Origin of the sequence: uncultured Tateyamaria sp., from assembly GCF_947503385.1 — a bacterium.
In the GTDB taxonomy this organism is placed as follows: Bacteria; Pseudomonadota; Alphaproteobacteria; order Rhodobacterales; family Rhodobacteraceae; genus Tateyamaria.
The window spans coordinates 902,040-956,756 of sequence record NZ_CANNDO010000001.1; the positions used below are offsets into that span (position 1 = coordinate 902,040).

Here is a 54,717-nt window from a genome sequence, read left to right on the forward strand (position 1 = left end):
CAGAGCGGCCCACCCTGGCAAGAGGGGGACCCCCGTGTCCGAACTTCTCATAAAAGATATTTCGATGCGCTTTGACCTGCCCAATGGCGGTCACGTTCAGGCGCTGAAAAACGTGACGCTGGACATCAAGTCCGGCGAATTGATGAGTGTGCTTGGCCCCTCGGGCTGTGGCAAGACCACGCTTTTGAATATCGTTGCGGGCTTTTTGGCCCCGACCGAAGGCCAGATAATGCTGGAAGACGAAGTGGTCCATGGCCCCGGCCCCGAGCGTGGGATGGTGTTTCAGCAAGGCGCGCTGTTCGAATGGATGAGCGTGCGGGACAATGTGAGTTTTGGCCCTGATATGAAGGGCATGAGCCGCGCTGAGAGCAAGGAAAACGTGGAACACCTGCTCGACGTCGTCGGTCTTCAGGATTTCAAGGAAAAGGCGGTATACGAACTCTCTGGAGGGATGCAGCAGCGTGTGGCTTTGGCCCGCTGTCTGGCCAATGACCCGGACGTGATCCTGATGGACGAACCGCTGGGCGCGCTGGATGCACTGACCCGTGAAAAAATGCAGAGCCTCGTGCTCGACCTGTGGAAAGACACGGGCAAGACGATCATCCTGATCACCCACTCTGTCGAAGAGGCACTGCTGCTGGGGGAACGTCTGTTGGTCATGGCTCCACGGCCCGGTCGGGTGCACAAGGAATACCGCTTGCCCTTTGCGGACATGGGCGTGGGCAATGATCTGCGCGAGGTTAAAAAGGATCCCGAATACGCGCCGACACGCGAGGAAATCCTCGAGATGATCTGGAACATGGAAGAAGAGATTATGGGCCGCACGGAGGAAAGCGCATGACCGGTTTACTTGTCCTTGCGCTCTATGTGGGCGCGTTTTTTGGGTCGTTCTATCTGGCACGCATTGTGTTCAAAAGTGCGTTCGAGAAGAAGGGTTTCAACAAGCTCAAGACCGTCACCTTTGGCGACGAAAGTGCGATTACGGCCAACCGGGTCGCGTCGGTTGTGTCGGTCATCACCGTGTTCTGGCTGTGGGTGGCCTTTACCAATTCGGCGATTCCACTGCCAAAATTTCCGGGCCCGTTTTCGGGTGACATGAGCTTTACCTACACCGCGCAACTGGAGGACGGTACAAGCGACGATGCGACCGTAACCATGCGCGTCTACCGCGAGGATATCCAGCAAACGCTGGATGCGGAGGGCAATCCGGGCCGCGAACCCGACGCACCAGAGGTGGAACCCGGCGAAGGGTTTGCCAAGAATGACGGGCTCACGGTGGCCCGCTATTCGTTCAAGGTCATCAATGTCTGGTCCAACGACGAAGTGTCCAAGCGCGATGGCTCAACCGTCGTGGCCATCAACGGGCAGCCCGTTGCGCCCGGCGACAAGATCAAGGTGCCCGAAGGCACGATTGGTCTGACGGACAAAGGCACGCCGACCTTTGAGCCTGCGGTGGGACTGCGCATGGCGCGGCTGTACCTGCCCGCGCCCGAAGTGGTGTTCCAGCGCTTTATCTGGCTGAACCAAGAGGGGTATCAGGGCTATACCCTGCTTGAACACACTTGGTATTCGCTGAAACGCGTTGTGCTGGGTTTTCTGATCGGGGCCGTCGTTGGTGTACCGATTGGTTATGCAATGGGCCTTACGGGCTGGGCGCGCGGGTGGTTTGACCCGATCGTGGAATTCATGCGGCCCATTCCGCCGCTTGCCCTTATCCCGCTGATCATCATCTGGTTTGGGATTGGTGAGGTCGGCAAGGTGGTTCTGCTGTTCCTTGCGGCTTTGTGGATCATGATCATTGCGGCGCGATCCGGTGTGTCAGGCGTCGCCATTTCCAAGGTCCACGCAGCCTATTCGCTGGGCGCGTCCAAGTGGCAGATTCTGTCCAAGGTGATCGTGCCAAACTCTTTGCCGGACATCTTTACCGGCGCGCGGGTGGCGATGGGGGTCTGTTGGGGCACGGTTGTCGCGGCAGAGCTGGTCGCGGCGAATGTGGGTCTCGGCAAGATGATCGTGACGGCGTCCAAGTTCCAGCTGACCGATATCATCATCGTCGGCATCATCATCATCGGTATCATTGGTTTTGCCATCGAAGTCGGGATGCGGGCGCTGGAAAACTGGCTGATCCCGTGGAAAGGCAAAGTCTGACCGGGGCAACGCCCGTATGCATGAAGGAGGCGGGGCCGGACAGGCCCCGCCTTTTTCATATCAGGCCGTTGCCATGGGTGCGGACGGCTTCATAAAGCATTTGATCAGCCCGACGAGCGCGCGCACGGTGAACCAAAGCTGCGTTGCGATGGCGACCAGCAGGCCAATGGCAAAGAACGTAGGGATACCGCTTTCGGTGGCGACACCGGCGGCGTCGTACTGAAGCTCTATGGTCAGCGATACGGCCATCAAAACAAAGGCCGCCAGCCAGCCCATGCCGCAGCGCCAGAAGACCCGGATTTGTGTTTCATATTCGGCGCGGGCGTCAGCGCCGGCCGTCCCTTTCCACATATAGGCAAAGACGATTGCGATGAACGGCGTGAGCACGGCCGCGATCCCGGCGAGGTAGAGTGCCCAGATGAGGGTTGGTTTGCTGTCAGTCATGGTCTGTCCCGTTTTTCGTTTCTGCGGTCAGAGTGCTGTGCCATTGGGGCGGGAATTTGGCAGATTGTGGGGCATTTGGTGCGGTTCCGCGTCAGTCAACGACAGGCGCCGTCCCGATGCGATGACCGTTATCCGGAGTGTCGGGATGGTGGAGCATAGGAGGCCTGACCGCCGTCTCAGGGTGCCTGCGATGCAGGTGCCCGTCAGTCGGCGCCTGACGCCGAAGCAGAGCGTGAACGGCAATCAACAGTGTGGGGATGGTGGAGCATAGCGGGATCGAACCGCTGACCTCCTGCATGCCATGCAGGCGCTCTCCCAGCTGAGCTAATGCCCCATCCTTGGTGGCCGTTGCCGACCGTGCGCGGTGATTAGGCGCTTTGCCCAGCGGGATCAAGCGAAAACCGACCCCGCCGCGGCATGTTCAAAAGCCGAATTCAGGAGTCGTCATCATCGGCTGCGACGTCGGCCAATTCCTCGAGGGGAACTGTGTCCTCTTCTTCGTCGTCATCCAGCAGATCGTCGTCCAGTTCGACCTCGACGTCATCATCATCGTCGATCACCTGATCTTCGCCTTCGGCGGCGGTTGCCACCTTGGCTTTGGTGGTGGCGGCATCTGCGGCGTCGGCGGCAATCATGCGGGTCTTGGAGCTGTCCAGCTCGACGACATCACCCGTGTAGGGGCTCACGATGGGCGAGCGGTTCATGTCGTAAAAGCGCTTGCCGGTGGTGGGGCAGCGGCGTTTTGTTCCCCATTCTTCCTTGGGCATGGATCATCCTTTTGCGTCGGGTGGCGGGGCGAAACCGCCCCGTTTGGTCGCGGTGATATTGCGACGATTCTGGGCAAGTGCCATAAGCGAAAGGTGGAGTCAAAGGCTTAGGCAGCTGTTGGGAGATGGGATGAGCAGCCACGTTCTTCAAGGCGATCCCGATATCCCCCTGATCCTGCGGCCATCAGCGCGCGCGCGGCGCATCACGTTGCGCGTCAGTCAGGTGGATGGGCGGGTCACGGTGACGCTGCCGCGCCACGTGGCAGAGGCCGAAGCGCTGGCCTTTGCTGCGCAGAAAGAGCCTTGGATTCGCAAACATCTGGACGGGCGCGCGGCCACGGTCGCCATGGCACCGGGCGCGGTGCTGCCCGTTGCCGGGCAGACCGTGACGCTGGCGCCCGGCAAGGGACGGTCGGTGCGACTGGACGGCGATGTGCTCATGGTGCCGGGTGCGCCAGAGGCCATGGGACCGCGGGTGGCGGGCTACCTCAAGGCGCGGGCGCGGGACACGTTGGCAGCCGCCTCGGACCATTATGCCGCACGGGCGGGTCGCAGCTATTCCGGCTTGTCCTTGCGCGATACACGGTCCCGTTGGGGGTCGTGTTCGTCATCGGGGCGGCTGATGTATTCATGGCGGTTGATCCTCGCGCCGCCGCGCGTGCTGGACTATGTGGCGGCCCATGAGGTCGCGCATCTGGCGCAGATGAACCACAGTCCCCGGTTTTGGGCCGAGGTGGAGCGCATTCACGGCCCCTATGCCGAACCACGTCAATGGTTGCGGGCCAATGGCGCGCAATTGCACCGCTACAGCTTTGGTGATTGACGGCGTATCGGCGTTGTGATCACAAATTGGCATGAGCACAGCCACACCCGCACGCGACACCGCCTCTGCCGCCCATGACCGCGTCTATCGCCGTTTGCGCACGCGGATCATGCACGGCGACATCGCACCGGGTCAGGCGTTGACCCTGCGTGGCATCGGCAAGCAGTATGACGTGTCGATGACCCCCGCGCGTGAAGCGGTGCGCCGGTTGGTAGCCGAAGGAGCGCTGACCCTGTCGCAGTCGGGCCGTGTGTCCACCCCCGAGCTGAGCAATGAGCGGATCGAGGAACTGGCCGCCCTGCGCGCGCTGATCGAGGTCGAACTGGCGACACGCGCCCTGCCACGCGCGCATCTGGCCCTGATCGAGCGGTTGCAGACCATCAACACCGCCGTGGCCGAGGCGGTCGCCCACCGCGATGCCGTCAGCTACATCCGCACGAACCTCGAATTTCACCGCACGCTGTATCTGCGCGCGCAGGCCCCTGCGATGCTGGCCATGACTGAAACGGTGTGGTTGCAGATGGGGCCGACAATGCGCGCGCTTTACGGACGGTTGCGGCGGACTGAACCGCCGCAATACCACCGCTTGATCATTGCCGCGCTGCGGGCAGGGGACGAGCCCGGGTTGCGCATCGCGGTGCGGTCGGATGTCACTCAAGGGCTGCGGATGCTGGCGAGCTGACTTCAACGATTTGCTAAGGTCCTTCGCGCTATGGTCGCAACGCGCCACTGGGGTTCCTCGCAATGCTGCCGGACTTTTCGATCTACAACGCGATTGCATCGCCTGTCTTTGTCCTGACCGAGGATGAAAATGGCGACGTGGTGTACGTGTTTATGAACGCAGCCGGGTGCCGGCGGCGACTGTGTGCGCCCAGCGATGTCATTGGGAAAAAGGCGACTGATCTGTTTCCTGGCCGCGCGGCGCTTACCGCTTATGAGCGCCAATGCGCAGCTTGGCGGGCCGAAATCGAGATGTCTTATGAAATCCCCTATGCGGTTGGCGATGAGGATATCTGGTTCCTGACCCGGCTTGTCCCGCAGCGCGATGTGAATGGCACAGTGACCCACATGGTTGGTCTGACGCAGGACATCACCATGGAAAAACGTCTCGAACAGGCGCACGCGATGACAAGTGCGCTGGTGGACGAGATGGAGGATTTTGTCCGCTTCGCAGCCCATGACCTGCGCAGCCCCATCGCCAATGTCAAAATGTTGACCGACATGTTGCGCGACGGTTTTGTTGATATGGGCGACGGCAAATACGAACTGATTCAGATGATTGAGGATATCGCCGAAGGTGCGCTGGACCTGATCACTGATGTGCTGACACAATCAGCGGCGGTGCGCGCCGACACCAAGGTCACGCAATTCACGTTCCGCAATATGTGTGAAAACATCCTCGCCACACTGGACCCGGCGCGTCAGCATCGGGTGACACTTCCCGATGTAACGGTTGAGGGGGATTATACTGCGATACAGATCATTGTGCGGAATCTGGTGGACAACGCGCTGAAACATGCGGGCCTGGACGAGATTTCGCTGCAAATCGATGTTTCAGATCAGGGCGACGGACAGATTGCGATATCGGTCTTGGACAATGGCAAAGGGTTCGATGACCCGTCGCTCGCCTTTCTACAGGATGAAGACTCTTCGGCACAAAGCGGGTTCGGCCTCTTGGGCCTCCGGCGGCTGGTTCGCGCCCGCGGCGGTCAGATCAGCGTCGAACATGGGGTTAACGGCACGGGCGCGCGGGTTAACGTGGAAATGCCCGGCCAACTTGTGCAAATGGCTGTCGAAGAAACGGCGACGTTGGCGCTTGGCCAGCGCTACGTCTAGCGGCGCGCGTCAGGCGGCGAGGCCAGTCTGACCCAACGACAGGAACTTTTTCCGCCGGTCCGCGACAAGCGCTGCGCCGGATTGGCCCGACAATTCGTCCAGCATCGCGCCGATTGCGTTGCCGACCGATGCCAGCGTGGCCGCGCGGTGCCGGTGAGCGCCGCCCATGCCTTCGGTGATGATCCGGTCGATTACCCCCAACTGCTTGAGGTCCTGCGCGGTCAGGCGCAGCGCTTCGGCGGCTTCGCGCATCTTTTCGGCGTCTTTCCACAGGATTGAGGCGCAGCCCTCGGGGCTGATGACCGAATAGACAGAATGCTCCAGCATCGCGACGCGATTGGCCGTTGCAAAGGCGACGGCGCCACCTGACCCACCCTCACCAATCACGACGGAGATCAACGGCACACCGATTTGCAGGCACTTTTCGGTGGAGCGCGCGATGGCCTCGGACTGGCCGCGTTCTTCGGCACCTTTGCCGGGATATGCACCGGGCGTGTCCACGAGGGTGATGACGGGCAAGCCAAACCGGTCCGCCATATCCATCAGACGGATCGCCTTGCGGTACCCCTCGGGGCGGGCCATGCCAAAATTCCGTTCGATCCGCGATTTGGTGTCGTTGCCCTTTTCGTGGCCCAGCACCATGACCGGCTGATCGTTAAACCGCGCAAGTCCACCCATGACCGCGTGGTCGTCGGCAAAGTTCCGATCTCCCGCCAGCGGGGTGTAGTCCGTGAACAATTCGTTGATGTAGTCCACGCAATGTGGCCGGTCGGGATGGCGGGCCACTTGGCATTTCCGCCACGGTGTGAGATCGGCGTAGAGTTCTTCCAGCAAGGTTGCCGCCTTGGCGTCCAGCCCGGCGGCCTCGTCCGAAACATCCATGTCCTCGTTCTGGCGCGCAAGTGCCCGCAGTTCTTCGGCCTTGCCTTCGATTTCCGCCAGCGGTTTTTCAAACTCGAGATATTGCGTCACGCCTGCGCCCCGTCTTTGGTTTCATGCTATATGGCCGGGGCGGGCTTCAGATGCAACTCAGCAAGATTTGTCGCGCGGGCGTATGGCATGGATCGTGCAGGCAATCGGACGGAGCAATGACGGCACGATACGAAGACAGAATACGCCGGGTGTTGCGGTATATTCACGACAACCCGGCGGGGGATCTTTCGCTGGACACCCTTTCGGATGTCGCCGCCCTGTCGCGGTTCCACTGGCATCGCATCTTTCACGCCATGACGGGTGAAACCTGCGCCGACGCGGTTCGCCGTGTGCGCGCGCATCGTGCGTCGTTCTGGCTGGCACAAACGGATGCGTCACTGGACCGGATCGCGCGACAGGTCGGCTATAGCAACACGCAAAGTTTTGAACGGGTGTTCCGGGACGTGTTTGGCATGACCCCGGTGTCGTTTCGCAATCACGGCGTTCCGAACCGTGCGCCTCTTATTCTCAGAACAGGAGACGACGAGATGTATGATGTAAAGGTGATGGATGCGCCCGCGCGCCGTTTGGCAGGGCTGGAACATATCGGCCCCTACGAAGAGGTCGGGCGCGCGTTCGAGCAGGTGACGGCGGTTTTTGCGACGCACAACCTCTGGCCGCAGGCGCGCGGCATGGTGGCAGTTGGGTATGACGATCCAAACAGTGTTGAGCCGGAGGCGTTGCGCAGCTTTGCGGGCATTGAGGTGGGCGCAGAATTTGTGATGCGCTCTGATCTGGGCGAGGCCCGCGTCCCGGCCGGGCCACATGCTGTGCTGCGGGTGACAGGTCCTTATGCACAGCTGAGCGCCGCTTACGACCACCTCTTTGGCCAGTGGTTGCCACGATCTGCCCGCGAGCCGGCGGATGCGCCAGCATACGAGGTGTACATCAACTCACCGCAGGATACTGCGCCAGCGGATTTGATCACCGATATCCACGTGCCGCTGAAGGGTTTGGCTCAGAGCACGGGATAAAGTGACGCGACCAGCAGGGCTGCCATGGTCCAGTTGAACGCGCGCAAGCGGGCGCGGCTGGTCAGCAGTCGCGCCATGCCTTGCCCCAGCAAGGTCCAAGAAGACACGGATGGCAGGTTGATCGCGCCAAAGATCAGTGCAACCAGCGCAATGGCCCATAGCCCGGTGCCGGGGCTGTAGACTGTGACGGCGGTCAGCGCCATGGTCCACGCCTTTGGGTTGACCCATTGAAAGGCCGCTGCTTGGAGGAATGTCATGGGACGACCCGTGGCCGCCTGTGCAGTGGCGGGGGCGGCTGTCGCAATTTTCCACGCAAGATAGAGGAGGTACGCCACGGACGCGGTTTTCAGCAGTGTGTGGCTGGCTGGATACGCGACAAAAATCTGCGCCAGACCGGCACCGACAAGCATCACCATGAGGACAAAGCCGCATCCGATGCCCAGCATGTGTGGAATTGAGCGGCGAAAGCCGAAATTTGCGCCCGATGCCATAAGCATCAGGTTGTTCGGTCCCGGAGTGATGGAGCTGACAAAGGCGAAGGTGGCCAGCGCGGCGAGGATGTCCGTGTTCATTGCGCCAATATGTGCGCGAAACGGGTGGGGATGATTGCAAAATGGTGCGCTATCACAGTATTTTTGCAACAGATGGCGAAGTTGGACCAGATAAACGAGCGGATATTGCAAGAATTGTCGCGCGACGCGCGGCTGAGCAATACAGCGCTGGCGGAACGGGTGGGGTTGTCGCCCTCGGCCTGTTTACGTCGGGTGCAAGACCTTGAACGATCCGGCGTCATCGTTGGATATCGTGCAGTGCTGGACCGGACAAAACTGGGCACCGGCTTTGTTGCTTACATCGGCGTTGGACTGAACGATCATTCCAAGTCGAGCCAAGAGGCGTTCGAGCGCGCGATGTTGCGTGCCGCGGAGGTCCGCGAATGTCACAACATCACGGGCCCGATTGAATATCTCTTGCGTGTCGAATGCGCCGATCTGCCCAGCTACAAACGATTTCATACCGATCTGCTGGGTGCGTTGCCGCAGGTGAATGCGATCACCACCTATGTGGTGATCGGTGCGCCAAAGGACGAACGCGCCTAGGCCGACCGGCGCAGGCCAGCATCAGCCAGATCAAACAGTCGCCCCATCGTCGCCCGCGACAGGCCCGCAGGCAGTGGCGGTTCGTTATTGGGCGTATGGGTCCAATTGCCGGCGCTTTGGTCCCGGCGCGCCACGCGCCGTTTCGACGCAGAACGCTCCACGTCCTCAGCTGTGGTTGCAGGTTGCCCCGGTTGCCGCAAACGGAAGTTTTCGACAAGAACGGACAGCGGGACTTCGACGTTGCCGTCCAGCAAGAACGGCGTATCCGCGACGAGGCGGCGCAACGTGCTGCGCATGGGGCGCAAATCCAGCATTTCGGCTTCGGTTACGGGGACCAGAAGGCGCCGCGCCGCGTCGATGCCAAGGGGACGATTGTCCTGCAACAGTCCGGCGACGCGCACGCGCAATGCGCCAAGGGTCTGGTCCACCGCGGCGCTGCCCCATGTCTGTTTCAGCCAGCGCGTGTTCTTGAGCGTGACCGCAATGACACCTGCGATGCCATCGTCGTGGCCCGACGCGTTGAAATGCGACACCTCATGTGCAAATCCGTCCAGAGCGAGCAGACGGGTGGCCGGATCAAGTTTGGCCGAAGCGGCGAGCCGGGCGTGGGTTTCGTCGCGAACTTGCTCGCGCAGCAGCAGCAGCCCGATGATCGGCACACTGATCAGGTTAAGGACAAGGATCGTCGGCGCGGCTGCCTGAAAGTACCAGACCAAAATGGCATGTGGCGCCAGAAAGGCCGACAACATGTGCAGGTTGACCGCGACCGCCAGCACCGCAAGTCGGATCCAAACCTGTGAGATCAGTGTTGCTGCAAACCGCGACCATGCATAGCCCACTGCGCCCGCAATCAGCATTCCAACAACGCCCGGCAGCACGCCAACGCCGCCCAGACCGATGCGCACGGCGACAGCGATGCACAGACACATCATCAAGCCGCGCAATCCCAGAAACGCACCGGCAAGCACGATGGGCACGTTGCGCATATCCACAATCACACCCTCAGCCGGGCTGACCGGCATCGACATTTGCAAGCTGACCACGAGGCCGAACAACAGCCCCTGCAACAAGGGCCCAAAACGCCCGCCCTTGAACGCCGGTCCCGCAGCGCTGAAGCCGATCACAAGCAGACCAAGCACGGCAATCGAGCTTACAAAATCGACCAGTTGCGCAATACCAATGAAACTCATGAAACTCTCCAGACAACCCCGCGCCCAGAAAAAGCTCAAAATGTGAACATAGCTTAAAACCAACCGGCGTGTCGGACGCCGAAGTCATTCAAAATTGAGTCTACTGCACCGCCATATCTGCAATCGCGGCAAAGATCGCATCCAACTCGCCCGCGATCCGGGCGAGGTCCGGCCCGGCCTCATCCTTGTAGGGGGCAAACACGGTCGACGGTGTCTTGTAGCTAAGCGTCGCGGTGCCGTCCGTGTTTTCGGTGACGTATATGCGGATGGGGGCTTCGATCATCGCGGCTGTGGACAGGCCCAGCACCTCGACCGCGTAGAGGTTGTTGAACAGCCCGATCACCCGGTTGCCGGGGATGGTGACACCACGGTTTCTGGCAGCACCCGTGGGTCCGGCTTGGGTGACGACGCCCATCTTGTTGGCTTTGGCGGCAGATTTCACTGCGTCGATAAGCTGGTCATAGGTTTTTGATGTTTGTGTCACGGACCAACCTGCGCGCGGCGTCATTTCGGCGGCGGCGGGCAGGGTCAGGCAGATAAGGGCGAGGGCGGCAAAGAGGCTGCGCATGGGGTCGTCTCCGGCGATTGACTGGTGTCACGTAATCACAGCAGGCACGAAATTGCCCAATCACGGTTTAGTGCGCCTAGAGGGCGTGACGCGTGGGGGGCGTCCGGGGTAGGCGCAGGTTATGAGATACCTTGTCGTGATCCTGATTGCCCTGCTCGCCGCCTGCTCGGGTGGTGAACCAGAGCGTGCGGCAGCCCCTGTGGTGCCGCTTTACCCAAACGAGACGCAGGAGTTGCGTGGGCTGATCGAGGCAGCGGCTGCCGAGAACGATGTGCCAGTGGCGCTGATTCAGCGGGTCGTGATCCGGGAAAGCACACACCGTCCCGCCGCGCGCAACGGGCCGTATTACGGGTTGATGCAAATCCTGCCCGCAACCGCGCGGTCGATGGGGTTTCGAGGGCAGCCCAGCGACCTGCTCGATGCAGAGACCAACCTGAAATACGCGGTGCGATATCTGCGCGGGGCGTGGCTGGTTTCTGACGGGGACATGGACACGGCGGTGATGTGGTACGCGCGCGGCTACTATTACGAGGCCAAGCGGCGGGGTCTGGTCGCAGAGACGGGCGTGGACGGGCGCAAGGTCTGGCCGGACTAGAGACGACGGTCGGACGCTGTTTGGCCTGCGGCCAAAGGCGCCCCGCCCGCCGTCCCATGAGCGCGCGCACCATACATCCAGATCACGGTCAACGCGACGGCGAGGTTGAAGGCCCAGGCCGAGATCATCAGGGCTTCGCGGATTATTCCGGTGGGTTCCGCGCTTGCTGCGATCATCCAAGTGATGCCAAAAAATCCTTGGGTGGACGCCCCCTGACCAATGGCATAGGCGCAGATCATGGCAGCGCGGTGATGTAAGACCGACCTTCTGCGCGCGGCGAAGAGGCCCGTGCCGATGAGCGCAATCATTGTGGTCCCCAGTACCATGCGCACCCAAAAGAGCGCCGGGCCCTGCAACGTCTCCGGGAAGGGAAAGGTGACCGTCATCCACAGCCCCGTTGCCGCCGCCAGCCCGCCCGACAGTGCCACTACAGGTCCGATTTTGCGGTGCAGGCCGGGGCGCAGGCTTGGCAGGAATTGCAGCGCACCAAAGATGCAAAAGACAAAACTGGTGCAAATGTGGAGAACAATGGGCAGTGGCGTGGCCAGTGCCCGGGGGTTGGCAGGCATGAGCGCCGTGCCAAGCGTCAGATCAATGACCCGGACCAGACCACCCAGCGCCGGGATGATCGAATAAAGGATCATGAACGCAAGGAAGACGCGTTCGGATGTGCGCAGTGATACCATGTCGGGCCCCTGTTGTGCGGTGTGTGCGCACCACATGCAGGAGCGGGCCGTCGGCGGCCATTGTCGAAAACTGTCTGCGGGATATACGAAAACGCATGGGGCGGACGGCCACAGGCCAGCCGCCCAAAGGCGGGCCTAGTGGCCCGCAATCATCTCTGATTGTTTGACGATCACTTCGGCCTGCTTGATCGAGGCAATGTCGACAAGGCGGCCCTTGTAGACCGTGGCGCCTTCGCCTTTTGCCTTTGCCTCCTCCATGGCGGCGAGGATTTCGCGGGCTTCCGCGACCGCTGCCTCAGACGGGGTGAAAACCTCGTTGGCGAGGGCAACCTGTTTGGGGTGGATTGCCCATTTGCCAACCATGCCGAGAGTCGCGGAGCGTTTTGCCTGTGCCACGAAGCCGTCATCGTCGGAGAAGTCGCCAAAGGGCCCATCTACCGGCAGCACACCATGTGTCCGACAAGCGGCGACGATGGCGGCCTGCGCCCAGTGCCACGGATCGGACCAGTGTTTCTGACCGTCGCGGATCATATAGTAATCTTCCTGTGTGCCGCCGATGCCTGTCGTCGCCATGCCCATGGATGCAGCGAAATCCGCAGCGCCGAGGCTCATCGCGGCCATGCGGGGGGAGGCGGCGGCGATCTCTTCGACATGGGCGATACCGGCCGCGCTTTCGATGATGACCTCGAAGGTGATGGGCTTGGTGCGCCCCTTTGCGGCCTCGATGGCCGTGACAAGCGCATCGACGGCATAGATGTCACCGGCATTGCCAACTTTGGGGATCATGATCTGGTCCAGCCGGTCGCTGGCCTGTTCCAGCAGGCCGACCACGTCACGATACCAATAGGGCGTGTCGAGCCCATTGATCCGGACGCTCAGCGTCTTGGTGCCCCAGTCGATGTCGCCGATGGCCTGAATGATATTGGCCCGCGCGCTGTCTTTGTCCGAGGGCGCCACGCTGTCTTCGAGGTCGAGGTTGATCACATCCGCCGCGGACGCCGCCATCTTTTCAAAGATGGCCGGACGGGAGCCGGGGCCAAACAGTTGGCAGCGGTTGGGACGTGCGGGCGGGGAGGGTTGCAGGCGAAAGGACATCGGAAGCTCGCGTAATATAATTTCAATTGGAGGTGCGATGCCGATAGGATAATACGCGCGGCTGCGCAAGACTGGTTCGGACCGGAATTCATCCTTCCCTTGCGCCTGCGACCGCTTCATCCTGTGCGTGTATGTCAGTCTGGGGGACGATGGCATGTTGCGGAACCTGGAACACCGGCTGGTGTGGACCGCGTTGGTGGTGGTGACCGTCTACGGGCTATACCGGGTGCAGGCCTTGTTCCCGCTGGTGGGCGCGGATGACAGAGTGCTGCATTTCTACGATCTGGACGCCTTTCTGGCGGCGTATCCAAGCGGCATTCTTGGGATCATTCCGTCGCGGGTATGCAGCCTGTCGGCTGCCATGTGCGACGTGCCGCGCGACATTGAGGTCGGCAAGCTGGCCGATCCGATGCTGTCCAGCGGGTACTTTGTGTGTTTTTTGGGACTGTGGCTGTCGATGTGGGTCGAGGGCCTTTATCGCGCGATGTCCACGCAATTGCGGGCCGAAGGCGTGCTGCATTGGACTGACGCCGACGATGCGGTGATCGAACACCGGCGCATGATGTTTTCGCGCGTCACAGCGTTGTGCGTGGTGGTGATGGTCTTTCCCGGTACGGTTTTCCTGCATTTTCAGGGCTGGCCCACCGAGCCTGCCGCGCACGAGATGCTTTGGTCCATGACTTTTCTGGGAGCGCTGGCAGGACACAGGCTGGGCACGATCGCGGCCCTGGGAACCTTTGGGCGGCGCTTGAACCGCAGCGGTGGGCAATTGCGGCTGGTACTGGGGCACAGTGACGGCGCAGGCGGTGCCCGGCGTGTGGGCGAGTTCCTCGCCTTTCAGGGTATCCTGGTCTCCCTGCCGATCACGTGGCTGTCTTTTTGGCTGGCGATGGTCTGGAGCGTGCCGGAGGTGCGCGCATTCTACGGCCAGTGGTGGCCGCTGCATCTTGGCCTTTTGATCGTGGCGATGGTGATTGCGTGGTACGGGCTGATCTCGCCCTTCTACACGTTCATCGGCCACTACCGCGCCTCCAAGAGAGAGGTCGTCGCCGCGTGGCGGGCCAAGACCGTCGGAACGCTCAGCGACCTGCAATCGGTCTTTCACAACAGCGACAACTGGCGTGATGCAAAGTCCGCCATTGAGGAAAGCGAGGCCCTGACCGCTGTCTCGTCCCGGATTTCGTCGATGTCCAGCGTGCCGCTGCGCGCGTCGGTTCGGGGCCTATTCTCGATCACCAGCCTGTTTCCGCTGTTCACCTTAGGACTTGAGATCCTTGTTCCGAACGAAAAGGGATTCGTCAGCCTGATGTCGCAGGTGATGAATCTGTTCGGTCGTGTGTTGGGGTGACGCAAGAACCTTCGGCGATATCCATCCAAACGCACATTTCTTCGGCTCGGGTGTGCAGAAAAGGGGATTTTGCGAGCAATGTGTCCGATACTTGCATGAAACTGCGCGGCAGCTGCTAGGGGAGCCTCGTGACATGATTCAAACACCGTATCTTCTGTTTTTGGGCGATGCCCCTGACCAACTGGCCGCCAAGGTCGCCCAAGGGATCAAGGATTGGCGTCCCGAAAACGCCGTGGGCCAGTTGCGCCTGCCGGGATGTGGTGCCGATATGGGCCTGACCGACATGACCCTCGAAGACGGGCTGGCCGCCGGGGCCAAGACGCTGGTGATCGGTGTGGCGAACCGGGGCGGCATCATATCTGATGCGTGGAAAGTGGTTTTGGTACAGGCCCTGCAAATGGGCTATGACCTTGCCGCTGGTCTGCACACCCTGTTGCGCGACGAGAACGAGCTGCAATCGGCGGCAAAGGTGAATGGCGGGACGCTCCATGATGTGCGTGTCCCCACGGTGGCCTACCCGATTGCAAACGGTCAAAAGCGCACCGGCAAGCGGGCGCTGGCCATTGGTACGGATTGTTCTTGTGGCAAGATGTACACGGCGATGTCGATGGACGCCGAGATGCAGGCCCGTGGATTGAAGTCCACGTTCCGGGCCACGGGCCAGACGGGCATCCTGATCACGGGCAAGGGTGTGCCGCTGGACGCGGTGATCGCGGATTTCATGGCTGGCGCGGTCGAATATTTGACGCCGGACAATGATGCCGATCACTGGGACCACATCGAGGGGCAGGGCAGCCTGTTCCACGTGTCCTATTCGGGCGTGACCATGGCGCTGATCCACGGCGGCCAACCCGACGCGCTGGTGCTGTGTCACGAGCCGACGCGGACCCATATGCGGGGCCTGCCGCACTACGCCCTGCCGTCGCTGGAGACGCTGCGCGATACGGCTCTGCCAATTGCCCGCGTCGCGAACCCCGCAGCGCAGGTCACCGGCGTTTCGGTCAACACCAAGGCGCTGGACGAAGCGCAAGCGCGTGCGTGCTTGACCGAGATCGAGGATCGGATGAACCTGCCTGCGACGGACCCGTTCCGTTTCGGTGCGGGGAAACTGGTGGATGGTCTGTTGGCCCTGTGAGGGGCGCATGAGACGGACCGGCCCTTCGGGGAGGATTTTTTGGGACAGAGACGGGGACGGCGATGCGCATTGAGGTAAGCCGGGATGTTTTTCCGCTGGCACAGGTCTTTACCATCGCGCGGGGATCGCGGACCGAGGCGCAGGTGCTGACGGTGCGGGTGTCGGATGGTGTGCATCAGGGATGGGGCGAGTGTGTGCCCTATGCCCGTTACGATGAGACGCTGGACACGGTCACGGCGCAGATCGAGGCACTTCCGGCGGATGTGACGCGGACAGCGCTGCAGGACCTGCTGTCGCCGGGTGCTGCGCGAAATGCAGTGGATTGCGCGTTGTGGGATCTTGAGGCCAAGCAGGCCGGCCGGCGCGCTTGGGATGTGGCGGGGTTGGCGGCGCCGGGGCCGGAAATCACGGCCTATACCCTATCGCTGGACACTCCGGAGGCGATGCGCAAGCAGGCCGCCACGCACGCGTTCCGGCCCTTGCTCAAGACCAAGCTGGGGGGGGGCGAGGCGGATGTGGCGCGGATTGAGTCGGTGCGGGCCGGTGCGCCGGATGCACGTATCATCGTGGACGCCAACGAAGGCTGGACACCCGATCTGTACCAGACTTTGGCCCCTGTTCTGGTGCGTCTCGGCGTTGAAATGGTCGAGCAACCCTTGCCAGCCGGTGCCGACGACGCACTGGCCGAACTGGAGCGCGTCCTGCCCGTCTGTGCCGATGAAAGCTGCCATGATCGCGCATCGCTGCCCACGCTCAAGGGCAAGTACGACATGGTCAACATCAAGCTGGACAAAGCGGGCGGGCTGACGGAATCGCTGGCCTTGCGCGCGGCGGCCTTGGCTGACGGGTACAGCGTTATGATGGGCTGCATGCTCGGCTCGTCGCTGGCGATGGCCCCCGCGGTGCTGGTGGCGCAAGGTGCGGCTGTGGTGGACCTTGACGGGCCGCTGTTATTGGCGGAAGACCGGGCTGATCCGCTGATGTTCGATGCGGCCGGGGTGCATCCGCCTGCGGCGGCGCTGTGGGGGTAGTGCGTTGTCAAATGATCAAGGACCTGTGCGTGCGCTGATCGAAGGGCGCCCCGTTCTGTTGGTCATTGATATTCAGGCATCCACGTTCATCGATGACAGCGCCGTGCGCGCGATTGACAACATGCCGGGCTATGCCGACCGGATGCGTGCGGCCCGGCCTGTGATTGACGCCTGCCATGCCACGGGTGTGCCGGTTGTATTTGTGCAAGAGGTGCATCGGCCTGATGGCGTGGATTTTGGCCGGGAGCTTGATGGCGATGAGGATGTGCATTGTCTCGAAGACAAGCCCGGCACCGCGCTGGCGGTGCAGGAGATGGACCTGCGCCCGACCGACTATATTGTGCCCAAGCGCCGCTATTCGGCGTTCTTTGGCACCGACCTCGAAATCCTGCTGAAAGGTCTGCGTGCGCAGACCCTGCTGATGGTTGGTGGGCTGACAGATGTCTGTGTGCACTACACCTTTGTGGATGGGCACCAGCACGACTATTTCTGCCGCGTGCTGAGCGACTGCGTGGCGGGGTCTTCTGTGGCGGCGCATGACGCGTCACTGCGGGCGATGGAATATTTGCAGACAGGCGCGGTGCGCATGTCGGATGAAGTGATTGCGGCGTTGACCGCGAAAGAGACGCAAACAGGAGCCGAAGGATGACCAGAACCGTCTATGTGAACGGAGAATACCTGCCCGAGACTGAAGCCAAGGTGTCAATCTTTGATCGGGGGTTCCTGATGGCGGATGGTGTCTATGAGGTGACAAGCGTGCTGGGCGGGAAGCTGGTGGATTTTGACGGCCATGCCGTGCGGCTGGAACGGTCGCTGGGCGAGCTGGACATGGGGTCGCCTATCTCCAAGGAAGATTTGCTGGACGTGCACCGTGAACTGGTCCGCGTGAATGAGATCGAAGAGGGCATGGTCTACCTACAGATCACGCGCGGCGCGCCGGACGATCGCGACTTTGTCTTTCCGGACCCGGACACGACGCCGCAAACGGTTGTGCTGTTTACCCAGAACAAACCGGGACTGGCGGACAGTCCTGCCGCCAAGAAGGGCATGAAGGTGATCAGCATCGAAGACATCCGCTGGGGCCGCCGCGACATCAAGACGGTGCAGCTTTTGTACCCGTCGATGGGCAAGATGATGGCCAAGAAGGCGGGTGCGGATGACGCGTGGATGACCCAAGACGGGTTCGTGACCGAAGGCACTTCGAACAACGCCTATATCGTGAAGGGCAACAAGATCATCACGCGCGCCTTGTCTAACGACATCCTGCATGGGATCACCCGCGCCGCTGTCCTGCGCTTTGCTCAGGAAGCGCAGATGGAGGTCGAGGAACGCAACTTTACGATTGAAGAGGCGCGCGAGGCAGACGAGGCGTTCATCACCTCCGCCTCAACCTTTGTGATGCCGGTGGTTGAGATCGACGGGGCGACCTTGGGCGATGGTACACCGGGGCGCGTGGCCCCGCGTCTGCGCGAAATCTATCTGGACGAAAGCATCAAGGCTGCGATCTAACGCGCGACCTCTGCCCTTGAAAATCAAGGGAATTGTCTCCATATCGGAATGTAAACAGCATTTACTTTGACGAGGGGGCCGCCGTTGACCGAAGAATACATCCTGAGCCTGCTCAGCGAAAACCTGATTTTGATTCTGGGTGCGATATTCCTGTTTCTGTGCATCTTTCTGGGTGTTCGGATTGTGCCGCAGAGCGAAAAATACGTTGTGGAACGGTTTGGCCGCCTGCATTCGGTGCTGGGGCCCGGCATCAACTTTATCGTGCCATTTCTGGATGTTGTGCGCCACAAAGTGTCGGTGCTGGAACGGCAATTGCCCAACGCAAATCAAGACGCGATCACGTCTGACAACGTGCTGGTGCAGGTGGAAACCAGCATCTTTTACCGCGTGACCGAACCAGAGCGGACGGTGTACCGCATTCGCGATGTGGACGCAGCGGTGCAGACAACCGTGGCGGGCATCGTGCGGGCCGAGATCGGCAAGATGGAGCTGGACGAGGTCCAGTCGAACCGGCAGCAGCTGATCGCCCAGATCAAGGTGCTTGTCGAAGAAGCGGTGAATGACTGGGGCATCGAGGTGACGCGCGCGGAAATCCTCGACGTGAACCTTGATGTGGCCACGCGGGAGGCAATGCTGCAACAGCTGAATGCCGAGCGCGCCCGCCGCGCAGCCGTGACCGAGGCCGAAGGCCACAAGCGTGCCACCGAACTGAACGCGGATGCCGAGCTTTATGCCGCCGAACAGGGGGCCAAGGCGCGCCGGGTCGAGGCGGAGGCCGAAGCCTATGCCACGAAAGTGGTGGCGGACGCGATTGCGGCGCACGGCATTGAGGCGGCGCAGTATCAGGTTGCGCTGAAACAGGTGGACGCGGTGTCGGAGATTGCCAAAGGGCAAGGCCAACAGACCGTGATCCTGCCCGCAAGTGCGATGGATGCCTTTCAAGAGGCGTTTGGAATGCTGAAAGGGAAGAAATCGTAATGGCTGATCTTTGGAATGTCTGGTGGGCGTGGATCGTATTGGCATTGACCCTCGCCATCATCGAGATCTTTGTGCCCGCCTTTGTCTTTCTCGGGTTGGCGGTGGGTGCCGTGGTTGTTGGCATCGCCCTCGGCTTTGGCGGATTGGGGCTTGTCGGGGCCAGCCCTGCGGTCCTGATGTTTCTGTTCGCTGCCGTGTCGCTGGCCGCAACCCTTGGCCTGCGCGCCGTGCTGGGTGTGCGGCGGGGTCAGGTCAAAACCTGGGACACCGACATCAACGACTAAGGATAGGCGTGGGGCAAGCCCAGCAGTTCGTCCAATTGGCGCGCGATCCAACCGTGCGGGATAAAGTGCCCGCCGGGATGCACGTCGAGTGTCACACGGCCCGACGCACAATCGGTCCATTCGGTGCGCGCTAGGGTCAGGAAATCAACTTGGTTCCACGTGCCCGCGTCGCGCCCAGTGCCGCAGCCCATCCTGTCCCGCCACAGAGCAACAGGATAAGTGGTATCGCCATCAGGACCATAGGGGAAGTCCAGCACGCCGTCTTTCAGCCCGTGCACGTGGCGCACTTCACCGGGCGCTTCGGCGCAATCCTCGCTTTGGTTTAGGGTGCCGGAAATTCCCAGCAGCGCCCGCACGTTCAGCCGTGTGCCCCGGTCACAGGCGACGCGCCACGCCATGATCGATCCGTAGGAGTAGCCCGACAGAAAGATATTGTCCGTGTCCACCGGATAACGCCTGAGCACGTCCTCGATCACCTCTTGGGCAAAGCCAACGTCCTCGGTCTCCGCTGACCAGAAATTCCACGTTTTGCGATTGCCATTGGGTGCGATCAGCAGCACCCCGCGCCGCCGCGTGGACCCAGAGATGCGCTGGTGCTGCACCGGCAGGGCCCCGGTGCGCTGCCAGCCGTGGAAATGGATCAGCACGGGCAATGGGCTGATGCCGTCCCAGCCGTCAGGTTCCTTGACGTGATAGGACCGATCCCCCAGCGCGCAGGGCACATCGAGATGGCACAGATCACGCTGTGCGGCGGCGGCAGGCACGGCCCAAAGCAAGGCCAACAGGGCAAACAGGTGTGTCATGCCGCGCACGCTATGGATTTGACGGGCCGTGTCACGTCACGTTGTCGTGGTTGTCTGTTTCAGCGTTGCGCCGTTTGATCGCAGCCAGCCATTTGTCGATAAAGAGGATCGGGAGCAGCACGATGGACCAGCCCATCGCGTTCAGGATGGTGAACGTGAGCTTGAGACCAAACGCCATGTCAGACCGCCACAAAAAGATGTGGGCAACCACGATCAGACCGGCAAGAAAAAGGACCAGTGCACCGCGCATGAGGGTGAGATAGCGCGGCATCCAAACGGCGCCAGACAGCGCACCGGTCCCATGGTCAGACGCGCACGGCCCCCCGGCCCTTCGGGGAGGATTTTTACGGGACAGAGACGGAGACGCGCCGTGCCCTTAGCGGCTGAGGCCACCATGCAGTGTCGGCATATCAAGCGCAGAAAAGCCGTAGTGGCGCAGCCAGCGCAGATCGCTGTCAAAGAAGGCGCGCAGATCGGGAATACCGTATTTCAGCATCGCGATCCGGTCGATCCCCATGCCAAAGGCAAAGCCCTGCCATTCCTCGGGGTCAATCCCGCCCGCTTGCAGCACTTTAGGATGAACCATGCCGGATCCGAGGATTTCCAGCCAGTCATCGCCTTCCCCCACTTTGAGCGTGCCGCCTTCCCATGAGCAGCGAATGTCGACCTCGGCGCTGGGTTCGGTGAAAGGGAAGTGCGACGCGCGGAAACGCAGGTCCACGCCGTCGACCTCGAAATAGGATTTCACGAATTCTTCGAGCACCCATTTGAGGTTCGCCATGGAGATATCCTTGTCGATGGCGAGACCCTCGACCTGATGGAACATGGGTGTGTGTGTCTGGTCATAATCTGCGCGGTAGACGCCGCCCGGGCAGATGATGCGGGTGGGCGCTCCGGTGGCCTCCATGCTGCGGATCTGCACGGGGCTGGTATGGGTGCGCAGCACGTGGGGCGGGCGATTGTCACCTTCGGCCCGATGCATATAGAACGTGTCCATCTCGGCCCGCGCGGGGTGGTGGCCGGGGATGTTGAGCGCGTCGAAATTGTACCAGTCGGTGTCGATCCGCGGCCCTTCGGCAACGGAAAAGCCCATTTCGGCAAAGATCGCGGTGACCTCTTCGGTCACTTGGCTGATGGGGTGCAGCGTGCCTTGGCGCTGCGGGCGCGCGGGCAAAGACACGTCCAGCCATTCGTCGGCCAGACGGGCGTCAAGAGCGTCATCGGCCAGTGCAGCCTTTTTCGCGGCGAGTGCGCTGTTGATCTCATCCTTGAGCGCGTTGAGCGCAGGGCCCGCAATCTGCCGCTCTTCGGGGGTCATCTTGCCGAGTTCGCGCATCTTGAGCGCGACTTCGCCCTTTTTGCCAACAGCGGCGATCCGGATGTCTTCGAGCGCGGATTCGTCCGCCGCACCGCCAATTTGACCCAGATATTTTTCGCGCAGATCGTCCATGCCACAGGCACCCCGTTTGGTTCCAAAGCGATCTACCGCCCCACGCGTGCCAGCGCAACCGCCGCGATGCGCCATGCGCGCCAACAAAATATGCAAAATAATGACATCACAGCATTTGGAGGCGGTTGTTTTGCAGACCACATCATGTATGCTCCGCGTCTAGGGGCGGATGTGCTGCCCGCACTGCTGCCGTACGTGCGGGTCGATACAACAAAACAGCAAAGCAAAGTGCATCCGCCAGCCGTAAAGGCAGGTTGTTTTTTTGTTGGGGTGATCTCTGGGGGATCGAGCGATGACACGACTGACGATGCACGCCCAAGGCGGGCAGCCACCAAAAAGCGCGCCTTTTGCGCCGCCACAACCGCCGCAGCGGCGCACGCCGGTCTGGGCCTTGATCGGAGCAGGCGCACTGTTTCTGACGATGTTTACAGCGCTCGTGGTGACGTCGACGCTATTGATTGTACAATCGCGCGAGACGCAGGCCATGCAACTGGACGAACCAGCAGCGCCGGTTGTCGCGCTGGCTGACCCCGCGCCCAATCCAGTCGTCGAGACGGCTGCCGAAACCGAAGTCACGCGCACCAGTATGGACCTGTTGGGCGCGGACCTGCCGCAACCTGAACCGGTACGCGCCGCGCCGCCAGTCCCTCTGCGCCAGCGTATCCAGGCACCGAGCTGTATCGACTATCTCGATACGTTGGTGAAGATCACGCATGTACGCTTTCCCCTAGGCAGCAATGAACCCGCCGCCGCCGATATGCCGCGCGTGCGCAACATGGCCACGGCTTTGCGTTTGTGCCCGGAGGTCAAAGTGGTTGTCGAAGGCCACTCGGACCGTCGCGGCAGCGACAAGCTGAACATGGATCTGAGCTGGTATCGGGCAGAGACGGTGATCCAATTGCTGCGGGAAGAAGGTTTCGAGACGGCGCAAATGGAGCCCTTGGGCTTTGGCGCACGGCGCCCCATCAACCTGAGCGGCACAATTTCCGGCGAAGGCGAAAACCGGCGGGTGCAATTCCAGTTGGTGCCGCGTGATACCATCGTTGACGAACGGCTTGCCCGGAACTGATCGGGCTGGCCACACGGGGTCGTCTTCCCCCCGTGCGACGTGATTGATCCGAATCGTATCCCGCGTCGTCAGTGGGGCTCATGGAAACAGATGCAGCCGGAGGTGGAGAAAATCCACCTTCGGTTGCGGTGTGTCTAGGCCGCGTGACACGTGATCTGACACTCTGCAAACCGCCCTAGGACGCAAAGTGCGGCATAGTGCAGAGTCGCTGTGGAAATCAGCGAAGATCGCCAATTTCCTGTGGATAGAACGCGATATGTAGGTTGGGCCGCTTTGTCGCCCACTTCATGTAGTGTAGCGTTGACCCAATTCCGACGAGTCATTGGTCAGGTCCAGGTATGAAACCCACGCTTTACTCTCATCGCCTGAAATCGGTTCTGCAACACACGGTGCGCGAGCTGGGTCTGACCATTGTTCTGGACGATGCGCAAACGGAACTGGACCTGCGCGAGAACGAGGCGGTGATCCGGGAAACGGCGAACATGCTGGGCATTCAGATGCACTTCGAGGTCAGTGACGGAGGCTGTTCCGTCTCCTTTTTTAAATAGCGATTTGGGGGTTATGTTTCGATGAGGGAAACCAAGAAAACCAGAGACATGCGTATGCTGCGCTCGGCGGGGCTGTCGCTGGCCAGTGCGGACCGTTTGGCCAATGCGCAACGCGGCTCGTCCGTAGGACGTGCCGTGCTGGGGGGCGTGGCGGTTTTGGCGTTGGCCGGGGCGGGGGTCATGGCAGTAAACATGCCCGCGCTGACTGCCGCAGACGCGCCTGCGGTGGCGGAAGCAGCGGCCGTGGTGCCTGAGCCAATGCCTGTCCCCGTGGTTGAGCCGGAACCGGAAATCATCCCCGTCGCGACCGCGCTGGACGATCAGCCACCGGAAATCCAACAGCCGACAGCAGAAGAACTGCCGTGGGTGAAAGCGGCGGCAGTTGACGCGCCGGTGCAGGAGATCAGCTGCCTGTCGACACTTGCGGCATCGCTCGCCGGCATATCGCTGCAATTTGATCCCGGCAGTGCGCAGGTGCGTCCCGGCGACTATGATACACTGCTGTCCATCGGTGCCGACACAGCCGCCTGCCCGGAGGCGCGGGTGCTCGTTGCAGGGCATTCCGACAGTTCGGGTTCGGACGCCATCAACATGCAGCTAAGCTGGGAACGCGCAGATCAGACTTTGCAGACGATGGACCGGTTGGGCATCGACATCAGCCAGTTTGAAACGGTCGGCTTTGGCGCACGTGCGCCTTTGACCCAAGGCAGCAGCACAGACGAAGAGATCAACCGCCGGGTTGAGCTGCGCGTGATCAAGGATGGAGGCCAGCTATGACAATCGACGCACTCGCTATTCAATTTGCGCTGGCTTTGGCGCTCTGTGCCGGGGCTGTCGTGATCGGGTTCACAATGGCGCGGCAAAAGTACCGCGACGAAAGTGCGACGCAGATCGCACTGTTGTCAGGTGAGGCTGCGCGGCTACGGCGCCGTGCCTCCTCTGCCGAGGATCGCGCCAAGGCCGCGGAAAGCGCGCTGGTGCGGGAACGGCGGCGGGCGCGGCGCTGACCGGTCGCTAGTCGTTGGGCGTGAGTTCGACCGACAGGTCCTGAAGCACGTCCAACAGGCTTTCCACATTGACCGTCTCGGGGTTGATCTCATCCGTTGAGAAGTAGCGCAGGTAAATCTTTTGCGCCCGCTCATCCATGCCTTGATGCAATCCCATGGACCACGCCGGGAACATCCGTTCGCGCACGTCCGTGCAGGCCAGCAGGATAATGTTGTTGTGGCGCGGATCACGCGCAATGCGGTGGTAAAGCGCCGACACCTCGACGCGCCCGCCTTCGATCACTTGCAGAAAATGGTCCCCGTTGTAATGCAGCATACCGGTCAGATTCATCCGCTGGTTGTTGCGTTGGCAGGTCTCGATCAGCTGCTGTGCATCCATACTCTCGGATGGGTTGCGTTGTGAATAATAGACAAGCCGGGTGAGGTTCATTTCAGGGCACCATTACTGCAATTTTTGTCATTCGGTTTCGACACTTAAGCCGTGCTCGGGGGAATCGCCCGAACCACCGTTACAGGAGGATATGGGGCTACGACCCGTCTCGACAATCAAAAAAGGCCGCCCCGGATCGGGACGGCCTCTTGATGTGTCATGCTGAGTTCGCTCAGGCAGGCAAGGCACCCTTGGCCTGATCCACGATCGCGGCAAACGCCTCGGGCTCGTTCACGGCCAGATCGGCCAGCACTTTGCGGTCCACTTCGATCCCGGCAAGGTTCAGGCCGTTGATGAAGCGCGAATATGTCAGTGCCTCGTCATGGGCGCGCACAGCCGCATTGATGCGCTGGATCCACAGAGCGCGGAAGTTGCGTTTGCGGTTATGCCGGTCGCGGGTCGCGTATTGGTTGGCCTTGTCGACGGCCTGACGGGCAACCTTGAAGGTGCTCTTGCGGCGGCCATAGTAGCCTTTGGCGGCCTTGATGACCTTCTTATGACGGGCGTGAGTGACGGTTCCACCTTTGGTGCGGGACATGTGTCTATCCTCCTATCAGCGGTCGTAGGGCATAAAGCCCTTGACGATTTTGGCGTCGGGAGCCGACAGAGTGGTCGTGCCGCGGGCGTCACGAATGAATTTGCGAGTGCGTTTGATCATGCCGTGGCGTTTACCGGCCTGACCTGCCATGACCTTTCCGGTCGCAGTCACCTTGAAGCGCTTTTTGGCGCTCGACTTGGTCTTCATCTTGGGCATTTCCGTCTCCAGTCTTGCAGTGCGGTTTACACGCGACTCGGCATGCCACTTGGGCCGGTCGCGCGGAATGAAGTGGGCGTTTAAGACGGGTCCGCCCAAAGCGCAAGGGTTTAGTTGCAAATGCACCCGGCGGGGTCGCCATCATCGAACCCACGCTGTTCACCACCGTGGCCGGAACGGCCAGTGGCGCCGGGTGTTTTCTTGGACCCATCGCACACAAGCGGCTGCAAGTCGTCCTTTCTGTTGCGCGGGGGGTGTTGCCGCACGTGTCCCAACAGTCCCGGGATCGCCAATCCGCACTGCGGTTGCGGCGCAGATCCGGAATGATGCACGCCGGGTACACGTAAAGTGCGCCGTCGGAAAACCTCATGAAGAACCTGTCAGAGCCAGGCCGCCGAATTGCCCGTGCGGGATGTCATGCACATGTACAATGTCTGAAACGACGCCATATCGCGGTTCCTGCGTGGGGTTGTAAGTGTCGACGCGAGCGCGGCACCCGGCTGGGCAAACACATGTTGGATCAACGCACGCAGATGTGGATTGACCAGTCGGAACGCCGTCGCAACACGCCGCGTCAGGGCATAATCTGTGCCGCCACACGGACAAAGGCATCGGGAATATCGCTCAACGCGTATCCCCCCTGTTTTGTCTGCATGGCATACAGAACCAAACCACCCGCTATCAAAATCGTAACAGCCGAGGCGCGTGGCGCCCTGCCATCCGTGATCGCGGACAAGACAGACGGGATCGAAAATCCCGCGACAACGATGCCGAGCACCAGAAAAAGATCCGGGTTCATACGAATAACATCCTGAACTTAACTGTCAGAAAGTTACTCCGGATCGGTCGAGTAAATCAAACGTTCATCGCATGGGGCCACACGCAAGATGTTGGTGGTGCCTGTGACATTGAATGGCACACCTGCCGTCACAACCACCTGATCTTGCGCCGTGGCAAAGCCGTTCTTGCGGGCGGCAAGGACGGCGGCAACCACCGCGCCCTTGAACCGGTCTACCGTTTCGGTGATCACGCAATTGCAGCCCCAGCTCAGCGCCATGCGGCGCGCTGTGTTGCTCAGCGGCGTCAGCACGATGATCGGCACCCGCGGACGCTCGCGCGCCACCAAAAGCGCGGTTGTCCCCGACTGGGTAAAACAGCAGATCGCCTTAATGTCCGCCGTTTCCGCAATCTCGCGCGCCGCTGCGACGATGCCATCGGCCACGGTCTTGCCATTGGTGTGACGGCTGGCTTCGATAATCTGGGTGTAGGTCGGGTCCTGTTCGACCTCGGCGGCGACGCGGTCCATGGTGGTGACCGCCTCAATCGGAAAACTGCCCGCGGCGCTCTCCGCGCTGAGCATCACGGCATCAGCACCTTCATAGATCGCGGTGGCCACATCGCTGACTTCGGCACGGGTGGGCATCGGGCTTTCGATCATCGATTCCAGCATTTGCGTGGCAACAATCACGGGCTTGGCCGCAGCCCGACATTTCCGCACAAGGCGCTTCTGGATGGGCGGCACATTCTGCACCGGCAATTCGACACCCAGATCACCACGCGCGACCATGATGCCGTCGCTTGCCTCAAGGATGTCGTCGAACCGCTCGACCGCATTTGGCTTTTCGATCTTGGACAGAACGGCGGCGCGCCCCTTGATCAACTCGCGCGCTTCGATCACATCCGCAGGCCGCTGGACAAAGCTCAGCGCGATCCAGTCCACACCCAGTTCCGCAACAAAGGCCAGATCGGCCCGGTCCTTGTCCGACAGCGCGGCCAGCGGCAGTTCGACATCCGGCACGTTCACGCCCTTGCGGTTGGAAATTGCCCCACCCGCAATCACGACACATTCAGCAAAGTCGGGGCCGCAGGATGTGACCTGCAGGCGGATCTTGCCATCATTGACCAACAGGGTCGCACCCGCTTCGAGCGCCGCAAAAATCTCAGGATGCGGAAGGCACACGCGGTGCACATCACCTTCGGCGGGATCAAGGTCCAGCCGGAATGCAGCGCCGTCCTCCAGCATCTCGCTTTCATTGGCGAACACGCCGACCCGCAACTTGGGACCCTGAAGGTCCGCAAGGATCGCGATGGTCGAACCGAGGTCAGTCTCGATCTTGCGGATATGGGCGTGCTTTTCTGCGATTTCTGCGTGGCTGCCATGCGACATGTTCAGACGGAATACATCTGCTCCTGCTTCGTGCAGGGCGCGGATGGTGTCATATGTGTCCGAAGCTGGGCCAAGGGTGGCCACAATTTTCACGTTCCGCATCCGTCGCATGTGACAAAGCCCTTTGATGATATCGCTAACAGCGTCCTTATTGCCCAATTCACAAGGCGTGGCAACTGGCCTACACCTGCGCGAGCAATGGTAACGGCTGCATGACATACGAACCCTATTTCATCGACGGCGCGGCGCGTCAGGGGCGCTGGGTGATCACCTGTGATCACGCGACGAACACCGTACCGCCCCATGTTGCCGACGGTGATCTGGGGTTGCCGGATACCGAAATGGACCGCCACATTGCCTACGATATCGGCGCGCTGGGTGTTGCACTGGCTTTGGGCCGCCTGCTGGACGCGCCGGTGGTGGCGTCGAACTTTTCGCGGCTGGTGATCGACCCGAACCGGGGCGCGGACGACCCCACGCTGATCCCACAGCTTTACGATGGCACCATCATTCCTGCGAACAGATATCTGGACGGTACCGAACGGCAGCGCCGCATCGACAGGCTCTATGACCCTTACCACGAAGCCATCGCTGGGCAGGCGCAAGCGCGCGAGGTGATCTTCCTCGCCATGCACAGCTTCACGCCGCGTCTCAAGGACCGTCCGCCGCGCCCATGGGAGGTCGGTGTGCTGTCCGCCCAAGACCGGCGCATCGCCGATCCGCTCATCGCACATCTTGGCCGCACACTCGACAGCCCCATCGGTGACAATGAACCCTATGCGGGCTTCTTTCCCGGCGACAGCTTCACCCGGCACGCCCATGGCCCCGGCCGCCCCAATGTGCTCCTCGAAGTACGACAGGATCTGATTGCAACTGAGGCAGATCAAAGCGAATGGGCACACCGGATCGCCACCCACCTTGAAGCCGCCCGTCAGGACGCCAATCTTTAACCCATCCCCTGCTTCTTCTCTTTTCAAATACTCCGGGGTCCGGGGCAGCGCCCCGGTCCGACGCCAGACAAAAGGACCACCCGCATGGATGATCAGACCCGTATCGAACTCGAAGCCGCCGCCTTCCGCCGCTTGCGCCAGCATCTGATGCAGGACCGCACGGATGTGCAGAACATCGACATGATGAACCTCGCAGGCTTTTGCCGCAATTGCCTGAGCCGCTGGTACCAAGAGGCAGCCGCCGAAAAGGGCATCGAGATGTCCAAGGATGCCGCGCGCGAGACGTTTTACGGCATGACCATGGACGCGTGGAAGGCCAACCACCAGACAGAGGCATCCGGCGCGCAGCAGGAGGCGTTCAAGACAGCCTTTGCGGAGAATGTTGGCGACAAGGGCTAGTCCCGCCGCTTGCACATGGGCGCGATCTTTGCCATTGCGGGCGCAATATCCGCGCAAAGGGCAGACCCATGAAATTCACGCTCAGCTGGCTCAAGGATCACCTCGACACCACCGCATCGGTGGACGAGATCGCTTATGCCCTGACCGATCTCGGGCTTGAGGTCGAAGGCATCGAAGATCGCGGCGCGTCGCTTGCCGATTTTACCATCGGCAAGGTGTTGAGCGCGGAGAAACATCCCGACGCGGACCGCTTGCGCGTTTGTCAGGTGGCCACGGACGAAGGCACCAAGCAGATCATCTGCGGCGCACCCAATGCGCGCGAGGGGATCACGGTTGTCGTGGCCAAACCGGGCGTCTACGTTCCCGGTATCGACACGACGATTGGCGTGGGCAAGATACGCGGTATCGAGAGCTTCGGCATGATGGCCTCTGAACGCGAGATGGAACTCAGTGACGAACATGATGGCATCATCGAACTGCCATCAGGAGAGGTGGGCGAACGCTTTGTCGATTGGCTGGCCGCCAATGACCCGGCCAAGGTCGACCCGGTGATCGAGATTGCGATCACCCCGAACCGGCCAGATGCGCTGGGTGTGCGGGGCATCGCGCGAGACTTGGCCGCGCGGGGCATCGGAACGATGCGACCCTATCCCGACAGCGCGGTCGAGAGTGCGTTTGTCTCCGACATTTCCGTCAGTATCGACGACGACACGCTGGATGGCTGCCCTGCCTTTTACGGGCGCCTGATACGTGGGGTCACGAACGGACCCAGCCCCGCATGGTTGCAGGACCGGCTGCGGGCCATCGGCCTGCGTCCGATCTCATTTCTGGTCGATGTGACCAACTTCTTCACCTTTGACCAGAACCGGCCCCTGCATGTGTTTGACGCCGACAAGGTGGCCGGCAACTTGCGCGTGCACCGCGCAGCAGGTGGTGAAGAGATCGTGGCGCTCGACGAAAAGACCTATACGCTGCAAGCGGGTCAGATGGTGATTTCCGACGACACAGGCCCCGAGAGCATCGCGGGCATCATGGGTGGCATGGCGACCGGCTGCACCGAAGACACGGTCAACGTGTTCGTTGAAAGTGCGTATTGGGACCCTGTGCAAATCGCTTATGCGGGCCGCGCGCTCAAGATCAACTCGGATGCGCGCTATCGCTTTGAACGGGGTGTGGACCCGGCCTTTACACCTGTGGGTCTGGATCACGCCTGCGCCATGATCCTCGATCATGCAGGCGGAACGGCATCAAATGTGATCAGCGCTGGCGCTGTGCCCAACACGGCGCGGGCGTTCCGGCTGAACGCTGCGCGGGTGCGCAGCCTTGTCGGCATGGACATTCCCGAAAGCGAACAGCGCCAGACACTGACGCGTCTTGGGTTCCGCCTTGAGGGGGACATGGCACATGTGCCGTCTTGGCGCCCGGATGTGCTGGGCGAGGCAGATCTGGTCGAGGAAGTGGCGCGCGTGGCATCACTGACCAAGTTGCAGGGCAAACCCCTGCCCCGTTTGACCGATGGTGTGCCGAAACCTGTGATGACGCCGATGCAGCGTCGCGAACAGATTGCGCGCCGCACGGCGGCGGCGCTGGGATATAATGAATGTGTCACTTACAGCTTCATTGATCAGGCTGCGGCAGCGCTGTTTGGTGGGGGCGACACGTCCACGCAACTGGAAAACCCGATCTCGTCGGACATGAGCCATATGCGCCCGGCGCTGTTGCCGGGCCTGCTCCAGGCGGCGGCGCGCAATCAAGCCCGGGGGTTTATGGACCTTGCGCTGTTCGAGGTGGGTCCTGCCTTTCACGGCGGTGAGCCGGGTGAACAGCACACGCTGATTTCAGGCCTGCTGGTCGGGCGCACCGGGCCAAAGGACACGCACGGCGCGTCCCGCGCCGTCGACGTGTTCGACGTCAAGGCCGATGCCGAGGCGATCCTGAGCGCACTTGGCGCGCCTGCAAGGGTGCAAATCCTGCGCGGCGCGCGCGAATGGTGGCATCCGGGACGGCATGGCAAGATTTGCCTTGGCCCCAAAAAAGTGCTCGGCGTTTTTGGTGAGCTGCACCCCAAAGTGCTGACCGCGATGGACATTAAGGGGCCCGCAATGGCCTTTACCCTGTGGCCTGCCGAAATCCCGCTGCCACGCAAAAGCGGTGCATCGCGTGGCGCGCTGGACATCAGTGACTTGCAGGCGGTCGAGCGTGACTTTGCCTTTGTGGTGGACGCCGATGTCGAAGCGCTGACACTGGTGAACGCCGCCCTTGGCGCCGATAAGTCGCTGATCGAGGACGTGCGGGTGTTCGATGAGTTTATCGGTGGATCGTTGGGGGAGGGCAAAAAGTCCCTTGCGATCACGGTGCGCTTGCAGCCCCGAGACGCCACACTGAAGGAAGCCGAGATCGAGGCTGTTGGTCAAAAGGTCATCGACAAGGTGACCAAGGCCACAGGCGGCACCCTGCGCGGTTGATCCCATTGCGCGCCTTAGGCGCACGACATGTTTCAGGGGGCGTTGCCCCCGGCCTTTGGCCTCCCCCCGAAGCGTCGCGCGTTAGGGCAAGGGGCGGGCGGTCAAGCCGTGCCGGTCATTTCGGCCAGTAGATCAAAGACCAGTCTTATGCGGCGGCTGGTGTGCAGGTCGCGGTGGGTGACGAGCCAGATGGGAAAGGTGATGTCCACCTGACCGTCGAGCAGGCGCACGACATCCGGAAACTGACCGGCTATTTCGTCGGACATTGGAAAAATGCCCAACCCTTTGCGCACCATTTCCCACGTGGCGATCCCGCTGTCTGATCCGGCCCGCATTTGGATCTTGTCCACCGGTACGCCGTATTGCGCCATTGCCGTGCGCATCCGTACGTCGTCACCAAGGCTGATAAAATCGTGCCCTGCAAGGTCTGCGGATGTCTCAGGCAGGCCGCGCTCTGCGACATAATCCTGCGACGCGTAGAAATGTGCAGGCGCGTCGCGCACCAGCCGGGCGATCAGATCCGGTTCGGTCGGGCGCACGTGACGGATGGCAATATCCGCCTCGCGGTGGAGAATGTCGCGAATGTCATTCGCCGCGATCACGTCGATACGCAGGCGCGGGGCGATGCTGCGCAGCCGCACCAGTAAGTCGGGCAGGATATAGGCGCTGGTCATGTCGCTGGCCGTGACCTTGATCTGCCCCTCGAGCGCGTGGGCACGCCCCTCGGCCAGCAGTGCGATACGGTTCGCCGCCTCGCCCATGGCGCGGGCATCGCGCAGCAACTCGTGCCCCGCATCGGTCAGTGCCATCGCGCGCCCCGTCCGTTCAAACAGCGCCAGCCCCAATTCATCTTCCAGCGCTGTGACCTGCCGACCCAGCGTGGGCTGGGTCAGGCCCAGCGACCGGGCCGCCGCCGACAGACTTCCGGTTTCCGCTGTCGCCAGAAAAGCGCGCAGGCGGTTCCAGTCAAATCCTTGATCCATGCGATTTTGCATGAGTGAGATGCATTATTGATGATTTTGAGGCGTTTTCAGGATATGTATATGCACGATCAAAGGAGACACGCAATGACCGTTGATCATACATTCTGGGACAAGGCCGCCCCCAAATACGCACAGCAGCCCATATCCGATATGGGCGCCTACGAAGAAACACTGGCCCGCACCATCAGCTATTTACGGCCCGAAACCCGGCTGTTGGAACTGGGCTGCGGCACGGGCGGAACGGCGCTGCGACTTGCACCGCATGTGCACAGCGTTGTGGCCACCGACTTTTCCGCAGGCATGATTGCGCAGGCCTATGACCGTCCGCAGGCAGACAATGTCTCCTTTCTCAAGGCCGACGTGTTCTCGCCGGAGCTGGAGGCAGGTGTGTTCGATGTGATCGTCGGCTTCAATCTGTTCCATCTCGTGGAGGATCCGCGCAGTGCCTATGCCCGCATCCATGACCTGCTGACGCCAAACGGACTTTTCATCTCAAAGACACCGTGCATCGGCGAGCGTTCGCTGGGCTGGAAATTCGGTCTGTTGCGGCGGGCGATCCCCATCCTGCAGCTGCTCGGCAAGGCGCCATTTGTGCGCTACGAGACTATCACCGGGCTGGAGCATGACATCACGGCGGCGGGGTTCCGCATTGTCGAAACGGGCAACTACCCGGTGCGCCCGCCCAGTCATTTCGTGGTCGCGCACAAGGTTTGAGCTTGCCAACCGGTGCGCGCGCCGCACCTATGGCGGAACCATACCGACAGGAGGCCCGTCATGCTCAACGTTTATCTATCCGGCGAAATCCACACCGACTGGCGGGAGCAGATCATAACCGGGGCGGCGGGGCTGGATGTCAGCTTTGCCGCGCCAGTGACGGATCATGCGGCCAGCGACGATTGCGGTGTGGCCATCCTTGGTGCGGAGCCGAACAAGTATTGGCACGACCACAAAGGCGCGATGGTCAACGCGATCCGCACCCGCAAGGGGATTGCCGATGCAGACGTCGTGGTCGTGCGGTTCGGGGACCAGTACAAGCAATGGAACGCCGCGTTTGACGCAGGTTATGCCGCCGCGTTGGGCAAGTCGTTGATCATACTGCACGGGCCGGACCACGCACACGCGCTGAAGGAGGTCGATGCAGCGGCTTTGGCCGTGGCAGAGGAGCCGCAACAGGTGGTTGAAATCCTGCGCTACGTGTTGACCGGGGCTTTGCCGGCCTGAGCGGCAGCCACGATCTGCGCAATGTCAGCAAGGTGATCGGCCATTGGTGTGGTTTTACGCCAGACCATGCCGACGGCACGTTTGGGCGCGGGGACCTTGAACCGCGCAATATGGACGCGGGCGGCGCGCGCCTCGACAGGGACGGCCATTTCAGGAATGAGCGTGACGCCCAGACCGGCCCCGACCATCTGCACCAATGTAGACAGCGCACTGCCATCCAGTCCCTCGCGCGCGGCGGCGCCCACATTGCAGAACGACAGCGCCTGATCACGAAAGCAGTGCCCTTCTTCGAGTAGCAAAAGGCGCATAGTGCCAAGCTGATCGGGGGCAGGCACAGGGGCCTCGGTATCTGTGTCAGGCCGGACTAGCACCATGTCCTCATCGAACAGCGGCACCTCGACCAGCCCCGGCTCATCAAGCGGCAGTGCCACAATGGCGGCGTCCAGCTTGCCATCGAGCAATTCCTGCACCAATCGCGGCGTGACGGTTTCACGGATATGGACGTCAATGCCGGGACGCGTTGTGCTGAGCGCAGGCAAGACAGCGGGCAGCAGGTAGGGCGCGATGGTCGGGATCACCCCGAGCCGCAGCCGACCGGCCAGCCCATCGCGGGCAGCGCGGGCAAGATCGTCCAGCCCGTCCACGTCGCGCAGGATCACGCGCACACGGTCGCGGAACGCTTCGCCAAAGCTGGTCAGGCGCACATTGCGGGGGGAGCGTTCGAACAGGGTCAGGCCCAGCGTCTCCTCAAGGTCGCGAACCTGCACGGACAGGGCAGGCTGCGACACTGCACAGCTTTCTGCGGCGCGCCCAAAATGCTGCGCCTGTGCCACAGCGTCGAAATAGCGCAGCTGTTTGAGAGTGATGTTTGCCATAAGGGATACCTATTGATCCGATAGAATATTGCAAATTCTTCTTATCAATTAGCCCTGCTACACACCCAATATACGCCGCGCCAATCCGGTCGTTTCGATTCGACTGGCGCGCGGCACGCAGAAAGGCGAAACAAGCCTAGAATGAGTCTAAATCTGGCTTAGATCGCTGTGAGGCACTGAACAGATATTCAGCACTGATGGGAGATATCAAAATGGACGGAAACGACGTCGGCAAATGCCCCGTGATGCATGGCAAGAGCCTTGCCAGCACTTTTGGTGGCCGCACCAACAAAGACTGGTGGCCCAACGCCCTGAACCTTGATGTGCTGCACCAGCATGGCGCGCGGATCAATCCGATGGACGAGGATTTTGATTACCGCGAGGCGGTCAAGGGCCTGGACTACGACGCGGTCAAGGCGGACCTGACCGCGCTGATGACCGACAGTCAGCCGTGGTGGCCTGCGGACTGGGGCCATTATGGCGGCCTGATGATCCGTCTGGCATGGCACGCGGCAGGCACGTACCGGCTGAAAGACGGTCGTGGCGGTGGCTCCACCGGGAACCAGCGCTTTGCACCGCTGAACTCGTGGCCGGACAATGTGAGCCTCGACAAGGGCCGCCGGCTGCTGTGGCCGATCAAGAAGAAATACGGCAATGCGCTGAGCTGGGCAGACCTGATGCTGCTGGCGGGCAACGTGGCCTATGAATCCATGGGGCTGAAGACCTTTGGCTTTGGTTTCGGCCGCGCGGATATCTGGGCACCCGAGACGGACATCAACTGGGGCGAAGAGGAAGAGTGGCTTGCCCCCAGCGAAAACCGCTACGAAGACCTTGATGATGCCACCACGATGGCAAACCCGCTGGCGGCGGTGCACATGGGGCTGATCTATGTGAACCCCGAAGGCGTGAACGGCAACCCGAACCCCGCGCGCACGGCAGAACACGTCCGCGTCACCTTTGCCCGGATGGCGATGAATGACGAGGAAACAGCCGCGCTGACCTGTGGCGGACACACCGTGGGCAAGGCGCACGGCAACGGCGACGCCTCCGCGCTGAGCGCGGAACCCGAAGGTGGCGCGATGGAAAATCAGGGTTTCGGCTGGATGAACCCAAGCCAGACCGAAAGTGCAGGGTCGCTGGTGTCGTCGGGGATCGAAGGCGCTTGGACAACCGAACCCACCAAGTTCGACATGGGCTATTTCAAGCTGCTCTTTGGCTATGAATGGGAGCTGACCAAGTCGCCCGCAGGTGCCAACCAGTGGCAGCCCATCGACATCCGCGAAGAGGATATGCCCGTGGACGCCGGTGACGGCGTGACACGCCGGATGCCGATGATGACGGACGCCGACATGGCGATGAAGGTCGACCCGATCTATCGTGAGATCTGCGAGAAATTCATGGCCGACGAAGCCTATTTCCGCGACACGTTTGCCCGTGCTTGGTTCAAGCTGACGCACCGCGATATGGGGCCCAAGGTCAACTATATCGGGCCCGAAGTGCCGCAAGAAGACCTGATCTGGCAGGACCCGGTCCCCGCTGGCAACACCGGCTACGACGTGGAGGCAGTAAAGGCCAAGATCGCTGCCAGCGGTCTGAGCCACGCCGACATGATCGCCACCGCATGGGACAGCGCACGCACCTATCGCGGGTCGGACAAGCGGGGCGGCGCCAACGGCGCGCGCATCCGGTTCGAGCCGCAGCGCAGCTGGCCCGGCAATGAGCGTGAGCGTCTGGATGGCGTCTTCAAAAAGCTGGAACCGATCGCGGCAGAGACCGGCGCATCGCTTGCGGATGTGATCGTGCTGGCGGGCAATGTCGGGGTCGAGGCAGCGGTGCATGCTGCGGGTTTCAAGATCGAGGTGCCGTTCTCGCCGGGTCGTGGCGATGCCACCGAAGAAATGACGGATGCCGACAGCTTTGACGTGCTGGAACCGGTCGCGGATGCGTTCCGCAACTGGGACAAGGGCGACACTGGCAAGAGCCCCGAGGACATGCTGATCGACCGGGCACAGCTGATGGGCCTGACGGCCCCGGAGGCGACCGTGCTGTTGGGCGGGATGCGGATGCTGGGCACCAACCACGGCGGCAGCAAACATGGCGTGTTCACCGACCGTGAAGGCCAGCTGACGAACGACTTTTTCGTCAATCTGACCGACATGGCCAACAGCTGGCACCATGTGGGTGACGGTGAATATGAGATCCGCGACCGCGCCACAGGCAAGACCAAGTGGACGGCAACGCGCGCGGACCTCGTGTTCGGCTCGAACTCGATCCTGCGGTCCTATGCCGAGGTCTATGCACAGGACGACAACGGCGAAAAGTTCGCCCGCGACTTCGTTGCCGCATGGACCAAGGTGATGGAGGCCGACCGGTTCGACCTGCGCGCCTGATCGCGCGATAGGCTGAAATGACGACGCGGGCCCCTGCGCGGGCCCGCGTTTTTCTTTTGTACCAAGGGCCGGTGCGCTTGACTTATCCCCCCTTGGGCGGTGTATGTGCGCCGACTTCCGACCCCGCATCCGAAAGGCCGTTTCCATGCATGTTTACCGCTCTCACACCTGTGCCGCTCTGACTTCGGGGCATGTGGGTGATACCGTGCGTCTTGCAGGGTGGGTGCACCGGGTGCGCGATCACGGCGGCGTGCTGTTTATCGACCTGCGCGACCATTACGGCGTGACGCAGGTCCTGTGTGACCCGGACAGCCCGGTTTTTGCCGAGATGGAGAAGGTGCGGTCGGAATGGTGCATTCGCATCGACGGCAACGTCAAGGCGCGTGATGCGTCACTGGTCAACGAAAAGATACCCACGGGTGAGATCGAAGTGTTTGTGCGTGATCTTGAGGTGTTGGGCCATGCGGGCGAGCTGCCGCTGATGGTATTCGGCGATCAGGAATACCCGGAAGAAACGCGCCTGACCTACCGCTATCTCGACCTGCGCCGCGAAAAGATGCAGGAGAACATGAAGCTGCGCTCGGACGTGGTGGCGTCCATTCGCAAGCGGATGTGGGATCAGGACTTTCGCGAGTACCAGACGCCGATCATCACAGCGTCCTCGCCCGAGGGCGCGCGCGATTTCCTCGTGCCGTCGCGCCTGCATCCGGGCAAGTTCTACGCGCTGCCGCAGGCCCCCCAGCAGTTCAAGCAGCTGCTGATGGTGTCGGGCTTTGACAAGTATTTCCAGATCGCGCCCTGTTTCCGCGACGAAGACCCGCGTGCCGACCGCTCGCCCACCGACTTCTACCAGCTCGACATGGAGATGTCGTTTGTCACGCAGCAGGACGTGTTCGACACTGTGGCCCCGGTACTGGCGGGTGTGTTCGAAGAGTTTGGCGGCGGCAAGAAAGTCGATGCACCGGACACTTGGGAGCAGATCAGCTACCGCGACGCAGCACTCTGGTACGGTTCGGACAAGCCCGATTTGCGCAACCCTATTAAAATGCAAGTGGTCTCCGACCACTTCCGCGATTCAGGCTTTGCGATTTTCGCAAAGCTGCTTGAGCAGGACGGCACCGAAATCCGCGCCATTCCAGCGCCGGGCGGCGGCAGCCGCAAATTTTGCGACCGCATGAATGCTTGGGCGCAGAAAGAGGGCCTGCCGGGAATGGGCTACATCTTCTGGCGCGATCAGGGCGAGGGGATGGAGGCGGCTGGACCGCTGGCCAAGAATATTGGGCCTGAACGTACCGAGGCCATTCGTCAGCAATTGGGCCTTGGTGTCGGGGATGCGGCGTTCTTCCTTGGCGGCAAGCCCAAGACGTTCGAGGCCGTGGCGGGGCGTGCGCGCAACGTGATTGGCGAAGAACTGAAGCTGATCGACGAGGACCGCTTTGCCTTTGCATGGATCGTGGATTTCCCGATTTACGAACAGGACGAGGAAAGCGGCAAGATCGACTTTGAACACAACCCGTTCTCAATGCCCCAGGGCGGGATGGAGGCGCTGGAAGGCGACCCGCTGGAGGTGCTGGGGTATCAGTACGATCTGGCGTGCAACGGGTACGAGCTGGTGTCCGGCGCGATCCGGAACCACCGGCCCGAGATCATGTTCAAGGCCTTCGAAATTGCCGGGTATGGCAAGGAGGAGGTCGAAAAACGCTTTGGCGGGATGGTCAACGCGTTTCAGTACGGCGCGCCGCCCCACGGGGGCTGTGCGGCGGGGATCGACCGGATCGTAATGCTGCTGGCGGGTGAACAGAATATCCGTGAGGTGATCCTGTTCCCGATGAACCAACGCGCCGAAGACCTGATGATGGCCGCGCCAAGCGAGCCTGCGAGCGACCAGCTGATGGAGCTGGGTCTTCGCGTGATTCCGCAGGAGTAGGGTGATGACCACCACACGTTTCGCACCGTCGCCCACAGGCTACCTGCATGTCGGCAACCTGCGCACGGCGCTGATGAACTACCTGATCGCGCGCAAGGCGGGGGGCACGTTCATCCTGCGCATCGACGACACGGACCCGGAGCGGTCGAAGGAAGAGTATGTCGACGCGATCAAGCAAGACCTCGAATGGCTGGGCCTGACATGGGACAAGGTCGAACGGCAGTCGGAGCGGTTGGGGCGCTATGCGGAGGCTGCGACAAAGCTGCGCGACATCGGTCGCTTCTACGAGGCGTTCGAGACGCCGGTTGAACTGGACCTGAAGCGCAAGAAACAGCTGAACATGGGCAAACCGCCAGTCTATGACCGGGCGGCGCTGGCGCTAAGCGATGCGGAACGTGCGGCGCTTCGTGCAGACCGTGGGCAGGGAGTATGGCGCTTCAAACTGGATCATCAGCGCATTGAATGGGCGGATGGCATCATCGGTGACGTCAGCATTGATGCGGCAAGTGTCAGTGACCCGGTGTTGATCCGGCAGGATGGGCAGGTGCTCTATACACTCGCATCGGTGGTGGATGACACTGACATGGGGGTGACGGACGTGGTGCGCGGGTCGGACCACGTGACCAACACCGCAACGCAGATCCAGATCATCGAGGCATTGGGCGGCACCGCTCCGCGCTTTGCGCACCATTCTTTGCTGACCGGCCCCCAAGGCGAGGCGTTGTCCAAGCGGCTTGGCACGCTGGCCTTGCGCGATCTGCGCGCGCGGGGCGTAGAGCCTATGGCACTGCTCAGCCACCTTGCGCGGCTGGGCTCGTCCGATCCGGCGGAGTTGATGACGGATATGGCCGCGTTGGTCGACGGGTTCGAGGTGTCGCATTTCGGAACCGCTCCGACCAAGTTCGACGTCGAGGACCTGTTCCCGCTCACGGGCCGGTATTTGCAGTCCCTGCCGTTGGAGGCCGTGCGAGACCGCGTGCTGGCCGCAGGCGTGTCCGAAGATCGGGCCGAAGCCTTCTGGACCGTGATCCGTGACAACATTGAGACGCTGAACGATGTGGATGGATGGGCCACCCTCTGCCGTGATGGTGCCACCCCGGTGATCGACGACGAAGATCGCGAATTTGTGGCGCAGGCCATCACGATGCTGCCCGAGGGTCCGTTTGATGCGGACACTTGGGGTGCGTGGACCAGCGCGGTGAAGGCGGCCACCGGGCGCAAGGGGCGAGGGTTGTTCATGCCGCTGCGCAAAGCGCTGACCGGACAGGCGCACGGACCCGATATGGGGGCCCTGATGCCGCTGCTCAACGTGGTAAAGGCGCGCTGATGCTCTGGCGAGGGGCGCTTGTGATCAAGCGACCCTTCGGGGAGGATTTTTTCAGGACAGAGACGGGGGACTCCCGTGGCTGAGGCACAGGCAAAGTTCCTGAGCGGCTCTCTGTTTCGGCATGTATCGGTGATGTCGCTGACCGCGGCGGTGGGCTTGATGGCCGTGTTTCTGGTCGATTTTATCGACATGATTTTCATCTCGATGTTGGGGCAGGCAGAGCTTGCCGCTGCGGTGGGCTATGCCGGGTCGATCCTGTTTTTCACCACCTCCTTTTCCATCGGTATGGCGATAGCTGTGGGCGCGTTGGTGGCGCGATCCCTTGGTGCGGGCGATGCGGATGCGGCGCGGATACGGGCGAGCAACGGGTTGGTCTACGGAATTGTTCTGGGCACCGCATTTGCGGCGCTGGTCTGGGTCAATGTGCCATTGTTTGTGTCGCTGATCGGGGCGGAGGGCGAAACCGCTGCGCTGGCCGAGGGGTATCTGCGCATCATTGTACCGTCGCTGCCGTTTCTTGTGGTGGGCATGATGGGCGGTGCGGTGTTGCGCGCCTTTGGCGATGCGCGCCGCTCGATGCTGTCGACGATCTATGGCGGTGGCGTCAATGCCGTGCTGGACCCGATCCTGATCTTTGGCCTCGGCCTTGATCTGACCGGGGCGGCACTGGCGTCGGTCGCGGCGCGGTTGGTGATTGGCGTGACTGCGATCCTGCCGATCCTGCGGCATCATGGGGGGCTGCCACGCCCTGATCTCACCGGGCTGGTGGCGGACTTCCGCCCCCTTGTAACCATTGGCATCCCGGCGATCCTGACGCAGATGGCCACCCCGGTGGGGCAGGCCATCGTCACGCGGTCCATGGCGCAATACGGGTTGGAAGCGGTGGCGGGTATGGCCATTGTCGGACGGCTGATGCCGGTGTCCTTTGCGGTGGTGTTCGCATTGTCCGGGGCCGTGGGCCCGATCATTGGCCAGAATTACGGCGCGCGGAATTTTGACCGGGTGCGTTCGGGGTTCAACGCTGCGCTGACATTTGCAGCGCTTGTGGTGCTGTTCATTTCGGTTGTGCTCTTTGTGCTGCGCGGACCCATCGCGGACCTGTTCGATGCGACCGGGCTGGCGCGCGATCTGGTTTACCTGTTCTGCGGTCCGCTGGCGCTTTTGTTTTTCTTCAACGGTGTGCTGTTCGTGTCCAACGCGGCGTTCAACAATCTTGGCCATCCGTTCTACAGCACGTGGATGAACTGGGGACGCAATACGGTCGCGATGATCCCGCTGGTGACGCTGGGCGCGTGGCTCTATGGGGCGCCGGGGGTGCTGGTGGGGCAGGCGCTGTCAGGCGTTGTCTTTGGCGCCGTGGCATGGGCGCTGGCGCTGCGCACTATTGCAGCAGAGGGCGAGGGCGCGCCCCGTGGCACCTTTGACCGCGAGGGGCGGCTGATGTCGTTACTGAACCTGCGCAAGTAGGCGGTCGGTCAGGGCGCGTTCTTGGGCGCTCAGCACTTGCGCGCGCGGGTAAAGAGGCGCGGCACGGTCATCACGCACTGGCGTGTCCCAGCCATCGGTGGTGGCAAAGAACGCCTCGACCCCGCGTTGCCCGAATTCCCGCAGGAACCCCTGCACCACGACGTCGAGATAGCTGAGCAGGATGGCGTGATCACCGCCGTGCCGCTGGTGCGTATCAGGCACTTGGTAGACAGCGACGGGACCGGTTTCCACGGACAACTGACCGTCCGCCGGGATGCGATCATAGCCGGTTTCGCGCAAATCCAGCGCAGCCCAGTCGCCGCGAGGCACTTGGGCGATCAGCCCGTCGATGGAGGTGTCGGGATCGCGTCTGACCGACAGGAACACGACATCGCGAAATTCCGTCCGCACCCATGTCCGCCGCCAGCCGTGCAACTGGGCGGGCTGTGCGCCGGGATAATCGTGCGTGGCGCGGTTGACGAGGCTGCCATAGCCAAAGAACGAAGGCATCATGAGTCTGACAGCAGGTCCGCAAAATGCGCGGCCACCCGGTCCCATGTCTCTGGACTGGATGCGGTCAGCAGGAAGCCGGAGGTTTTGGTGGCGTCATAGGGTGTGTCATCCAACATGGCAGACTTGCCGCCCGCTTGTGCGCAGATCAGAGAGCCTGCCGCATGGTCCCAGCTGTTGAGGTGGCTCGACAGGACAAAATCCACGGCACCGGTCGCCAAAAGCCGGTATTCATGCGCCGAACAGCGCAGCGCGCCCGCATGTGCCAAAACGCCCACCTTGCGCCACATGATGGCCTGATCGGCAGGGGCCATAAGGCGGATGTGCATATAGCCGACCATTTCCGACAAGGGCTTTGGCGCGCGGGTTTTGATCGGGCGGTGCCGCCCCGTTCTGGTCTGCCAGAGCGCAGGTGAGGTGTTGTCCGCCATCACCGCGTCGTCGCCCACAGGATCGTAGATCATCCCGAACACGGGCTGCCCAAAACGGCAGACAGCGATGATTGTGCCAAAGAGCGGCATTCCCCGCGCAAAGTTCCACGTGCCGTCCACCGGGTCGATGATGAAACACAGTTCAGCCGCGCCGACACCGTCCAGCAGATCAGGCTTTTTTGAAATCGCCTCTTCCCCGATGACCAGCGCGTGGGGAAAGGCCATTTGCAGGCCACGGGTGATCATCGCTTCGGCACCGGTGTCGGCGGCAGTGACCAAATCCATCTCATCCGCTTTGGTATCAATATCGCCGCTGTCCAACTGCCGAAACCGAGGCAGGATTTCGGCGCGGGCGGCGCGGCGCACAAGGTTCAGTAGTTGCGTTTTCTGGGCGTTCGACAGAGGTGCTGTGACGGGTATGGGCAGCGTGTCTTTCATGGTGGAACCTTTGGCGGGCTGGGACGGATCAGGATGTGACATGGGCGCGCGGCTTGGGCAACGCGACTATTCGCGCGCGCGCAGCACGTGGGCAGGCCGCGCTGCAAGCGGACCCCACGCAAAGGCGAGGCCCGCCAGCAGCGTCGCGATCACGCCGCCCGCAACAATGGCAATGGCTGACGGCCAGATGATGGTAAAATCTGTGTCCATGACAAACCGGCTCACCGCCCAACCGCCCGCGATACCGGCGGTAAGGGCCACCGCACCCGCGCCAAGCCCCAACAGCGCCGATCGCGTGGCAAAGCTCAGCAAGATGCGCCGTCGGGTTGCGCCGAGCGTCTTGAGCACAGCCGCTTCGTAGGTGCGGGCATTTGTGCCTGCTGCCGCCGCACCGATCAGCACGAGAAAGCCGGTCAGCAGCGTAGCCGCCGCACCATAGGAGGTAGCGGCGGCGAGGCCGGACAGAACTTCGCTCACCCGGTCGATGGCGTCGCGCACGCGGATCGCGGTGATGTTGGGATAGGCCCCGGCGAGGTCGCGCAAGATCTGGGTTTCCGCCGCATCGTCGGCATAAACGGTCGAGATGAACGTGTGCGGCGCGCCTTGCAGGGCGGCGGGATTCATCGACAGGATAAAGCCGATCCCGGCGGTGGAGAAGTCAACTTCGCGGAACGAGGTGATAGTCCCCGTGATATCGCGGCCAAGGATGTTGACGGTCAGACTGTCACCCAGCGACAAGCCCATTTCCTCCGCCTCTTCGGCGGCAAAGCTGATTTGCGGCGGACCGGCGTAATCTGCGTCCCACCATACGCCTGCCGTAATACGGGTGTTTTCGGATGGCGCCGCGGAATAGGTGACGCCCCTATCGCCGCTGATCACCCAATGATCGCCTGCCACTTCGCGTGCGGGTTTGCCGTTGATCTGGGTGATGACGCCGCGCAGCATTGGTGCGCTTTCCACGCGCGTCACGGCGGGGTCGTTTTCCAGCCGCTCAGTATAGCCGGGCATCTGGTCGCGCTGGATGTCCACAAAGAAATAGCTGGGCGCGATGTCGGGCAAGTTGCCCGAAATGGCGTTGCGCAGGTTGCCGTCGATCTGGCCCACAGCCGCCAGCACCGACAGGCCAAGGCCCAGCGACAGGACCACGGATGCGGCCCCTTCGCGGGTCCCGGAAATCGCGCCAAGCGCCCATCGCAGCGCTGGGCGCCCTTTTGCGCGGGGGGCCGCGCGCCGCGACATCCACCTGATGAGGATCGCGGCAAGGGTCAAAAGGCCAAGGGCAAAGGCGATGCCGCCCGCAGTCCACAGGGTCAGGCGCCATGTGCCGGAGAAAAAGGCGGCGCTCGCCACAAGGGCGGCAAGACCTGCGCCGATCCACATCAGGTATTGCGGACGCGGCAGCAGGCGGGTGGTGCCAAGCGCATCGCGAAACAGCGTGGCCGCGCGCACATCCTCCGCCCGCGCGAGCGGCCAGAGGGTAAAGACAAATGCGGTGAGCGCGCCATAAAGCGCCGCTTCGGCGAGCGGTGCGGGAAAGAAGGTGAAGCTGGCCGGGATCGGCAGCCGCGCCTCGATCACCGGGGCGAGAAGCACTGGAACCAGTGCGCCGAGCGCCAGCCCAAGCGCGATCCCGAGGATCGACAGCGCCCCGATTTGCAGGAAATACGTCTGAAAGATCGTGCTGCGCTCTGCGCCCAAGGTGCGCAATGTAGCGATCACGGATGTCTTGTCGGCGAGATAGGCGCGCACCGCTGCGGACACGCCAACTCCGCCCACAGCAAGGCCTGACAGGCCCACAAGGACAAGGAACGCACCCAGCCGATTGACGAATTCCGCCACCCCGGGTGCACCGTTGCGCGCATCGGTCCAGCGCATTCCGGTGTTTTCGAACTGCGCGCGCGCGTCGGCCTCAAGCGCGGCAAGGTCGGTGCCATCGGGCAGGTCGAGCCGGTACTTGGAATTGAACAACGTACCCGAGGCCAGCAGTTGCGCATTGGCGAGGCTGTCGCGCAGCACGATCGTGCGCGGCCCAAGGCCAAAGCCCCCCGCCGCACTGTCCGGTTCCGTCACCAGCGTTGCCATCAGGACAAAGTCCTGCGTGCCCAGACGGAAGGTGTCGCCCGTCCGAAGCCCCAGCCGGTCAATCAAAGCACGTTCCATCACCGCGCCGGGCAGAGCGTTCCGGCCCGCCAAAGCGTCGGCCAGTGGCATCGCAGGGTCGAGTGTCACGCTGCCAATCAGGGGATAGGCAGCGTCGACAGCCTTGATCTGCGTCAGACCGCGTTCGGGACCTTCCGGGCCGTCCACCACGGCCATCGAACGGAAATCGGCAATTTCCGACACCGCATCTGCGACGTTGCGCATCCAAGCCCATTCTGCGTCAGACGCAAAGCGGTAGGTGAAATCAAGCTCTGCCTCGCCGCCCAGCAAGGCGGCCCCTTCGCGTTCGAGCCCGGCCTCAATGGCGGCGCGAACGGACCCCACTGCGGCAATGGCCGCCACGCCAAGGGCCAGACAGGCCAGAAAGATGCGGAAGCCACGCAAACCACCGCGCAATTCGCGCGCGGCAAAGCGGGCAGAGGTGGCAAGGCTCATTCGGCGGCCTTGTGGGCTGCGTCTGGCGCGATCTGGCCGTCGGCCAGATGCACAACGCGATCACAGCGCGCGGCCAGTTCTGCCGCGTGCGTGACAAGCACCAGCGTCGCGCCATGCTGGTCGCGCAAGGAAAACAGCAGGTCCATGATCGCGGTGCCGTTGGCACCGTCCAGATTGCCTGTCGGTTCGTCCGCCAGCAGAATGTCGGGACGTGTCACCAGCGCGCGCGCCAGCGCCACACGCTGTTGTTCGCCCCCTGACATCTGGCTGGGGTAGTGACCGGCGCGGTGGCCAAGACTTACGGCCTCAAGCTCCGCCTCTGCCCGCTCAAAGGCGTCGCGTGCGCCAGCCAGTTCCAACGGCGTCGCCACGTTTTCGAGGGCGGTCATGGTGGGGATCAGGTGAAAGCTCTGGAACACCACGCCCATATGCGCCCTCCGAAACCGGGCCAGCGCGTCTTCGTTCATGGCGGTCAGATCGGCACCCAAGGCAGAGACGGCGCCGCCCGTCGCCTGTTCCAGCCCGCCCATGATCATCAGGAGCGAAGACTTGCCCGAGCCCGACGGCCCGACAAGGCCCACGGTTTCGCCCCGCTGCACCTCGAGCGTGATGCCACGCAGGATATCCACGCGCCCGGCGTTGCCATCGAGGCTGAGCGCTGCATTATTCAGGGACAGGACGGGTTCGGACATGCAGGAGAGGCCTTATATGTGTCTCAGGTGCTGATATGGAGGCTGAAGACGCATGGGCAAGGTGATCGGGACGATTGTTCTCGCTTTTTGGGCCGGAATGGCTGCAGCGGAGGACATTGTGATCGCGGCGTTGGGCGACAGCCTGACCCAAGGCTACGGGCTTCCGGCGGAAGAGGGTTTTGTGCCGCAACTGGAAGGGTGGTTGCAAGCGCAGGGCGAAAACGTGCGGGTTATCAACGCGGGCGTGTCGGGCGATACCACGGCGGGCGGGTTATCCCGCGTGGACTGGACCCTGACGCCGGATGTGGATGCGTTGATCGTGACGCTGGGGGGCAACGACCTGCTGCGCGGGCTGCCGCCCGAGGCAAGCCGGGCCAATCTGGACGGGATCGTGTCTGCGGCAACGGCGCGCGGGGTCGCGGTTCTGGTGATCGGGATGCAGGCGCCGGGAAACTACGGGCCGGATTACAAGGCGGCCTTTGATGCGATGTATCCGGACATCGCCGAGACATATGATGCGCTCTACCTCGACAGCTTTTTCACTGGATTGGGCGGGGCTGGCGTCGATCCGTCGAGCCTGCGGGCCTTATTGCAGCCGGACGGCATTCACCCCAACGCCGCAGGTGTTGCGCGGATAGTCGACGGGGTCGGGCCTGTTGTGCGCGACCTGATTGCGCGGGTGGAGTGATATGCCGGGGCGATTTTTTCTGACGGATCCGGTGTCGGCATTGACCGATGTACTGGGCGTCGACCCGGGTGCGGTCAGCAACGAACCAGCGCGGGCCAATATCGCACCCGGGCAGGAGATCATTGTGTTTGACGGCAATCTACGGCGGATGCGCTGGGGCATTGTGCCGGTGGGCCGGGTGAATGCGCGCGGGCGTCCGGTGATGGAGCAGATCATAAATGCGCGCTCCGAAACGGTGTTCGACAAGACTGCTTTTGACGGTGTCGGTCGGGCTGTGATTCCGGTGAATGGCTGGTACGAATGGACGGGTGAAAAGCGCCGCAAGACGGCGTGGCGCATCGCGCCCAAGGGCGGTGGGTTCCTGTATTTTGCGGCGATCACCGATGTATGGACCGCACCGGGTGGGCTTGAGGTGCCGCAGGTGGCGGTAGTCACTTGCGAGCCAAACGCGGATGTCGCGCCGATCCATCACCGCATGGGTGTCCTGCTGGAAAGGGACCAACTGGATGTCTGGATGGGCGCGGATCTGGACGCCGCGAAGGCGCTGATGGTGCCGTGGCCCGAGGGGCGGCTGTCGATTGAAGAGGCGTTGCAGGTGAACTGGGACGGGCCGTGATCCAGCGGACGCGGGCACGCCCGCGACGACATGTTTTGTTTGGCGCCCGTGGCGCGGGCCGTGCTGCAAATTTGTGCGATGGGACGGGATGGGCCCCGTTTCCTGATTTTTACCAGTTGATAAAAATTTTGACCTGTGAGAGCGTTTTGACCAAATCCATGGGATGGAGCCCCTATGACGCACTCTCCTTTTACCCCGGGCGTGGCCGCAGCTAGGCTGGAGCCTGAGGCCTATGCCGAGAACTTTGCAGATTTGCACCCCGCGCTGGACGATCACGAAGCGTTGGTGGCGGCGGATCGCTGTTATTTTTGCCACGACGCGCCCTGCATCACGGCCTGCCCGACAGATATCGACATCCCCCTGTTCATCCGGCAAATCGCAACAGGCACGCCCGATGCGGCGGCCAAAACGATCCTGAGCCAGAACATCATGGGCGGCATGTGCGCCCGTGTGTGCCCGACAGAAACACTCTGCGAAGAGGCCTGTGTGCGCGAAGTGGCCGAGGGCAAGCCGGTGCTGATTGGCCAGCTTCAACGCTACGCGACCGACCACTTGCAAGAACAGGGTCTCCATCCCTTCTCCCGCGCTGCGGTCACTGGTAAAACAGTGGCCGTGGTGGGGGCGGGACCGGCGGGTCTGTCCTGCGCCCATCGGTTGGCGATGCTCGGCCATGCGGTCACGGTATACGATGCACGGCCCAAGCCCGGAGGGCTGAATGAATACGGGATTGCCACATACAAAACGCCAGACGGGTTTGCGCAGTCAGAAGTGGATTGGCTGCTGAAGATTGGCGGGATCACGTTGGAACATGGCAAAGCCCTGGGGCGCGACATGTCGCTGGACCAATTGCAGGCCGACCACGACGCAGTGTTTTTGGGCATGGGTCTTGGCGGTGTCAATGCGTTGGCGGTCGAGGGCAGCGATAAAAGCGGGGTGCTGGATGCGGTTGATTTCATTGCTGACCTGCGGCAGGCGTCGGACGTGGCTTCGTTGCCCGTGGGCCGTGACGTGGTTGTGATCGGCGGCGGGATGACTGCCGTGGATGCGGCGGTGCAAGCCAAGCTCTTGGGGGCATTGAACGTGACGTTGGCCTACCGTCGGGGCCGCGACCGGATGAATGCCAGTCGGTTCGAACAGGACCTTGCGGCGTCTAAAGGCGTGCGGATCATGACGCATGTGGTGCCGCGCGCCGTGCACGGAAATGGGTCGGTGCGCGAGATCGAATTTGAATATGTCAACGACGATATGACCGGCACGGGCGAGACCGTGCGACTGGCGGCGGATCAGGTGCTGCGGGCAATTGGGCAGACGCTGACGGGTGACGGGATGCCGACGCTTGAGCAGGGCAAGATCGCTGTAACCGGAGCGGGACGTACGTCGCTGGAGGGTGTCTGGGCGGGCGGGGATTGCGCGCTTGGGGGCGATGACCTGACCGTGACGGCGGTGGCTGAAGGGCGTGACGCCGCGATGGACATTCACAAGACTTTGATGGGTGCGGCGGGGTGAACCCCGCCCTACGGGAGATGGCACATGGCTGATCTGACAAGTGAATTTGTGGGCATCAAAAGCCCAAACCCGTTCTGGCTAGCGTCGGCCCCTCCGACGGACAAGGAATACAATGTGCGCCGCGCCTTTGAGGCGGGCTGGGGCGGTGTGGTCTGGAAGACGCTGGGCGAGGCCGGGCCGCCGGTGGTGAACGTCAACGGGCCGCGCTATGGCGCGATTTTTGGAGCGGACCGACGGCTCTTGGGGCTCAACAATATTGAGCTGATCACAGACCGGCCGCTCGAGGTGAACCTGCAAGAGATCAAGGCGGTCAAACGCGACTACCCGGACCGGGCAATGGTCGTGTCGCTGATGGTGCCCTGCGAAGAAGACCCATGGGCACGAATCCTGCCGCTGGTCGAAGAGACGGGTGCAGACGGGGTTGAGTTGAACTTTGGTTGTCCGCACGGGATGTCGGAGCGGGGGATGGGATCCGCTGTGGGGCAGGTGCCCGAATACATCGAGATGGTCACACGCTGGGTGAAAAAGCACACGCGTATGCCGGTGATCGTCAAACTAACGCCAAACATCACTGACGTACGCAAACCGGCGGCTGCGGCGCACGCAGGTGGTGCAGATGCGGTGAGCCTGATCAACACGATCAATTCGATCACCTCCGTTGATCTCGACCTGTTTTCGCCGGAGCCGACGATCGACGGCAAGGGCGCGCATGGGGGCTATTGCGGGCCTGCTGTCAAACCCATCGCCTTGAACATGGTGGCCGAGATTGCGCGCGACCCGGACCTGCGCGGCTTGCCGATCAGTGGTATTGGCGGGGTGACCACGTGGAAAGACGCCGCAGAATTCCTTGCCCTTGGCGCGGGCAACGTGCAGGTGTGCACGGCGGCGATGACCTACGGTTTCAAAATTGTCCAAGAGATGATTTCGGGCCTGTCAGAGTACCTCGATGACAAGCAGATTGGTCTTGACGACCTTGTGGGTCGGGCTGTGCCGAACGTCACGGACTGGAACCAGTTGAACCTGAATTACGTGACCAAGGCGCGGATCGACCAAGCCTCCTGCATTTCGTGTGGGCGGTGCTATGCGGCTTGCGAGGACACGTCTCATCAGGCCATCTCTATGTCTGAAGACCGGACTTTTGAGGTGATCGACGCGGAATGCGTCGCCTGCAATCTGTGCGTCAATGTCTGTCCCGTCGACAACTGCATCACCATGGAAGAATTGCCCATGGGGGCCACCGACGCGCGCACAGGCAAGCCTGTGGAAGAATACGCAAACTGGACAACGCACCCCAACAACCCGGCGGCCACAGCCGCCGAGTGAGGGGCCGGGTCGGTCAGACCGGCGTGCCGTCCGTCTCAGTTGGTCCTGCTTCGGCCTGCGCCGCCGCAGGCGCGGTGAGTGTCGTCGCCTCGACCGGGGTCTGAACCGCCGCGATCAGCAGTTCGAGCCGTTGCTTGGCCTGTGTGGCCTCGGCTATGCGACGCGCTTCGCTCTCGGACACGTCCGCCGCTTCGGACATGCTGGCCTCGACTGCTGTGCGTGTGCTGCTTGCGTCGCTTGTCGTTGTGCTAAGCGGCGCAGCACTGGCCGCTGCTGACGATTGCCGCGCTGCGGGCGCAGTCGTTGCGCTGGTCGCGTTGGCTGACGCGGGTGTCGTGGTCGGGTCCATACCGCTGCCTGTGCCGGTTGTGTCAGCGCTGTCGCTGCTGCCAGAGGCGGGGGCGGGGGGTGCGGTGTCTTCGGACTGTCCGGCACCGCGCGTGGACGGGTTGTTGCCTGTGTTACTAGGATCGGCCGGCCCGTTGTTTTGCGCCTGAGGCGGCGTTGTCGGGGGTCCGAAAATCGAAATAATGCTCATGTTCCACTCTTTGGTTTCTTACACCCTCACCCGGAGGTGGTGATGCCGTCCAGAGTATGAACGGTCGGTTAATCTGCGCGGAAGTGTGAAAAAGGGGTTAACGAACGGTTGGCGCCAGCAAGTTGGTAAACAGAGTGCGCAGGAACGGGTCCGCGCCCGGTGCCGGTTGATCCGTGTCGAGCAATACGCGGATTTGCGCACCGAAATCGGCGTAGTGCTGTGTCGTGGCCCAAATGGCAAAAATCAGGTGCCGCGGGTCTATCGGCGCCAGTTTTCCGGCGTCGATCCATCTCTGGATGACGTGGCATTTTTCGTCGAACAACGGCTTTAGATCCGCCTTGAGGTGTGGCGCCATGCGTGGGGCGCCTTGCAGGATCTCATTGGCGAACAAGCGGCTTTCGCGGGGCAGATCACGCGCCATATCCAATTTGCGCTGCACATAGGCCAAAATCTCGTCCAGCGGCTCGCCGCCTGCATCCATTTCCACCAGCGGGTCGAGCCACGTTTCCATCAACTGATTGAGGAGCGTGACATGGATCTCTTCCTTGCCTGCGAAGTAGTACAGGATGTTCGGCTTGGACAGGCCTGCCGCTTCGGCAATCTGATCCAGTGTCGCTCCGCGGTAGCCATGTTCGGCAAACACATCCAGCGCCGCATCCAGAATGCGGCGCCGGTTGCGCAGCTGAATGCGGCTGGGCGCCTTTACAGGTGTGTCGTCGGGCATCGCTTTGGTTCCGGAACCTGCTGCAAGTCTGGGCAAATGCATAATCCAGTGGCAGCGTGGATCAAACCAGTTCTTGACAGTCGCGCAGTGGCTGGCAATCGTTGGGTTGACCAAATGGTCAAAAGTTTAGTGGCACCTGACTGAGGGGAACCTTATGGCGGCACCTGGGGAAAACCTGCGGATCAATGGCGACAGGCTGTGGGACAGCCTGATGGAGATGGCCAAGATCGGACCCGGTGTGGCGGGGGGCAACAACCGCCAGACCCTGACGGACGAGGACGGCGCGGGCCGCGCCCTGTTCCAGTCATGGTGCGAGGCGGCGGGCTGCGAAATGGGCCTTGACCAGATGGGCAACATGTTTGCGATGCGCTCGGGCACAGACCCGGATGCGCTGCCGGTCTATGTCGGCTCGCATCTCGACACCCAGCCGACAGGCGGGAAGTATGACGGAGTTCTTGGGGTTTTGGGTGGGCTGGAGATTATCCGTACTCTCAACGATCTGGACGTCAAGACAAAGCACCCGATCGTGGTCACCAACTTTACCAACGAGGAAGGCACGCGCTACGCGCCTGCCATGCTGTCCTCGGGTGTATTTGCGGGCATCCACGATCAGGATTGGGCCTATGACCGCAAAGATTCGGACGGCAAGACATTCGGCGACGAGCTGAAACGCATCGGCTGGCGCGGCGACGAAGAAGTCGGCGCGCGCAAGATGCACGCCTTTTTTGAACTGCATATCGAACAGGGGCCAATCCTTGAGGCAGAGGGCAAGGACATCGGCGTTGTAACCCACGGGCAAGGCCTGTCGTGGACACAAGTCACCGTCGAGGGCAAGGACAGCCACACCGGCTCGACCCCGATGCCGATGCGCAAGAACGCGGGCCTTGGCATGGCCCGGATGCTCGAAAAGGTGGACGAGATCGCGTGGTCTCATGCGCCGCACGCGGTGGGCGCGGCGGGGCATATCGACGTCTACCCCAACTCGCGCAACGTGATCCCGGGCAAGGTTGTATTCACGGTGGATTTCCGGTCGCCGGAGTTGAGCGTGATCGAAGACATGGAGGCGCGGCTGCGCGTGGAGGCGCAAAAGATCGCCGACGACATGGGGCTGACCGTCCGGTTCGAGAAAGTGGGCGGGTTCGATCCCGTGGCCTTTGACGACGGCTGTGTCAGCGCTGTTCGGACCGCGGCAGAGCGACTCGGTTATTCGCACCGGGACATCATCTCGGGCGCGGGCCATGACGCGTGCTGGATCAACCAAGTGGCACCCACGGCGATGGTGATGTGCCCCTGCGTGGATGGGCTGAGCCACAACGAGGCCGAAGAGATATCGCGTGAATGGGCAATGGCTGGCACGGATGTGCTGATGCACGCCGTGGTCGAGACGGCGGAGATCGTGGGGTGATTGACCCGGACCTCTCGCTGGCGGACCGGATCGCGGATATGGTCGCGACCGAAGTGGCCGACGCGCCGCAAGGCACGGCCGCAGACAGGGCGACGGTCCAAGCCTTTGCCGATGCGCTGGTGCAGCCGTTCGAGACAACGGTGCATTTCAGCGGCGGGGTGACACAGCGCTGTTGGACCGTGACCCGCACAGATGGGGCGTACCGGGTCGTGTACCTGCCACGGGCCGGGTACTTTGCCTTGTGTGTCGAAAGCGACTTCGGGCCTCTGGACATTGGTGTGCACGGGCCTGCGTTGGGATGTTTTGCAAGTGTGTGAGCTGGGGGCCAGCCCCCAGACCCCCGTGGTATTTTTCGTCAGAAGAAACAGCTGACAGAGGAGCAAAGAGATGACCAAGGTGATCAAGGGCGGGATGGTCTGTACGGCGGACCGGACGTGGAAGGCCGATGTGCTGATCGAGGGTGAGACGATCAAGGCGATTGGCGAGGACCTGTCAGGCGATGAGTATATCGATGCCGAAGGTGCCTATGTCATTCCCGGCGGGATCGACCCGCACACGCATCTCGAGATGCCGTTTATGGGAACAACAGCGGCTGAGACGTTCGAGAGCGGCACGTGGGCCGCGGCAGTTGGCGGGACCACAATGATCGTCGATTTCTGTCTGCCGGGTGCCGATGGGTCGATCAAAAACGCGATCAACGAATGGCACCGCAAGTCGGCGCCGCAGATTTGCTCCGATGTTGGTTATCATATGGCCATCACAGGCTGGGACGAGAGCATCTTTAACGAGATGAAAGATGCCGTCGACATGGGCGTAAACTCGTTCAAGCACTTCATGGCCTACAAGGGCGCGCTGATGATCGAGGATGATGAGATGTTCGCCTCGTTCAAGCGTTGCGCCGAACTGGGCGCTTTGCCGATGGTCCATGCCGAGAACGGCGATCTGGTGGCCGAGATGCAGCAAAAGTACTTTGATCAGGGGATCACGGGGCCTGAAGGGCACGCCTATTCCCGTCCGCCGGAGTTCGAGGGCGAAGCGGCGAACCGGGCCATCACCATTGCCGATGCGGCGGGTGTGCCGCTCTATATCGTGCACGTGTCCTGCGAGCAGGCGCATGAGGCGATCCGGCGCGCGCGGCAAAAGGGGATGCGGGTTTACGGCGAACCCTTGGTGCAGTTCCTGACGTTGGACGAAAGCGAATACTTCAACAAGGATTGGGATCATGCCGCGCGGCGGGTGATGTCGCCGCCATTCCGGTCCAAGGACCATCAGGATTCGCTGTGGGCGGGCCTTCAGGCCGGGTCGTTGCAGGTGGTGGCCACGGATCACGCGGCGTTCAACACCGATCAGAAGCGGGCAGGGCGCGACGATTTCCGCATCATTCCCAACGGCTCGAACGGGTTGGAGGAGCGGCTGGCTGTGCTCTGGACCGAAGGGGTGGAGACGGGACGGCTGACGCCGAATGAGTTTGTCGCCGTGACCTCGACCAACGTGGCCAAGATACTGAACATCTACCCCAAGAAAGGCGCGCTGGTCGAA

59 protein-coding genes and 1 tRNA gene (1 of these 60 cut by a window edge) are annotated in these 54,717 nt (G+C 61.9%); 35 read left to right on the forward strand and 25 right to left on the reverse strand.

Translation table 11 applies throughout. From position 1 onward, the window contains the following. The first annotated feature begins 34 nt into the window (after nt 1–34). Both Q1A85_RS04440 and Q1A85_RS04445 read left to right on the forward strand, forming a co-directional pair. Complete coding sequence (locus Q1A85_RS04440) at nt 35–841, forward strand: ABC transporter ATP-binding protein (RefSeq protein ID WP_299685646.1); 807 nt, start codon at nt 35–37, stop codon at nt 839–841. Further along, nucleotides 838–2,148 (forward strand): ABC transporter permease subunit, encoded by a 1,311-nt coding sequence (locus tag Q1A85_RS04445; RefSeq protein ID WP_299685649.1) that lies wholly within the window; start codon nt 838–840, stop codon nt 2,146–2,148. The genes Q1A85_RS04440 and Q1A85_RS04445 overlap by 4 nt, the downstream gene beginning before the upstream one ends. A 60-nt stretch (nt 2,149–2,208) precedes the next feature. Here the strand turns inward: Q1A85_RS04445 and Q1A85_RS04450 are convergent, their stop codons facing one another. The 3 genes from Q1A85_RS04450 to Q1A85_RS04460 all read right to left on the reverse strand — a co-directional run bounded on the left by Q1A85_RS04450 (nt 2,209) and on the right by Q1A85_RS04460 (nt 3,359). Further along, the gene (locus tag Q1A85_RS04450; RefSeq protein ID WP_299685652.1) at nt 2,209–2,592 is read right to left on the reverse strand and encodes a hypothetical protein; all 384 of its coding nucleotides are present in this window, start codon (nt 2,590–2,592) and stop codon (nt 2,209–2,211) included. Between the two features lie 258 nt (nt 2,593–2,850). Then, nucleotides 2,851–2,926: transfer RNA gene (locus Q1A85_RS04455), tRNA-Ala, on the reverse strand. Between the two features lie 100 nt (nt 2,927–3,026). Next, nucleotides 3,027–3,359, reverse strand: a complete 333-nt coding sequence (locus Q1A85_RS04460) for a TIGR02300 family protein (protein ID WP_299685655.1) — start codon at nt 3,357–3,359, stop codon at nt 3,027–3,029. Nucleotides 3,360–3,489: 130 nt separating this feature from the next. On the opposite strand from Q1A85_RS04460, the gene Q1A85_RS04465 reads away from it, so the two are divergent. From Q1A85_RS04465 to Q1A85_RS04475, 3 genes are all read left to right on the forward strand, one after another. Further along, nucleotides 3,490–4,182 carry a SprT family zinc-dependent metalloprotease gene (locus tag Q1A85_RS04465; RefSeq protein WP_299685658.1) on the forward strand — a complete coding sequence of 231 codons (693 nt, stop codon included), beginning with the start codon at nt 3,490–3,492 and terminating at the stop codon, nt 4,180–4,182. Between the two features lie 31 nt (nt 4,183–4,213). Beyond that, nucleotides 4,214–4,864, forward strand: coding sequence for a GntR family transcriptional regulator (locus Q1A85_RS04470; RefSeq protein WP_299685661.1), 651 nt, complete (start codon nt 4,214–4,216; stop codon nt 4,862–4,864). A gap of 62 nt (nt 4,865–4,926) precedes the next feature. Continuing rightward, on the forward strand, nt 4,927–6,018 hold the full coding sequence (locus tag Q1A85_RS04475; protein WP_299685664.1) for a PAS domain-containing sensor histidine kinase: 1,092 nt from the start codon (nt 4,927–4,929) through the stop codon (nt 6,016–6,018). A 9-nt stretch (nt 6,019–6,027) separates the two neighbouring features. Here the strand turns inward: Q1A85_RS04475 and Q1A85_RS04480 are convergent, their stop codons facing one another. Continuing rightward, complete coding sequence (locus tag Q1A85_RS04480) at nt 6,028–6,990, reverse strand: acetyl-CoA carboxylase carboxyltransferase subunit alpha (RefSeq protein ID WP_299685667.1); 963 nt, start codon at nt 6,988–6,990, stop codon at nt 6,028–6,030. 116 nt (nt 6,991–7,106) lie between these two features. Here Q1A85_RS04480 and Q1A85_RS04485 point away from each other — a divergent pair, with 116 nt between their 5' ends. Next, nucleotides 7,107–7,964, forward strand: a complete 858-nt coding sequence (locus Q1A85_RS04485) for an AraC family transcriptional regulator (protein ID WP_299685669.1) — start codon at nt 7,107–7,109, stop codon at nt 7,962–7,964. Here Q1A85_RS04485 and Q1A85_RS04490 read toward each other — a convergent pair. Beyond that, nucleotides 7,949–8,536 carry a LysE family translocator gene (locus Q1A85_RS04490; RefSeq protein ID WP_299685671.1) on the reverse strand — a complete coding sequence of 196 codons (588 nt, stop codon included), beginning with the start codon at nt 8,534–8,536 and terminating at the stop codon, nt 7,949–7,951. The genes Q1A85_RS04485 and Q1A85_RS04490 overlap by 16 nt on opposite strands. 72 nt (nt 8,537–8,608) lie before the next feature. Between Q1A85_RS04490 and Q1A85_RS04495 the strand changes: the two genes are divergently transcribed. Then, a complete protein-coding gene (locus Q1A85_RS04495; protein ID WP_299685674.1) occupies nt 8,609–9,061 on the forward strand; it encodes an Lrp/AsnC family transcriptional regulator in 453 nt (150 codons plus the stop codon). Here Q1A85_RS04495 and Q1A85_RS04500 read toward each other — a convergent pair. Both Q1A85_RS04500 and Q1A85_RS04505 read right to left on the reverse strand, forming a co-directional pair. Beyond that, nucleotides 9,058–10,251, reverse strand: a complete 1,194-nt coding sequence (locus Q1A85_RS04500) for a LytS/YhcK type 5TM receptor domain-containing protein (protein ID WP_299685677.1) — start codon at nt 10,249–10,251, stop codon at nt 9,058–9,060. The genes Q1A85_RS04495 and Q1A85_RS04500 overlap by 4 nt on opposite strands. 100 nt (nt 10,252–10,351) lie before the next feature. Next, nucleotides 10,352–10,819, reverse strand: a complete 468-nt coding sequence (locus Q1A85_RS04505) for a DUF302 domain-containing protein (RefSeq protein WP_299685680.1) — start codon at nt 10,817–10,819, stop codon at nt 10,352–10,354. Between the two features lie 121 nt (nt 10,820–10,940). On the opposite strand from Q1A85_RS04505, the gene Q1A85_RS04510 reads away from it, so the two are divergent. Continuing rightward, a complete protein-coding gene (locus Q1A85_RS04510) occupies nt 10,941–11,414 on the forward strand; it encodes a lytic transglycosylase domain-containing protein (protein WP_299685682.1) in 474 nt (157 codons plus the stop codon). Here the strand turns inward: Q1A85_RS04510 and Q1A85_RS04515 are convergent. Further along, the gene (locus tag Q1A85_RS04515; protein WP_299685685.1) at nt 11,411–12,100 is read right to left on the reverse strand and encodes a DUF2306 domain-containing protein; all 690 of its coding nucleotides are present in this window, start codon (nt 12,098–12,100) and stop codon (nt 11,411–11,413) included. The two genes, Q1A85_RS04510 and Q1A85_RS04515, sit on opposite strands and share 4 nt — an antisense overlap. Nucleotides 12,101–12,235: 135 nt before the next feature. Further along, nucleotides 12,236–13,195, reverse strand: coding sequence for an L-malyl-CoA/beta-methylmalyl-CoA lyase (locus Q1A85_RS04520; protein ID WP_299685688.1), 960 nt, complete (start codon nt 13,193–13,195; stop codon nt 12,236–12,238). A 154-nt stretch (nt 13,196–13,349) separates the two neighbouring features. On the opposite strand from Q1A85_RS04520, the gene Q1A85_RS04525 reads away from it, so the two are divergent. The 7 genes from Q1A85_RS04525 to Q1A85_RS04555 all read left to right on the forward strand — a co-directional run bounded on the left by Q1A85_RS04525 (nt 13,350) and on the right by Q1A85_RS04555 (nt 19,480). Beyond that, a complete protein-coding gene (locus Q1A85_RS04525) occupies nt 13,350–14,543 on the forward strand; it encodes a hypothetical protein (RefSeq protein ID WP_299685691.1) in 1,194 nt (397 codons plus the stop codon). A gap of 133 nt (nt 14,544–14,676) precedes the next feature. After that, nucleotides 14,677–15,678: an N-acetyltransferase DgcN gene (gene dgcN / locus Q1A85_RS04530; protein ID WP_299685694.1), complete on the forward strand. Its 1,002-nt coding sequence runs from the start codon at nt 14,677–14,679 to the stop codon at nt 15,676–15,678. A gap of 62 nt (nt 15,679–15,740) precedes the next feature. After that, on the forward strand, nt 15,741–16,709 hold the full coding sequence (gene dgcA, locus Q1A85_RS04535) for an N-acetyl-D-Glu racemase DgcA (protein ID WP_299685697.1): 969 nt from the start codon (nt 15,741–15,743) through the stop codon (nt 16,707–16,709). Between the two features lie 4 nt (nt 16,710–16,713). After that, nucleotides 16,714–17,358: a cysteine hydrolase gene (locus Q1A85_RS04540; RefSeq protein WP_299685700.1), complete on the forward strand. Its 645-nt coding sequence runs from the start codon at nt 16,714–16,716 to the stop codon at nt 17,356–17,358. Then, on the forward strand, nt 17,355–18,218 hold the full coding sequence (locus Q1A85_RS04545) for a D-amino-acid transaminase (protein WP_299685703.1): 864 nt from the start codon (nt 17,355–17,357) through the stop codon (nt 18,216–18,218). Before Q1A85_RS04540 ends, Q1A85_RS04545 begins: the two co-directional genes overlap by 4 nt. Nucleotides 18,219–18,302: 84 nt before the next feature. Beyond that, a complete protein-coding gene (locus Q1A85_RS04550) occupies nt 18,303–19,196 on the forward strand; it encodes an SPFH domain-containing protein (RefSeq protein ID WP_299685706.1) in 894 nt (297 codons plus the stop codon). Next, a complete protein-coding gene (locus tag Q1A85_RS04555) occupies nt 19,196–19,480 on the forward strand; it encodes a hypothetical protein (RefSeq protein WP_299685709.1) in 285 nt (94 codons plus the stop codon). Before Q1A85_RS04550 ends, Q1A85_RS04555 begins: the two co-directional genes overlap by 1 nt. Here Q1A85_RS04555 and Q1A85_RS04560 read toward each other — a convergent pair. The 3 genes from Q1A85_RS04560 to pheS all read right to left on the reverse strand — a co-directional run bounded on the left by Q1A85_RS04560 (nt 19,477) and on the right by pheS (nt 21,733). Beyond that, nucleotides 19,477–20,283 (reverse strand): polyhydroxybutyrate depolymerase, encoded by an 807-nt coding sequence (locus tag Q1A85_RS04560; protein ID WP_299685712.1) that lies wholly within the window; start codon nt 20,281–20,283, stop codon nt 19,477–19,479. The two genes, Q1A85_RS04555 and Q1A85_RS04560, sit on opposite strands and share 4 nt — an antisense overlap. Before the next feature lie 31 nt (nt 20,284–20,314). Beyond that, on the reverse strand, nt 20,315–20,554 hold the full coding sequence (locus tag Q1A85_RS04565; RefSeq protein WP_299685715.1) for a hypothetical protein: 240 nt from the start codon (nt 20,552–20,554) through the stop codon (nt 20,315–20,317). Between the two features lie 105 nt (nt 20,555–20,659). Then, nucleotides 20,660–21,733: a phenylalanine--tRNA ligase subunit alpha gene (gene pheS / locus Q1A85_RS04570; RefSeq protein ID WP_299685718.1), complete on the reverse strand. Its 1,074-nt coding sequence runs from the start codon at nt 21,731–21,733 to the stop codon at nt 20,660–20,662. A 292-nt stretch (nt 21,734–22,025) separates the two neighbouring features. Here pheS and Q1A85_RS04575 point away from each other — a divergent pair, with 292 nt between their 5' ends. The 4 genes from Q1A85_RS04575 (at nt 22,026) to Q1A85_RS04590 (ending at nt 24,357) form a co-directional block, all read left to right on the forward strand. Beyond that, on the forward strand, nt 22,026–22,802 hold the full coding sequence (locus Q1A85_RS04575) for an OmpA family protein (RefSeq protein ID WP_299685721.1): 777 nt from the start codon (nt 22,026–22,028) through the stop codon (nt 22,800–22,802). Between the two features lie 338 nt (nt 22,803–23,140). Beyond that, on the forward strand, nt 23,141–23,350 hold the full coding sequence (locus Q1A85_RS04580; protein WP_299685724.1) for a hypothetical protein: 210 nt from the start codon (nt 23,141–23,143) through the stop codon (nt 23,348–23,350). A 48-nt stretch (nt 23,351–23,398) separates the two neighbouring features. Next, a complete protein-coding gene (locus Q1A85_RS04585) occupies nt 23,399–24,127 on the forward strand; it encodes an OmpA family protein (RefSeq protein WP_299685726.1) in 729 nt (242 codons plus the stop codon). Continuing rightward, nucleotides 24,124–24,357, forward strand: coding sequence for a hypothetical protein (locus Q1A85_RS04590; RefSeq protein WP_299685729.1), 234 nt, complete (start codon nt 24,124–24,126; stop codon nt 24,355–24,357). Before Q1A85_RS04585 ends, Q1A85_RS04590 begins: the two co-directional genes overlap by 4 nt. A 7-nt stretch (nt 24,358–24,364) precedes the next feature. Here Q1A85_RS04590 and Q1A85_RS04595 read toward each other — a convergent pair whose 3' ends face one another. From Q1A85_RS04595 to pyk, 5 genes are all read right to left on the reverse strand, one after another. Continuing rightward, nucleotides 24,365–24,787, reverse strand: a complete 423-nt coding sequence (locus tag Q1A85_RS04595; protein WP_299685732.1) for a BLUF domain-containing protein — start codon at nt 24,785–24,787, stop codon at nt 24,365–24,367. Between the two features lie 172 nt (nt 24,788–24,959). Continuing rightward, nucleotides 24,960–25,325, reverse strand: a complete 366-nt coding sequence (gene rplT / locus Q1A85_RS04600; protein ID WP_299685735.1) for a 50S ribosomal protein L20 — start codon at nt 25,323–25,325, stop codon at nt 24,960–24,962. Nucleotides 25,326–25,340: 15 nt separating this feature from the next. Continuing rightward, complete coding sequence (gene rpmI, locus Q1A85_RS04605) at nt 25,341–25,541, reverse strand: 50S ribosomal protein L35 (protein WP_027263382.1); 201 nt, start codon at nt 25,539–25,541, stop codon at nt 25,341–25,343. 574 nt (nt 25,542–26,115) lie between these two features. Continuing rightward, on the reverse strand, nt 26,116–26,340 hold the full coding sequence (locus Q1A85_RS04610; protein WP_299685738.1) for a hypothetical protein: 225 nt from the start codon (nt 26,338–26,340) through the stop codon (nt 26,116–26,118). A 33-nt stretch (nt 26,341–26,373) separates the two neighbouring features. Beyond that, the gene (pyk, locus tag Q1A85_RS04615; protein ID WP_299685741.1) at nt 26,374–27,819 is read right to left on the reverse strand and encodes a pyruvate kinase; all 1,446 of its coding nucleotides are present in this window, start codon (nt 27,817–27,819) and stop codon (nt 26,374–26,376) included. Between the two features lie 101 nt (nt 27,820–27,920). Here pyk and Q1A85_RS04620 point away from each other — a divergent pair, with 101 nt between their 5' ends. From Q1A85_RS04620 to pheT, 3 genes are all read left to right on the forward strand, one after another. Then, nucleotides 27,921–28,658 carry an N-formylglutamate amidohydrolase gene (locus Q1A85_RS04620; protein WP_299685744.1) on the forward strand — a complete coding sequence of 246 codons (738 nt, stop codon included), beginning with the start codon at nt 27,921–27,923 and terminating at the stop codon, nt 28,656–28,658. A gap of 84 nt (nt 28,659–28,742) precedes the next feature. Next, nucleotides 28,743–29,057, forward strand: coding sequence for a DUF1244 domain-containing protein (locus Q1A85_RS04625; RefSeq protein WP_299685747.1), 315 nt, complete (start codon nt 28,743–28,745; stop codon nt 29,055–29,057). A gap of 68 nt (nt 29,058–29,125) precedes the next feature. Continuing rightward, nucleotides 29,126–31,522: a phenylalanine--tRNA ligase subunit beta gene (gene pheT / locus Q1A85_RS04630; RefSeq protein WP_299685750.1), complete on the forward strand. Its 2,397-nt coding sequence runs from the start codon at nt 29,126–29,128 to the stop codon at nt 31,520–31,522. Nucleotides 31,523–31,623: 101 nt separating this feature from the next. Here pheT and Q1A85_RS04635 read toward each other — a convergent pair whose 3' ends face one another. After that, nucleotides 31,624–32,505, reverse strand: coding sequence for a LysR family transcriptional regulator (locus tag Q1A85_RS04635; protein ID WP_299685753.1), 882 nt, complete (start codon nt 32,503–32,505; stop codon nt 31,624–31,626). A gap of 84 nt (nt 32,506–32,589) precedes the next feature. On the opposite strand from Q1A85_RS04635, the gene Q1A85_RS04640 reads away from it, so the two are divergent. Both Q1A85_RS04640 and Q1A85_RS04645 read left to right on the forward strand, forming a co-directional pair. Beyond that, nucleotides 32,590–33,219 (forward strand): class I SAM-dependent methyltransferase, encoded by a 630-nt coding sequence (locus Q1A85_RS04640; protein ID WP_299685756.1) that lies wholly within the window; start codon nt 32,590–32,592, stop codon nt 33,217–33,219. A 60-nt stretch (nt 33,220–33,279) separates the two neighbouring features. Then, complete coding sequence (locus tag Q1A85_RS04645; RefSeq protein WP_299685759.1) at nt 33,280–33,726, forward strand: YtoQ family protein; 447 nt, start codon at nt 33,280–33,282, stop codon at nt 33,724–33,726. On the opposite strand, the gene Q1A85_RS04650 is transcribed toward Q1A85_RS04645, so the two are convergent. Next, complete coding sequence (locus Q1A85_RS04650) at nt 33,696–34,601, reverse strand: hydrogen peroxide-inducible genes activator (protein WP_299685762.1); 906 nt, start codon at nt 34,599–34,601, stop codon at nt 33,696–33,698. The genes Q1A85_RS04645 and Q1A85_RS04650 overlap by 31 nt on opposite strands. Nucleotides 34,602–34,813: 212 nt before the next feature. Between Q1A85_RS04650 and katG the strand changes: the two genes are divergently transcribed. The 4 genes from katG (at nt 34,814) to Q1A85_RS04670 (ending at nt 41,712) form a co-directional block, all read left to right on the forward strand. Then, nucleotides 34,814–36,991 carry a catalase/peroxidase HPI gene (gene katG / locus Q1A85_RS04655; protein WP_299685765.1) on the forward strand — a complete coding sequence of 726 codons (2,178 nt, stop codon included), beginning with the start codon at nt 34,814–34,816 and terminating at the stop codon, nt 36,989–36,991. A gap of 145 nt (nt 36,992–37,136) precedes the next feature. After that, nucleotides 37,137–38,918, forward strand: a complete 1,782-nt coding sequence (aspS, locus tag Q1A85_RS04660) for an aspartate--tRNA ligase (protein WP_299685768.1) — start codon at nt 37,137–37,139, stop codon at nt 38,916–38,918. A gap of 4 nt (nt 38,919–38,922) precedes the next feature. Continuing rightward, complete coding sequence (gene gltX / locus Q1A85_RS04665) at nt 38,923–40,245, forward strand: glutamate--tRNA ligase (RefSeq protein WP_299685771.1); 1,323 nt, start codon at nt 38,923–38,925, stop codon at nt 40,243–40,245. A 75-nt stretch (nt 40,246–40,320) separates the two neighbouring features. Beyond that, nucleotides 40,321–41,712 (forward strand): MATE family efflux transporter, encoded by a 1,392-nt coding sequence (locus Q1A85_RS04670; RefSeq protein ID WP_299685774.1) that lies wholly within the window; start codon nt 40,321–40,323, stop codon nt 41,710–41,712. Here the strand turns inward: Q1A85_RS04670 and Q1A85_RS04675 are convergent. From Q1A85_RS04675 to Q1A85_RS04690, 4 genes are read right to left on the reverse strand one after another with little or no spacing between them, the layout of a single operon-like run. Continuing rightward, a complete protein-coding gene (locus Q1A85_RS04675) occupies nt 41,692–42,225 on the reverse strand; it encodes a gamma-glutamylcyclotransferase family protein (RefSeq protein WP_299685777.1) in 534 nt (177 codons plus the stop codon). The two genes, Q1A85_RS04670 and Q1A85_RS04675, sit on opposite strands and share 21 nt — an antisense overlap. Further along, nucleotides 42,222–43,133 carry an inositol monophosphatase gene (locus Q1A85_RS04680; protein WP_299685780.1) on the reverse strand — a complete coding sequence of 304 codons (912 nt, stop codon included), beginning with the start codon at nt 43,131–43,133 and terminating at the stop codon, nt 42,222–42,224. The genes Q1A85_RS04675 and Q1A85_RS04680 overlap by 4 nt, the downstream gene beginning before the upstream one ends. 24 nt (nt 43,134–43,157) lie before the next feature. Further along, nucleotides 43,158–45,686, reverse strand: a complete 2,529-nt coding sequence (locus tag Q1A85_RS04685; RefSeq protein WP_299685783.1) for an FtsX-like permease family protein — start codon at nt 45,684–45,686, stop codon at nt 43,158–43,160. Then, the gene (locus Q1A85_RS04690; protein WP_299685786.1) at nt 45,683–46,378 is read right to left on the reverse strand and encodes an ATP-binding cassette domain-containing protein; all 696 of its coding nucleotides are present in this window, start codon (nt 46,376–46,378) and stop codon (nt 45,683–45,685) included. Before Q1A85_RS04690 ends, Q1A85_RS04685 begins: the two co-directional genes overlap by 4 nt. Before the next feature lie 52 nt (nt 46,379–46,430). On the opposite strand from Q1A85_RS04690, the gene Q1A85_RS04695 reads away from it, so the two are divergent. The 4 genes from Q1A85_RS04695 to preA all read left to right on the forward strand — a co-directional run bounded on the left by Q1A85_RS04695 (nt 46,431) and on the right by preA (nt 50,511). Beyond that, nucleotides 46,431–47,066 (forward strand): arylesterase, encoded by a 636-nt coding sequence (locus Q1A85_RS04695; RefSeq protein WP_299685788.1) that lies wholly within the window; start codon nt 46,431–46,433, stop codon nt 47,064–47,066. Between the two features lies 1 nt (nt 47,067). Continuing rightward, nucleotides 47,068–47,682: an SOS response-associated peptidase gene (locus Q1A85_RS04700; protein ID WP_299685791.1), complete on the forward strand. Its 615-nt coding sequence runs from the start codon at nt 47,068–47,070 to the stop codon at nt 47,680–47,682. A gap of 174 nt (nt 47,683–47,856) precedes the next feature. Further along, nucleotides 47,857–49,188 carry an NAD(P)-dependent oxidoreductase gene (locus tag Q1A85_RS04705; protein WP_299685794.1) on the forward strand — a complete coding sequence of 444 codons (1,332 nt, stop codon included), beginning with the start codon at nt 47,857–47,859 and terminating at the stop codon, nt 49,186–49,188. Between the two features lie 24 nt (nt 49,189–49,212). After that, nucleotides 49,213–50,511, forward strand: a complete 1,299-nt coding sequence (gene preA / locus Q1A85_RS04710) for an NAD-dependent dihydropyrimidine dehydrogenase subunit PreA (RefSeq protein ID WP_299685797.1) — start codon at nt 49,213–49,215, stop codon at nt 50,509–50,511. Nucleotides 50,512–50,524: 13 nt separating this feature from the next. On the opposite strand, the gene Q1A85_RS04715 is transcribed toward preA, so the two are convergent. Beyond that, on the reverse strand, nt 50,525–51,049 hold the full coding sequence (locus tag Q1A85_RS04715; protein WP_299685800.1) for a hypothetical protein: 525 nt from the start codon (nt 51,047–51,049) through the stop codon (nt 50,525–50,527). 97 nt (nt 51,050–51,146) lie between these two features. Then, complete coding sequence (locus Q1A85_RS04720; protein WP_299685803.1) at nt 51,147–51,773, reverse strand: TetR family transcriptional regulator C-terminal domain-containing protein; 627 nt, start codon at nt 51,771–51,773, stop codon at nt 51,147–51,149. A 154-nt stretch (nt 51,774–51,927) separates the two neighbouring features. Between Q1A85_RS04720 and Q1A85_RS04725 the strand changes: the two genes are divergently transcribed. The 3 genes from Q1A85_RS04725 to hydA form a co-directional block, all read left to right on the forward strand. Continuing rightward, the gene (locus Q1A85_RS04725) at nt 51,928–53,178 is read left to right on the forward strand and encodes a Zn-dependent hydrolase (RefSeq protein WP_299685806.1); all 1,251 of its coding nucleotides are present in this window, start codon (nt 51,928–51,930) and stop codon (nt 53,176–53,178) included. Beyond that, complete coding sequence (locus Q1A85_RS04730) at nt 53,175–53,495, forward strand: hypothetical protein (RefSeq protein ID WP_299685809.1); 321 nt, start codon at nt 53,175–53,177, stop codon at nt 53,493–53,495. The genes Q1A85_RS04725 and Q1A85_RS04730 overlap by 4 nt, the downstream gene beginning before the upstream one ends. A 70-nt stretch (nt 53,496–53,565) precedes the next feature. Then, nucleotides 53,566–54,717, forward strand: partial view of a dihydropyrimidinase gene (gene hydA / locus Q1A85_RS04735; RefSeq protein WP_299685812.1) — the 5' portion only. 309 nt of this gene lie beyond the right edge of the window; 1,152 of the gene's 1,461 nt are visible here — the first part of the coding sequence; it begins with the start codon at nt 53,566–53,568; its stop codon lies off the right edge, out of view.

Coding starts and splice junctions, on each gene's coding strand:
- Q1A85_RS04445 (WP_299685649.1), top strand. CDS start 838: ATGACCGGTTTACTTGTCCTTGCGCTCTATGTGGGCGCGTTTTTTGGG.
- Q1A85_RS04450 (WP_299685652.1), bottom strand. CDS start 2,592: ATGACTGACAGCAAACCAACCCTCATCTGGGCACTCTACCTCGCCGGG.
- Q1A85_RS04460 (WP_299685655.1), bottom strand. CDS start 3,359: ATGCCCAAGGAAGAATGGGGAACAAAACGCCGCTGCCCCACCACCGGC.
- Q1A85_RS04465 (WP_299685658.1), top strand. CDS start 3,490: ATGAGCAGCCACGTTCTTCAAGGCGATCCCGATATCCCCCTGATCCTG.
- Q1A85_RS04470 (WP_299685661.1), top strand. CDS start 4,214: ATGAGCACAGCCACACCCGCACGCGACACCGCCTCTGCCGCCCATGAC.
- Q1A85_RS04475 (WP_299685664.1), top strand. CDS start 4,927: ATGCTGCCGGACTTTTCGATCTACAACGCGATTGCATCGCCTGTCTTT.
- Q1A85_RS04485 (WP_299685669.1), top strand. CDS start 7,107: ATGACGGCACGATACGAAGACAGAATACGCCGGGTGTTGCGGTATATT.
- Q1A85_RS04490 (WP_299685671.1), bottom strand. CDS start 8,536: ATGAACACGGACATCCTCGCCGCGCTGGCCACCTTCGCCTTTGTCAGC.
- Q1A85_RS04495 (WP_299685674.1), top strand. CDS start 8,609: ATGGCGAAGTTGGACCAGATAAACGAGCGGATATTGCAAGAATTGTCG.
- Q1A85_RS04500 (WP_299685677.1), bottom strand. CDS start 10,251: ATGAGTTTCATTGGTATTGCGCAACTGGTCGATTTTGTAAGCTCGATT.
- Q1A85_RS04505 (WP_299685680.1), bottom strand. CDS start 10,819: ATGCGCAGCCTCTTTGCCGCCCTCGCCCTTATCTGCCTGACCCTGCCC.
- Q1A85_RS04510 (WP_299685682.1), top strand. CDS start 10,941: ATGAGATACCTTGTCGTGATCCTGATTGCCCTGCTCGCCGCCTGCTCG.
- Q1A85_RS04515 (WP_299685685.1), bottom strand. CDS start 12,100: ATGGTATCACTGCGCACATCCGAACGCGTCTTCCTTGCGTTCATGATC.
- Q1A85_RS04520 (WP_299685688.1), bottom strand. CDS start 13,195: ATGTCCTTTCGCCTGCAACCCTCCCCGCCCGCACGTCCCAACCGCTGC.
- Q1A85_RS04525 (WP_299685691.1), top strand. CDS start 13,350: ATGTTGCGGAACCTGGAACACCGGCTGGTGTGGACCGCGTTGGTGGTG.
- dgcN (WP_299685694.1), top strand. CDS start 14,677: ATGATTCAAACACCGTATCTTCTGTTTTTGGGCGATGCCCCTGACCAA.
- dgcA (WP_299685697.1), top strand. CDS start 15,741: ATGCGCATTGAGGTAAGCCGGGATGTTTTTCCGCTGGCACAGGTCTTT.
- Q1A85_RS04545 (WP_299685703.1), top strand. CDS start 17,355: ATGACCAGAACCGTCTATGTGAACGGAGAATACCTGCCCGAGACTGAA.
- Q1A85_RS04555 (WP_299685709.1), top strand. CDS start 19,196: ATGGCTGATCTTTGGAATGTCTGGTGGGCGTGGATCGTATTGGCATTG.
- Q1A85_RS04560 (WP_299685712.1), bottom strand. CDS start 20,283: ATGACACACCTGTTTGCCCTGTTGGCCTTGCTTTGGGCCGTGCCTGCC.
- Q1A85_RS04565 (WP_299685715.1), bottom strand. CDS start 20,554: ATGCCGCGCTATCTCACCCTCATGCGCGGTGCACTGGTCCTTTTTCTT.
- pheS (WP_299685718.1), bottom strand. CDS start 21,733: ATGGACGATCTGCGCGAAAAATATCTGGGTCAAATTGGCGGTGCGGCG.
- Q1A85_RS04575 (WP_299685721.1), top strand. CDS start 22,026: ATGACACGACTGACGATGCACGCCCAAGGCGGGCAGCCACCAAAAAGC.
- Q1A85_RS04580 (WP_299685724.1), top strand. CDS start 23,141: ATGAAACCCACGCTTTACTCTCATCGCCTGAAATCGGTTCTGCAACAC.
- Q1A85_RS04585 (WP_299685726.1), top strand. CDS start 23,399: ATGCGTATGCTGCGCTCGGCGGGGCTGTCGCTGGCCAGTGCGGACCGT.
- Q1A85_RS04590 (WP_299685729.1), top strand. CDS start 24,124: ATGACAATCGACGCACTCGCTATTCAATTTGCGCTGGCTTTGGCGCTC.
- Q1A85_RS04595 (WP_299685732.1), bottom strand. CDS start 24,787: ATGAACCTCACCCGGCTTGTCTATTATTCACAACGCAACCCATCCGAG.
- rplT (WP_299685735.1), bottom strand. CDS start 25,325: ATGTCCCGCACCAAAGGTGGAACCGTCACTCACGCCCGTCATAAGAAG.
- rpmI (WP_027263382.1), bottom strand. CDS start 25,541: ATGCCCAAGATGAAGACCAAGTCGAGCGCCAAAAAGCGCTTCAAGGTG.
- Q1A85_RS04610 (WP_299685738.1), bottom strand. CDS start 26,340: ATGAACCCGGATCTTTTTCTGGTGCTCGGCATCGTTGTCGCGGGATTT.
- pyk (WP_299685741.1), bottom strand. CDS start 27,819: ATGCGACGGATGCGGAACGTGAAAATTGTGGCCACCCTTGGCCCAGCT.
- Q1A85_RS04620 (WP_299685744.1), top strand. CDS start 27,921: ATGACATACGAACCCTATTTCATCGACGGCGCGGCGCGTCAGGGGCGC.
- Q1A85_RS04625 (WP_299685747.1), top strand. CDS start 28,743: ATGGATGATCAGACCCGTATCGAACTCGAAGCCGCCGCCTTCCGCCGC.
- pheT (WP_299685750.1), top strand. CDS start 29,126: ATGAAATTCACGCTCAGCTGGCTCAAGGATCACCTCGACACCACCGCA.
- Q1A85_RS04635 (WP_299685753.1), bottom strand. CDS start 32,505: ATGGATCAAGGATTTGACTGGAACCGCCTGCGCGCTTTTCTGGCGACA.
- Q1A85_RS04640 (WP_299685756.1), top strand. CDS start 32,590: ATGACCGTTGATCATACATTCTGGGACAAGGCCGCCCCCAAATACGCA.
- Q1A85_RS04645 (WP_299685759.1), top strand. CDS start 33,280: ATGCTCAACGTTTATCTATCCGGCGAAATCCACACCGACTGGCGGGAG.
- Q1A85_RS04650 (WP_299685762.1), bottom strand. CDS start 34,601: ATGGCAAACATCACTCTCAAACAGCTGCGCTATTTCGACGCTGTGGCA.
- katG (WP_299685765.1), top strand. CDS start 34,814: ATGGACGGAAACGACGTCGGCAAATGCCCCGTGATGCATGGCAAGAGC.
- aspS (WP_299685768.1), top strand. CDS start 37,137: ATGCATGTTTACCGCTCTCACACCTGTGCCGCTCTGACTTCGGGGCAT.
- gltX (WP_299685771.1), top strand. CDS start 38,923: ATGACCACCACACGTTTCGCACCGTCGCCCACAGGCTACCTGCATGTC.
- Q1A85_RS04675 (WP_299685777.1), bottom strand. CDS start 42,225: ATGATGCCTTCGTTCTTTGGCTATGGCAGCCTCGTCAACCGCGCCACG.
- Q1A85_RS04680 (WP_299685780.1), bottom strand. CDS start 43,133: ATGTCACATCCTGATCCGTCCCAGCCCGCCAAAGGTTCCACCATGAAA.
- Q1A85_RS04685 (WP_299685783.1), bottom strand. CDS start 45,686: ATGAGCCTTGCCACCTCTGCCCGCTTTGCCGCGCGCGAATTGCGCGGT.
- Q1A85_RS04690 (WP_299685786.1), bottom strand. CDS start 46,378: ATGTCCGAACCCGTCCTGTCCCTGAATAATGCAGCGCTCAGCCTCGAT.
- Q1A85_RS04695 (WP_299685788.1), top strand. CDS start 46,431: ATGGGCAAGGTGATCGGGACGATTGTTCTCGCTTTTTGGGCCGGAATG.
- Q1A85_RS04700 (WP_299685791.1), top strand. CDS start 47,068: ATGCCGGGGCGATTTTTTCTGACGGATCCGGTGTCGGCATTGACCGAT.
- Q1A85_RS04705 (WP_299685794.1), top strand. CDS start 47,857: ATGACGCACTCTCCTTTTACCCCGGGCGTGGCCGCAGCTAGGCTGGAG.
- preA (WP_299685797.1), top strand. CDS start 49,213: ATGGCTGATCTGACAAGTGAATTTGTGGGCATCAAAAGCCCAAACCCG.
- Q1A85_RS04715 (WP_299685800.1), bottom strand. CDS start 51,049: ATGAGCATTATTTCGATTTTCGGACCCCCGACAACGCCGCCTCAGGCG.
- Q1A85_RS04720 (WP_299685803.1), bottom strand. CDS start 51,773: ATGCCCGACGACACACCTGTAAAGGCGCCCAGCCGCATTCAGCTGCGC.
- Q1A85_RS04725 (WP_299685806.1), top strand. CDS start 51,928: ATGGCGGCACCTGGGGAAAACCTGCGGATCAATGGCGACAGGCTGTGG.